Raw genomic sequence first — 54265 nt, forward strand, 5'->3', positions numbered from 1 at the left:
CCACCGGATCCATCCGGTGGGGCGCCGCCGTACGTGCTGTTCTGCGAGGTGTCAGTGCTCGGCGCCGGCTTCCGTGCCGTCCGCTGCGCCGTCCTCGGCGCCGTCCTGGGACGACGGCTCCGCCTCCTCACCCTCGCCGCCGTGCCCGGCCGCCGGGGCGCTCGGGCTGGCCGCGGGGGCCGACGGGGAGGCCGGGGGCTGTGGGATGGCCGAGGGGCCGTACTCCGTGAAGTAGCTGGTGGCCGGCACGACGAAGGCGTCGATGCTGACGTCGCCCGTCTCGCTGAAGCGGAAGACGACCTTCTGCGGCTCGCCGTCCTGGCCCGCTTCGCGGCCGTTCTCGATGACGGCGGACGCGTTGCCCTTGCCGCCGAGGAGCACGGAGCCGCCTGCCGGCACGGTGAGCGCACCGCTGCCCTTGGCCGGGGTCAGCTTCACGGTCAGTTTGGTGCCGGGCAGCGTGATGGACTCGAGGGTCTGCTCCTTGGTGCCGTTGTTGAACACCGTCCCCGAGACGACCGCCGGACCCTCTGCCTTGGTGTCGGGCTGGGTGATGACCGTTGCGTTCTGGATCTTGATGTCGCCGACCGAGGTGGCGGCGTTGTCCGGCTTGATCTCCAGCGTCTGGGCGTCATTGCCCGCGCCGCAGGCGGTGAGCGAGGCGACCGAGATCATCAGGGCGGCAGCGGCGATGGCGCCGCGCCGAAGGCTGCGGGCGCCCCCGGGCGACTTGTGGGGGAGGCTCACGGCGGCGGCAACTCCTTGGACGTACGGACAGGCTGAAGGTCTTGCAGGTCTTACGGGGCTGACGAGTGCTGCTGGGTCGTACAGCGGGCTTAGGTTACCGACCCGCGGTCGGCGTCCCGCACCCGACCCGCCCCTGATGCGATCACGCTCCGGTCAGTGCCTCCTCGCGCCGCCCCTCGGCGCTTCCCCGTTTCCGCCTCTCCGTGCTCGCACTCCGCCACCCTCTGTGCCTACCCGGCCCACCTTCTGTGCTTCCCGGACCGGGCTCCGTACGAGCCCTGCGCCTGATCGCCCGCGCCCGTTGTCAGTTCCGCCGACTGATTTGGTCCGCTGTTCACATTAGGCCGGTGATCGGGCCGGTGATCGGGGTGTTGATCAATTCCGCAGGCCATCACACATTCCGCACGGAAAACCGTCGACGGTACCCCCGGATGGCTCTTGGTGATCAATTCGGATTCCTTCCCGACATCCATCCGCTCGGGTGACCGATCCTCGAACGGAGTAGGGGAAGCGGGTCGCCGCGAACCGGGCAAATCGGGATGTTTACCCGCTCTTCCGGGGGTTGTGGTGTGCGTAACGTGCACGTTTCTGCGTGCCCATGCAGCCGCTCCCACCTGCGAATACCCCGTTCCGGAAGGCGTCCGCAGCACGTCCGGGTTGCTGTTGTCAAGCCCCGAGATATGCCCTGACCTGCGAAAACGCCATTCAGAAGAAGCCGTTCTCGTGTTACTCTGGATAGCCACGGAAGGGGTACCTGTCACATGACGTTCAAGGTTGGCGACACCGTGGTCTATCCCCATCACGGGGCCGCGCTGATCGAGGCCATCGAAACTCGCCAGATCAAAGGCGTGGACAAGACCTACTTGGTGCTCAAGGTCGCCCAGGGCGACCTGACGGTTCGTGTGCCGGCGGACAATGCGGATCTCGTAGGTGTGCGCGACGTGGTCGGGCAAGACGGGCTTGACCGGGTCTTCGACGTACTGCGTGCACCATACGCGGAGGAGCCCACGAACTGGTCCCGTCGCTACAAGGCAAATCTTGAGAAGCTCGCTTCCGGCGATGTCATCAAGGTCGCCGAAGTGGTGCGCGACCTGTGGCGCCGCGAGCGCGAGCGCGGACTTTCCGCAGGTGAGAAGCGCATGCTCGCCAAGGCCCGCCAGATCCTGGTGAGCGAGCTGGCCCTCGCGGAGAACACCAACGAGGACAAGGCCGAGGCTCTGCTCGACGAGGTCCTCGCGTCCTGACGCCAGCACCGCCCCAGGCGGTGTCGGCGCCGTTCCGCGCCACCCACCCGTTCACGGTGCAGACGCAGACGGACCAGAATCAATGCCGCGGTGCCCGCTGACCAACTGCTGAGTTGTGTCGCCGGGCACTGCGGCATGTTCGTACGATCGAACCTCGAAGCGCGTATGTACCCGCGCTCGTCTCGCCGTACCCGACGTGTCCTACCCCTGACCCCTGATACCGATACCCGACTTCCCCCGTCCCGTCCCGACCTCGCGGCCTCATGGCATCCGGCGAACTCACGGCGCCCAGCGCGACTCGCCCGACCAAACGTCACGGAAGGTTCAGGTCAAGGCGTCGTGCCCGGCGCTCCCCCCGAACCGGAGACTTCAGCCCGGGGGTACCTCCCAGGCCATACCCACTCCAGCCGAGGACACAAACCTGACCGAGGCCATCCAAGCCCTGGTCATGTCAATTCGGAGGGTGCCGGGGGAGTCTCGGGAGTTTCGGGGGAGTCCACGACCACCGGAGTGGAACCGATGTCAGACCACACGCGCACCGGCCGCACCGCCGCGGTGATCCCCGCGGCAGGCCGGGGCGTTCGGCTCGGCCCGGGCGCGCCCAAAGCGCTCCGCACGATCAGCGGCACCCCCATGCTGATCCACGCCGTAAGGGCCATGGCAGCCGCCAGAGCCGTCTCGCTCGTCGTCGTGGTCGCCCCGCCGGACGGCGCCCCCGACGTCAAGCACCTGCTCGACGCGCACGCGCTCCCCGAGCGGACCGACTATCTGGTGGTGCCGGGCGGTGAAACCCGCCAGGAGTCCGTACGCCGCGGCCTGGACGCCCTGCCCGAAACGGTCACCACGGTCCTGGTCCACGACGCCGCCCGTCCGCTGGTCCCCGTCGACACCGTGGACGCGGTGATCGAGGCCGTACGGGACGGGGCCCCGGCAGTCGTCCCCGCGCTGCCGGTCGCCGACACCGTCAAGCAGGTCGAGCCGCGCGCCAAGGGCGAGCCCGAGCCGGTCGTCGCCACCCCCGAGCGTGCCCTGCTGCGTGCCGTGCAGACCCCGCAGGGGTTCGACCGTGACACGCTCCTGCGCGCCCACGAGGCCTTCGCCGCCGTGAGCGGCGACGGTGCCACGGACGACGCCGGGATGGTGGAGCGGCTCGGCGCGCCGGTCGTGGTCGTGCCCGGCCACGAGGAGGCGTTCAAGGTGACCCGCCCGCTGGACCTCGTGCTCGCCGAGGCCGTACTCGCCCGCAGGAGGGCCAACGATGGCTTCTGACACCTCTGCCCCCGCCGTGCCGGCCATGCCGCTGATCGGCATCGGCACCGACGTCCACGCCTTCGAGGCAGGCCGGGAGCTGTGGTGCGCCGGCCTGCTGTGGCCCGGCGAGGACGGCCTCGCCGGGCACTCCGACGGCGATGTCGCGGCCCACGCCGCCTGCGACGCCCTGTTCTCCGCCGCGGGCGTCGGCGACCTCGGCGCCCACTTCGGCACCGGACGTCCCGAGTGGTCCGGGGCCTCGGGAGTCGCCCTGCTCGCCGAGGCCGCCCGGATCGTGCGTGCCGAGGGCTTCGAGATCGGCAATATCGCGGTCCAGGTCATCGGGGTACGGCCGAAGATCGGCAAGCGCCGCGACGAGGCCCAGCAGGCGCTGGGCGCGGCGGCCGGTGCGCCGGTCTCCGTCTCCGGCACCACCACCGACGGTCTCGGGCTGACCGGCAGGGCCGAAGGGCTGGCAGCGATCGCCACGGCGCTGGTCTTCCGCGCGTCCTGACGTGGTGCGGGCGTGTGTGTGGGGTAGACGCGGAGGTGACGTTTCACCACTCCTGTGATCGCCGCGGTCCCCGAGATCTCGGCGATCCGTGTGATCACTGTTGATCCGCGTGGTCTTCGTTGATCCCCGTGTCACCGAGTTCCGGAAGGAAAACAGCACCGTGACCGCCTCGCTCAGCGACAAGCTCAAGGAACTGCTCGACAGCCCCCAGTTCGTGAACATCGCCACGATCCAGCCCGACGGCAGCCCACAGGTCTCTCCCGTCTGGGTGAAGCGGGACGGGGACGACATCCTGATCTCGACGACCGTCGGCCGCCGCAAGGAGAAGAACCTCCGGCGAGACCCGCGGGCCACCGTGGTCGTGCAGCCGTTCGACGCGCCGTACACGTACGCCGAGATCCGTGGCACCGCCACCCTCACCACCGAGGGGGGCCAGGAGCTGATCGACGAGCTGTCCCTGAAGTACACCGGCAAGCCGTACGCCGAGTTCAACCCGGCGTCCGGCCAGGACGCCCCCCGCGTGGTCGTCCGGATCACCCCGCGCAAGGTCGTCGGCGCGCTCGCCTGAGCCGGCGGTCACGGCGGCTCCCCGTGGTCCGCGAGCTCCGCGCGCTCTGCGTCGTCACAATCCGCCCCGCGTCCCGGAAACGGGCGCGGGGCACTGCCCGGGGCCCACTACTCTTGAGTGGTGACTATTCGGCTGTACGACACCAGCGCCCGGCAGATCCGTGACTTCGTCCCGCTCACGCCGGGTTGTGTCTCGATCTACCTGTGTGGCGCGACCGTGCAGTCCGCCCCGCACATCGGGCACATCCGGTCAGGACTCAACTTCGACATCATGCGCCGCTGGTTCGCGTACCGCGGCTACGACGTCACGTTCATCAGGAACGTGACGGACATCGACGACAAGATCATCACCAAGGCCGGCGAGCAGAACCGCCCGTGGTGGAGCATCGGCTACGAGAACGAGCGTGCCTTCAACGCGGGCTACGACGCACTCGGCTGCCTGCCCGTCACGTACGAGCCCCGCGCCACCGGTCATGTCCCGGAGATGATCGAGATGATGCGCGGCCTCATCGAGCGCGGCCACGCCTACGCCGCCGAGGGCAACGTCTACTTCGACGTGCGCTCCTACCCGGGCTACCTGGAGCTGTCCAACCAGGACCTCGACGACCTGCGCCAGCCCTCCGGCGAGGGCGAGACCGGCAAGCGCGACCCGCGTGACTTCGCGCTCTGGAAGGCCACCAAGCCCGGCGAGCCGTCCTGGGAGACCCCCTGGGGCCGGGGGCGTCCCGGCTGGCACCTGGAGTGCTCGGCCATGGCGCACAAGTACCTGGGTACCGCCTTCGACATCCACGGCGGCGGCATCGACCTGATCTTCCCGCACCACGAGAACGAGATCGCCCAGGCGAAGGCCTTCGGCGACGACTTCGCCTCCTACTGGGTGCACAACGGCTGGGTGACGCTGGCCGGCGAGAAGATGTCGAAGTCCCTCGGCAATTCGGTGCTCGTCTCCGAAATGGTCACCAAGTGGCGCCCCATCGTGCTGCGCTACTACCTGGGCACCCCGCACTACCGCTCGATGATCGAGTACAGCGAGGAGGCCCTGCGCGAGGCCGAGTCCGCGTTCGCCCGCATCGAGGGCTTCATCCAGCGGGTCACCGAGAAGGCGGGCAAGGCCATCGCCCCCGCGGCCGAGGTGCCCCCGGCCTTCGCGGAGGCCATGGACGACGACCTCGGGGTGCCGCAGGCCCTCGCGATCGTCCACACCGCGGTGCGCCAGGGCAACTCGGCACTGGCCGCCGACGACAAGGAGTCCGCGATCGAGCGGCTCTCCGAGGTACGGGCCATGCTCGGGGTCCTGGGACTCGACCCGCTCGACCCGCGCTGGGCGGGCGAGACCGACCGCGGCGACGATCTGCACGGCGTCGTCGACTCGCTCGTGAGCCTGGTGCTCCAGCAGCGCGAGGCGGCCAGGTCCCGCAAGGACTGGGGCACGGCGGACGCGATCCGGGACCAGCTCAACCAGTCCGGCCTCGTGATCGAGGACGGCCCCGACGGCCCGCGCTGGACGCTCGGACCGCGCTGACCAGCGACAGTGTGCCGCCCGGGGCTCTGGGCGGCACACTTTGTTACGTGCGCGGCGTACACGTGCACGCGTAGACCGACTTCGTAAGCGAAGTAAGCGACGTAAACGAAGTAAACAGACGAACGAACTTAAAGATCCAGGGAACAGGTAGTCATGGCCGGGAACAGCCAGCGCAGGAACCGTCGCACGTCCAACAAGAAGGGCGCGACGGTCGGCAGCGGTGGCAATCGGCGCCGCGGCCTCGAGGGCAAGGGCCCCACGCCGCCCGCCTCCGCGCGCAAGGGCCATGCGAAGAACCGGATCGCCAACGCCAAGGCCAAGCAGGCCCAGCGCCGCCCCGTCGCCCGCCGCGGCGGCAAGGGCTCGTCCGAGATGGTCGTCGGCCGCAACCCCGTTTTCGAGGCACTGCGCGACGGTGTGCCGGCGACGATGCTGTACGTCCAGCAGTTCATCGACAACGACGAGCGGGTGCGCGAGGCGCTGCAGCTCGCCGGCCAGCGCGGCAACATCCACCTGATGGAGGCCCCGCGCGCCGAGCTGGACCGGATGACGGGCGGGCTCAACCACCAGGGCCTCGTGCTCCAGGTCCCGCCGTACGAGTACGCACACCCCGAGGACCTCGCCGCAGCCGCCTTCGACGACGGCGAGGAGCCGCTGATCGTGGCACTCGACGGCGTCACCGACCCCCGCAACCTCGGCGCGGTCGTCCGCTCCGTCGCGGCGTTCGGCGGCCATGGCGTGGTCGTACCGGAGCGCCGGGCGGCCGGTATGACGGCCGGAGCCTGGAAGACCTCGGCCGGCACGGCGGCCCGCACCCCGGTGGCCCGCGCCACCAATCTGACCCGGGCCCTGGAGGCGTACCAGAAGGCCGGAATCACGGTGGTCGGCCTCGCGGCGGACGGCGACGTCGAGCTCGGCGAGCTCCCGGCGCTGGGCGGCCCGGTCGTCATCGTCGTCGGCAGTGAGGGCAAGGGCCTGTCCCGCCTCGTCGGGGAGACCTGCGACTTCCGGGTGCGCATCCCGATGCCGGGCGGCGCGGAGTCGCTGAACGCGGGTGTCGCGGCGGGTGTCGTGCTGTACGAGGCGTCGCGCCGCAGGAGCTGAGCAGGGCGGGGGCTGGAATCAGTCCTGGTCAGGCGATCTTGACGGGCCTCGGACATTTCGAGGCCGTCAAGGCAGTGTCCTATCGACAAGTCACTCGGTTAGATGAGTGTGGACACCAGAACGCCCCGGCCCGGGTTCGACGAGACGCCCTTGAGCATGGTCAAGGTGAACTGCGATCCCGCGCAGGTCATCGTGAACCACGCCAGCTTCCGGGTGAAGCTCGGCCAGAGCCAGACCGTGCGCGGCGCGCGCGGCATGGCGGACACTGCCAGGATCCCCGTGGTCGGTGGCACGCGCGCGGGGGCGCGCCGTCGTACGCCCGTTGTGTGGAGCGGGAGATCCGCGCCGGGCGACCCGGGGGCGACCGGCCTGCTGCAGGCCGTGCGCAACTCCGGCTCCGCGTACACGGACCCGCACGCGGGCGCGCACGCCGGTGACGCGTACGGCAGTGGCCCCTTTGCCGGCGGCGCGTACGACGACGGGACGACCGGATTCCGCGGCACGGACTACGACCGGCCCGACCTCGGCTCGGGCGATCCGGCCATCACCGGTGCCACACAGGTGCTTCCCCGTGTCGGGCTCGCCTCCCGCCGTGGCGCGGCCGATGACACCCGGCCCTCGCCGGTGATGGGCGGCGGGGGCCCGCTGCTGCCGCACATGCGGCGCGCAGCCGACGCCTACGACGCGTACGAGCCCTACGGCCAGGAGGCCGAGGAAGAGCCCGACTTCACCTATGTGATTCCTGAGCGGGAGCAGGCCGCCGACTCCGCCGTCCGGCACGCCTACTACCCAGGGCGCCGGATGAACCTCGGCGTCGTGCTGCTTCCTCTCCGGGTGTTCCTCGGCTTCATCTCGATCTACGCGGGCATGGGCAAGCTCTGCGACCCCGTCTACTTCGACGGCGGCGAGCGCGGCTCCATGGTCAAGTGGCTGCACTCGCTGGACCCCTGGGCGATCGCCGGGCCACTGCGCGACTTCGCGCTCTCACACCCGGTCGGCGCCGGGCTCACCGTGGCGTTCCTGCAGGTCGTCGTGGGCGTGCTCACCGTCCTCGGACTCTGGCAGCGGATCGCCGCCGTCGTCGGCGCCCTGCTCTCCGCCGCGCTGATCATGACGGTGAGCTGGCGCACCGCCCCGGTCTACGACGCACCGGACATCATGACCCTCGCCGCCTGGTCGCCGCTTATCATCGCGGGCGCCCCCGTCTACTCCGTCGACGGCCGCCTCGCCGGCGAAGCCTGGCGGACCCTGGGTCCGCGCTCCGAGCTGGGGGACCTCCGCCGCCGGGTGCTGCGCCGTGGTGGGATGCTCGCCGCCGTCGTGGTCGGGCTGACCCTGCTGGTCGGCTCGATGCTGGGCGGGGCCGTGCGCTCGTCGGAGCTCGTGACGGTGCCGGGTCCGAACGTGGACCCCACCAACCACCTGCCCGGCTCCCCGCTGCCCGAGGAGTCGGGCGAGCGCAACCCCTCCCAGGAGGCCAAGCGGCGTCCCGAACCCACCAAGAGCCAGTCCAGCAGCCCCGCCGCCGAGCGGACCGAGCCGTCCGATGCCGCCTCCGAGTCCGAGAGCACCGGGCAGGCGGGTACCCCCAGCGAATCGCAGGGCGCGGGCAACGAGTGGCAGCCGCCCTCCCAGTCGCGGCCGGCGGACCCCCCGTCCGACAGCTCCCGCCCCTCGACGAGCGGCGGCGGCTCGGCCTCCGGTGGTGGCTCGGCCTCCGGTGGCGGCGGGACCGGCGACGGCGGCTCCCGCAGCGGTGGGACCGGCAACGGCGGAGGCGGCAGCAGCGGGGGCAACAGCAACCCGATCGGCGGCCTCCTGGGCTGACCCCCTACGCGCAGAGCCCCGGCCACCCTGCGGTGGTCGGGGCTCTACGCTTACGTGGGAAGGGACGCCTCAGGAACCGTGTCCCGCCAGCTCCTTGGCCGCCTCCGTCAGGTCCTTCGCGGTGTCGATAGCCCGCCAGTACGCCCCTTGCGGCAGCGGGAACCCGGCCAGCGCACGTTCCCGTGCCAGCCGTGGGAACGTCGTACGCTCATGGTCGCCCCGGTCGGGCAGCAGGCCGGTGAAATCCGCGGAGAACACGTACACGCCCGCGTTGATCAGATACGGGGACGGCGGCGACTCGATGAAGTCGAGTACGTGCCCGAACTCGTCGGTCTCCACGGCCCCCCACGGAATGCGGGGACGGGCGAGGGCGAGCGTCGCGGTAGCGTCCCGCTCGGCGTGGAAGGCGGCCATCTCGCGCAGCGAGAAGCGCGTCCAGATGTCGCCGTTGGTGGCGTACCAGGGCTCGTCCGGGTGCGGGAGGCCCTTGGCGGCGTACTTGAGGCCGCCGCCCCGCCCCAGCGGCTCCTCCTCGACCACGGTGGTGACGCGCAGCGGTAGCACGGCGCTGTCGAGCCACTCCTGGAGCACCTCGGCGAGATGCCCGCAGGACACCACGACGTCGGTCACGCCCTCTTCGGCCAGCCAGGAAAGCTGATGGCCGATGATCGGAATCCCGGTCCCGGGAATCTCGACCATCGGTTTGGGGCGGTCGTCGGTGTAGGGGCGCAGTCGCGAGCCCTGGCCGCCCGCCAGGACCACGGCCTGCGTCGGATACACATGCATACGGGCACGATATGCGGTGCCACGTGGATCACTTCGACGGGTCCCGGGTTAACGGGACCTCCGTGCGTGCGGCGGTCAGCTGCCCTGCGCCTGCTGCGAGACACCGGCGGCGAACGAGGTGTCGCAGACGGGCCGGGAGTACGACTGCGCCCGTGTCGGACCGTAGTGCTCCACCGCGGCGCGGCCGAGCTCCCGCGCGATCGTCATGCAGTGCTGCGCGAGGGACGGACGCTCCTCGACCTCGCGCTGGAGGTGGGTGAGCGCGGTGCCCGGGTCCTTCTCCTGGAGCTCGGCGAGCAGCTTGTCGCGCAGAACGTCCTGCGGCGCACGGGACTTGGCGGGGACCGATACATTCTGCGAGGACGCGGTGAGCATCTGCGACTCGGTGTGACGCCCGGCCCAGGGGACGCTGGTGACCGCGAGAGTTCCGGAGAGCACCAGGACGACGGGCAGGACGAGGGCGAGAGAACGGCCGATACGGCGGGGTGTGGTGGTCACGCAGGCGAGCGTAGCGGCCAGTAGTGATTTGGCGACATTTGGTCACCCTCCCGGGTGATCGTTCGAGTGCATATTTCGAATCGGGTGTTGACGCGGCGGGGCGAACTGTCCGATCTGCCGGGGTATTTACGGGCACACGAGAAACGGCCCCTCCTCGCCGAAGCGAGGAAGGGCCGCCCACACAACTCCCCGGAGGGGATGCTCAGTCGCTGAGGCGCTCGCCCGTCGACGTCGAGAAGACATGCGTCTCGCCCGGCTGCGGCACGACATGCAGCTCGGCGCCCTTGGCCGGCACGTTCCGCCCGCTCACCCGGACCACCAGGTCCTTCAGCTCGCCGTCGACCTCGGCGCTTCCGTACACGTAGCCGTCCGCACCGAGCTCCTCGACCACGTTGACCGTCATCGCCAGACCGGCAGGCGCGTCCGCCGCGCTCTTCGACAGCGCCTGCGCGGCGGCGGCACCGTTCAGCTCGACCACATCGAAGTGCTCCGGCCGCACACCGACCGTCACCGTGCGGTCGCCCCGGTCGGCGGCGGCGGCCAGTGCCTCACGGGAGACGGGCACCACGCTGTTGCCGAACCGCACACCGCCGTCGGTGATCGGCACCTCGACGAGATTCATCGCCGGAGAGCCGATGAACCCCGCGACGAAGAGGTTCGCCGGCCGGTCGTACATGTTCCGCGGGGTGTCGATCTGCTGGAGCAGTCCGTCCTTCAGCACCGCCACCCGGTCGCCCATCGTCATGGCCTCGACCTGGTCGTGGGTCACGTACACCGTGGTGATCCCGAGCCGGCGCTGAAGCGAGGCGATCTGCGTACGGGTCGACACCCGCAGCTTCGCGTCCAGGTTCGACAGCGGCTCGTCCATCAGGAACACCTGCGGCTCCCGCACGATGGCCCGCCCCATCGCCACCCGCTGCCGCTGACCACCGGACAGCGCCTTGGGCTTGCGGTCCAGGTACTCGGTCAGGTCGAGGATCTTCGCCGCCTCCTCGACCTTCTGCCGAATGGTGTCCTTGTCCACCCCGGCGATCTTCAGCGCAAAGCCCATGTTCGCGGCCACGGTCATATGCGGATAGAGCGCGTAGTTCTGGAACACCATGGCGATGTCCCGGTCCTTCGGCGGGAGGTGGGTGACATCGCGGTCGCCGATGCGGATGGATCCGCCGTCCACGTCCTCCAGGCCCGCGAGCATCCGCAGGGAGGTGGACTTGCCGCAGCCCGACGGGCCGACCAGGACGAGGAACTCCCCGTCCGCGATCTCGATCTCGAGCCCGTCGACGGCGGGCTTGGTGGAGCCCGGATAGATCCGGGATGCCTTGTCAAAGGTGACAGTGGCCATGCTGATGTGTCCCTTCACCGGCAGGAACGTGCCGGACGATCCGAGTAAAGGAAGGATGGGTCCAGTCCACCAGGGTGAACGTCCAGGTGACGGTACCTGGCGAAGTCCGTTTTGTCAGCGGCCTCCGGGCAGCGGAATTCTCGAACGGGCCCGCTCGAGTCCGGTTACACTCATCCGCAGCGCCTCCTTAGCTCAGCTGGCCAGAGCACCGCTCTTGTAAAGCGGGGGTCGTCGGTTCGAACCCGACAGGGGGCTCCAGCGAAAAGACCCCCAGCCGATCATGGCTGGGGGTCTTTGACATCCACGGCTGACATCAACGGCAGCGGTCACTCACGGCCGGGCCGCCTCTTGAGCAGCCGGTCCATGTGACTGATCGCCTCCCTCTGTGTGTCCTGCACGACGTGTGTGTAGACGTCCATGGTCAGGCTGATCTGGCTGTGGCCGAGGATCTCCATCACGACCCGGGGCGCGACCCCGGCGGCGGTGAGCAGGGTGGCGCAGCCGTGCCGGGCGTCGTGCAGCCGGACGAGTCGGAGACCGGCCGCTTCGCTGACGCGGACGAAGGACCGGTGCACGTTCCGCGGCTCGATCGGTCGACCGGTGCGGGTGGCGAAGACGTAGCCCGTGGTGGTCCAGTCGATCCCGGCCGCTGCGTACGCCGTCTTCTGCCGCATCCGGTGCCAGCGCAGGGGAGCGATGCACATGGCCGGCAAGGGCACGGCACGTGATCGGCGCCCCTTGGTCTCGTCGTTGTAGAGCACCCCGCGTCGGCGCTGCACCTGCTGGCGGACCAGGAGGACGCGGTTCTCCAGGTCGATGTCCTGCCAGCGCAGACCGACGATCTCGCCACGGCGCAGGCCCATGGCGATGGCCAGCACGAAGGCCGCGTACAGCGGGTCCCGGCGCGCCCTTGTGAGGAAGTCCAGGGTCTCGTCGAGTGACCATGGGCTCAGCTCGCGGGGGACGGGCCGCGGGGGCTCCATGAGCTTCGCCACGTTCCGGGTGATCAGCTCCTCGCGGCAGGCGGCGGAGAGCGCCGTACGCAGGACGCGATGCGATTCTTTGGCAGTCGCCGTAGTGGTGTTCTTCTCCAACTGGAGGAGGAAGCGGCGGACGTCCGGGGCGCTCAGGGACTCCAGCCGCTTCGTGCCGAGCCAGGCGAGGAGCCAGCCCGATGCGCAACCAGCTTACGAACCCCGGTCTCTCACCCCAAGGGCCAGACCTCAAACTCTCTCCACGCCACCCGTGCGGATCAGCTCGGGTGCAAGGATCACCAGGCCGACCGCTGGTCTCGACAATCGTTCGGGGTCTGCTCGGGCAACCATTCATAGCCTTGGTCCGTCCGCCACAGGCAACCGGGGCTCGGGGGGAAGTCTTCGTTGGGCGGGGCTGGCTGGTGAAACCGCTGAGTGCGCGGGAGGGACACTTCCACCAGCTTGCCGTCGTGGATCATCCATAGGCCGAAGCAGTCGTCCTCCTCGTCATGGATCAGCACCTGTACGCTCTCCGGCCGAGGCCAGGGCAGGGACTCCAGGCTTTTCAGGAGTCCAGATCGCGAGCGCATACTGTTGAACTCGATGAACCACGCATTGTCGATCCCCCACCTGCCTCCGACAGGCGAGAACGTGCCCCTCCAAGTGCGTTCCTCATCAAACCGGGTCAGCGGTTCCATGACGTGCTCCGCGTTCAACGCCAGCACGATGACCTCTGCAACTCTGCTCATGCCGCCATACCACCGCCCGTCAGTGCCCTGCAGCAATCAAGTTCTCCGCGCAGCACTCGTCAGGCTCGGGCCGTCCATCAGCAGAGGTGAGAGTCACACCAGGCCAGGGCGGTGCTCGCCCCCGAGTCGCTTCGGGACGAAGCGCTCGCTCCATTAGGGTGCGCTGCATGACCGACGCCCCGGCCTGTCCTGAGTGCAGCCAGCCGATGAAGTCCGGCGGCCTCATCCTCTCTCGGCGGGAGGACGATGGCCGGCGGACCTGCCGGACGCTATGGAGTTGTTCCGGTCGGCATGTCTGGTGGCGCTGGGCTGACCGGCCGGACGAGCCCTTGGAGGTCTGCCCGGTCCCGGACGTGTTGCGCTGACATCCACCGCTGACATCAACGACCCCAGACGCCGATAGCACTCGGCAGCCGGTCATGGCCCCGGTGCACGAGGCAGGCCCCGTCAAGGGTGGTGGGTGATCGAACTTGTAAAGCGGGGGTCGTCGGTTCGAACCCGACAGGGGGCTCCAGGCGAAGGGCCAGCTCAGGGGGGCATCCCCCGGCGCTGGCCCTTCCGCGTGATCACGGCCGTGGCCACCTGCGTGCCAGAAGGCGGGGGATTCCCGTCCTTCCCGGCCTGGCGGGTCATCTCTCCGGGCTTCCCCGCGATGTGCTGATCACGGTCGCTCGTCATGTGCTGGTAGATCAGCGCGGCCCGGTCGTGCTGTGACCCATCCCCGTCATGAGCTCGCGCGTGCCGGCCCCGGCGCTGGAGGCCAGGGTGTTCCCGGTGTGGCGCAGGTCGTGGAAGTGCACGTCCCCCGAGACGCTGGCCTTGGTACGGGCAGCGGCCCATTCGTCCCGGAAGTTGCTTCGTCGGAGGAGTCCGCCGCGGGGGCCCTTGAAGAGGCGACCGTCCTGTCCCACCCCGGCGAAGTGCTCCAGGTGGTGAGCGAGCTCGGGGACGAGCTCGGCCGGGAAGACGACCGGCCGGACACCGGCGGCGGACTTCGGTGCCTTGTCGGCCAGCCTGCCGGTCTGCAGCTCGGACTGGGCACGCGGACCAGGACCACGGACCGGGTCAGACCGAGGTCCCGACGGCGCAGCGACGACAGCTCACCGAACCGGAGCGTGGTGAAGGCGGCGAGGAGGACAGGCGAGGAGCCGGCCCGATTCGCTGCCCAGCGTTAGGGCCATGATCTTTGGCCCCATGGGTCGGCTCCGGTACGCCATCGAGGATGAGTCTCTTGGACGAGGCGAAGGGCTCACCGACGGGCCATCAGCATCCCTGATGGCCCGTCACAAAACTTGTAATTAGTGATCGTTGAGGAATTGGAAGTGGTAGGAGCCCGAGTTGTCCGAGGGCTCATGCGAGACTACGACGTCGAATTTGTGGTTTTCCGCGAGGTTGTACTTGCCGCCGTCCGAGGCGTCCCGGTAGCTGCACTTACCGTCGTTCTTCTCGTCGGTGAGGCTGTACAGGAGGTCGCCGCTGTCGTAATCGAAGACGTTCACCCACGCCTTCTTGCCGTCGGTCTTGGTGTCGCAGACCTTGAGGTAGTCGCCGCGCTCCTCGATGTAGGCCGCCGCGTGCTTACCCCTGTCGTACAGCGGTCCGTGGTCCCAGTTCACCGCCTGCGCCGAGCCCGGCGTCATGGCCACCGCGACAGCGCCCATGGCCAGTGCGGACATTCCGCCCTGAACTATTCGCTTGATGCGCAATTCAATCTCCCTAGCTTTATGGTGACGAGCCGTCAGAGTGATATGAGGCTAACAGTGGATGTTGGTCACCTCGCTCGCCAGGGTGGCTTCAAGTTCCCGAAGGGTGCCGCTGCATGCCGGGCGATCTACACGATCCCGGAACTTGAAGCCGCCCTGGGGTGAAGGCGTGTTAGGCGTGGGCGACTTGCCCGCTCCCAGGAAGGTTTTGTACCGCTCTTGACGTCCACGGAAGGCGCTGATCGTCTGCGGCCATGGCCACGGACCCGAGCGAGTACGACAAGGCAATGCCGATAGTGGCGGCCCATATGGCGAAGATCGAGCGGGCGGTCAACCGGGCCCGTTTCGCTCACGCCGGACAGCCGTACACGGTAGTCCGTCACGCTCTTGTCGAAGCGCTGCGAGACGAAGGCGCGCAACGAGTCGTACCGCAGGTCGTCGACGAGCTGGCACGGCAGACCTCTGAGGAATCCTGCCCCCGCCCTGACATCCACAGCTGACATCAACGACGCCGGACAGCAGTAGCCACAACCGGCCGTTCGGGTTGTCAACGGTCCCTGGCCTCGGGGGCGAAGGGCAGGCCGGTCGCCAGTGCGCGGCGGCCGACGACCAGTGCCTCCCCGAGGAAACCGACCCCGATGGACAGTTGCACGGGCCGGGCTTCTTCGTGCATACCCATCGCGACAGCGAGCAGTCCGAACCCGGCCATCACCACCAGGGATACGCCGATCACCAAGAAGGTGCGGCCGGTGTAGCGGTGCCACAGCACCCCGCCCTTGTCGAAGATCTGAATGGTCGCTCCGCGCACCCCGCCCAATGCAAGCCCCAAGGCGGCGCCCGCCACCACCCAGGTGAGGTCAGCGCCAGTCAGCTCCTCGGCTTCGTGCAGCGCCCAGGCCCCCAGGCCGGTCAGCACGATCGGCGGTACGAACAGATCACGCGCGTTGAGGGGTTCGCCGACCAGCCGCTTTGCGATCACCGCGAGGGCGCCGACAGCGATCAGCGCCACGACCAGCCATGTGTTCATTTCCCAGCCCCCAGTTTCATAGCTTGACCATGCTAAAAAAGAATTTAGCCTGCCCGTGCTATAAAGACAATGTGCCGAAGATTGTGGACCCCGAGGCCCGCCGCCGGGCCGTGGCCGAAGCCGTCTTCCGGGTCGCTGCCCGGGACGGCCTGGAGAACGCGTCACTGCGCAACGTCGCCGAGGAGGCGGGACTGGCCATTGGGTCGGTCCGCCACTACTTCCGCGACCACGCCGAGTTGATGATCTTCGCGATGGACGAACTCGCCCGTCGCATCGGCGAACGCATCCGTACGCACGCAGAACGCCTCCTGTCGCCCGCCTCCACCATCGACCGCCGCGCCGCCACGGAAGAACTGCTGGAAGAGTTCCTTCCGCTGGACGCCGCACGCCGCGAAGAGGCCGTCCTGCTGCTGACCTTCACCACAGCGGCGCGTACTCAGCACGAACTGCGCCCTCGAGCAAGCAAGTTGGACGAGGATTCGCGGGCGCTGATAACCCGCGTCCTGGGGGAAGCGCAACGCATGGGCAGCCTCCTGCAGGACACCGACATCACCCTGGAGAGCCTGCGCCTGACCGCACTGCTCGACGGCCTCCTGGTCCAGGCCGTGCTACAGCCGGACCGCACGACCCCAGAGGTGATGCGGCAGGTGCTGCAGCGGCACCTGGACACACTCACAGGTGGTTAGTAGCCGCGGGGAGGCAAGAGTGGCCGTGCGCTCCCGTACGCATGGGCCGGCCATCGGTGCCGGGTCCTGAGTGCTGCTACTCAGGACCCGGTCCTGCTTTCGAGCGAGCCGCTGCGGGAAGCGGACGGTGGTTCGGTGGCTTGCTCGATGTACGGGCTCGACGGCACCGAGCATCCGTCGGTCCCGCCGTCAGTGCCGCCCCGCGATCTTGTTCGCGAGGGTCGCGATCCGGTCCGTCTCCGTGCTGCGCCCCGCGAGTTCGCGGCGGTCGGCGGCGCGGAAGGCGGCGTACAGGGCATGGACACCGAGCCAGCGGAAGGGCTCTGGCTCCCATTTGCGGACCTTGTGGTTGACCCAGGGGAGGGCGGTCAGGTCCGTGGGGCCGGACTGGCCGGAGTCCTGCTGGATGAGGTCGCGCAGGGTGCGGGCGGCGAGGTTGGCGGTGGCGACGCCGGAGCCGACGTAGCCGCCGGCCCAGCCGAGGCCGGTGGAGCGGTCGAGGGTGACGGTGGCGCACCAGTCGCGGGGCACGCCGAGGACGCCGGACCAGGCGTGGTCGATGCGGACGCCTGCGAGCTGGGGGAAGAAGCGGGTGAGGATGGCGCGCAGATCGTCGATGGTGGCGGGTTGGGTGCGGCCGGCGTTGTCGGTGCGGGAGCCGTAGCGGTAGGGGATTCCGCGTCCGCCGATGGCGATGCGGTTGTCGGCGGTGCGCTGGGCGTACATGTACGCGTGGGCCATGTCGCCGAGGGTTTCGCGGCCTTCCCAGCCGATGGCGTCCCAGAGCGTGGCCGGGAGCGGCTCGGTGGCGATCATGGAGGAGTTCATGGGGAGCCAGGTGCGGCGCTGGTGGGTGAGGGAGGCGGTGAAGCCTTCGGTGCAGCGCAGCACATAGGGGGCGCGGACGGTGCCGTAGGGGGTGACGGCGTGTTTGGGCTTGATCTCGGTGACCGGCGTGGATTCGTGGATGGTGACGCCGAGTGCCTCGACGGCGGCGGCGAGTCCGTTGACGAGTTTGACGGGGTGGATCCGCGCTCCGTGGGGCGTCCAACTGGATCCGACGGCTCCGGCGACGCGGATGCGTTCGGCGGTGGCGCGGGCGCCGTAGAGTTCGCGGTCCTTCTCGCCGAGGGCGATCTCGACGGTGTGGAAGTCTCTGAGCCGCGCGAGTTGGGCGGGCGTGTAGGCGACTTCGAGCACGCCGCCGTGGTGGACGTCGGCGTCGATGTTCTCGGCGCGGGCGGTGTCGATGACTTCGGTGACGGTGTTGTTCATGGCCTGCTGGAGGCGTACGGCGGCTTCGTGGCCGTGCAGTCTGGCGTAGCGGTCGCGGCCCGCGATGCCGTTGTAGAGCCAGCCGCCGTTGCGTCCGGAGGCGCCGTAACCGCAGAACCTCGCTTCCAGCAAGGTGATGTTGAGGAACGGGACGGCCTTCTTGAGGTAGTACGCCGTCCACAGGCCGGTGTATCCGCCGCCGACGATGCAGACGTCGGCTGTGGTGTCGCCGGGCAGGGGTTCCCGGGGTGCGGGGACGCCTGCCTGCGCGTACCAGAACGATATGCCGCCGTTGACGGTGCTCATCTCTTTCCTGCCCATGCGTGGTCCGTGTGTGCCCGGACGTTACTGCTCCGGATCGGTTTTGGCGATGAGCGAGCGGGTGCGGTCCCTTACGCTCCGTTGATGATCGATATCCCGGAGGCGCTGGTGGCGTCGCAGATCAGGTGGAACGGGGAAGCCGGCCGTGCCTTCGTCGAGGGGCTGCCGGGGCGGGTGGAGGAGCTCGCCGGGCGGTGGGGGCTGCGGGTCACGGGTCCTTCGATGCACGGGGTGGCTTCGCTGGTGCTGCCGGTGGTCCGAGAGCGCGACGGTGTGCGGGCCGTGCTGAAGCTGCAGGTCCTGGATTCCGAGAACGCGGGTGAGCCGCTCGCCCTTCGGAGCTGGGACGGCGACGGGGCCGTACTGCTGCTTGATCATGATCTGGATACGGGGACCTTGCTGCTGGAGCGTCTGGCGGGGCCGCATCTGTCGTCGGTGGAGGACGACCGGGAGGCCGTGCGGATCCTCGCGGATCTGCTTGCTCGGCTTACGTCCATGCCTGCTCCCATGACCGGGCTGCGCCGTCTCGGGGATATCGCGGCGGCGATGCTCGAGCGGGTGCCTGCGGCGGTGGGCGCGCTGGTGGACGAGGGCGAGGGGGCGCTGCTGCGGGACTGCGCTGCGGCGGTGCGTGAGGTCGTGGATGAGCCGGGGGACCGGCTGCTGCACTGGGATCTGCACTACGACAACATCCTGGCGGCGGAGCGTGAGCCGTGGCTGGTGATCGATCCGAAGCCGATGGCCGGTGACCCGGGGTTCGAGTTGCTGCCGGCGCTGGTGAACCGGTTCCGGTCCGACGCGGGTGCGACGCAGTGGCGCTTCGACCTGCTGACGGAGCGGCTGGGCCTGGACCGTGAGGGACGGGAGCGGGCACGGGCGTGGACGCTGGGGCGGGTGCTGGAGAACGGGCTGTGGGATGTGGCGGAGGGTGCGCCACGGCTCCAGCCGGAGCAGGTGTTCATCGCGCGGACGATGCTCGCTCGCTGAGCAGTGCCGGGCAGTGCCGGGCAGTGCGGCTTCCGGGTGCGGGGTTGGCGGGGCTGTGTGAGTCTTGCGGCGTGGCCGGGGGGCGGGGGTGCTGACGAGGGAGATGGTCATGGACCAGCTCGGAGACAAGCCCGAACAGATCCGGAAGCATCTGGAAGAGGAGAAGCAGCGGCACGCCCGGGAGGCGGGTGCTTCCCCTGCCGGTGCCGGTGCCGGTGCCGGTGCCGGTGCCGGTGCCGGTGCCGGTGGCGATGGGGCGTCGCGTGAGACGCCGGGTGAGGACGCGTACGACGATCTGTCGGACGAGTCCCTGGGCGACCTAGGCGACGTGCTCAGGAACGAGTACCGGGGTGGTGGGCCGGAGAAGGGGTAGGGGTAGCCGCTCCGGCTGCCTGTTCATACCCGCGCGGGTACGAGGCCACGGTTCACCGCCCGGACCGCGAGCATGGCTGCCTCGATGCCGCTGTTGAACGACACCTCGGAGAGCACGCCGGGGGCCGCGACCTGGTCACCGGCGAGGAAGACACCGTCGCCGCGGTCGACGCGGGGGCGGTCCCGCCAGGTCGTGCCCGGCCGGTCCACGGCGCCCGTGCGACCGTTCGCGACGGACGCCCGCCGCCACGTGGTGCGTGCGCGCCAGTCCGGGAAGCCGAGGTCGAGCAGGCGTTCCGCGCGGGCGACGCCGTCGGCCTTCGACTCCCCGGGGGCGATGGGGAGCTGCGCCTGGACGAGCTGTTCCCCTTCGGGGGCGAGGCCGGGGTCCTGAGCGGTGAACCGTTCGATCCAGCCCGGAGCGTCGAGGTCGGAGATGGCGAACAGGTCGCCCTTGCGGCTCCTGAGCGCCAGGTCCAGCAGGGCCGTACGGCCGCTGTCCCAGCGCAGGCCGTCGTCCCCGGTGAGCCGGCGGGCGGCGTCGAGCGAGGTGGCGACGATGACCGGGCCGTCCTCGGGGAGGGTCTGGACGCGGGCACCGATCTCGATGCGTACGCCGTTGTCCCAGGCGTGCGCGAGCATCCGCTCGGCCATGGGGCCCCAGCCGCCGCGCACGTACCGAGCCTCGGGCGGAAGCTTGGCGGCACGCCGCAACCGCGCGTGCACGAAGGTGGCGGAGAGCGAGCCGGGGTCGTGGTGGAAGAGGGCCACGGCGGCGTGGTTGGCGGCGGCGCGGGCGCCGTCCTCGCCTACCTGTCCGGTGGCCCAGCTCAGGAAATCGCAGTCCACGGGCGCCTGTTCCGGTGTGCGGCGCAGCAGCCGGAGCAGGGCGAGGGGAGGGGTCCTGCGGAGTGTGCCGCGGTGGTGCAGCCGCAGCCGGGTGACCTCGCGGGGTGGAAGCGGGGCGAGCGGTCCGATCAGGTCGCGCCGGGCGAGCCAGCTCCAGTGCGGGCCGCCGCTGTAGAGGGCGTGGGGGCCGTCGTTGGTGCGGTAGGGGCCGGTGTCGGTGCGAGCGCGGCCACCAGGGGTCTGGTGGGCCTCGTACAGGGTCACCCGGGCGCCCGCTTCGGCGGCGGTGATGGCTGCGGTGAGACCGGCGAGGCCGGCGCCGATGACGCTGATGCGGGGCTTGCTCTTCACGTTCTTCACTGGACGCTCCGTTGGGTCGCGGTGTCGCGGTGTCGCAGAGGAGACGGCGCGGGCGGGCCGCTTTGTGACATGCGGCGCGGTCCGGAGCGGGTGTTGTCAGTGGTGTGCGTCACCATGAGGCCCATGGCGCACAGGACGAGGAAGAAGGCGGGCGGCTCCCAGGTGGCGGCGGCCCGGCGGCCCGAGGTCAGACTGCCGCCGCTGCTTCCGTACGGGGACGGGCGGCGGCTGGAGCCCGACGGCGACTACGACGGCTTCGAGCTGGCCGGGCTGGATCTGTCGGGCCAGGAGGGGGCCGGGGCGCGGTTCCTGGACTGTGCGCTGCGCGAGTGTGTGCTGGACGAGACCTCGCTGGTCGGCGCCCGGTTCATCGACTCGGTGCTGACGGGCGTCCGGGGCGTGGGGACCGATCTTTCGGGGGCATCGCTGCGGGATGCGGAGGTGGTGGACGCGCGGATGGGCGGGGTGCAGCTGCACGGTGCGGTGCTGGAGAGAGTGCTGGTGAGGGGAGGGAAGTTCGACTACCTGAATCTGCGCAGCGCCCGGCTGAAGGACGTGGTCTTCGAGGGGTGCGTGCTGTCCGAACCCGACTTCGGCGCGGCGGAGCTGGTGCGCGTGGAGTTCCGGGACTGTGTGCTGCGGCAGACGGATTTCAGCGGGGCCAGCATGCAGGACGTGGATCTGCGGCAGGTGGCCGAGCTGGACATCGCGCGGGGAGTGGAGCGGCTGGCGGGTGCGGTGATCAGCCCGGCCCAGCTGCTTGATCTGGCACCGGCGCTGGCGGCGCAGATCGGGGTGCGGGTGGAGGGCTGAGGGGCGCTCGGGTTTACGGGCTGGCTGGCGGGGCGCTCGGGTTACGGGCGGGCCGGCGGGGTGCGCGGGAAGCGGCTCTGAAGGTCCCAGATCACGGGGTTGTCGGCGAGGCCGTCGTGCAGATCGGTGAGGTCTCCGACCAGATCGTGCAGGAAGTCGCGTGCCTCGCGGCGCAGTTCGGCGTGGCTGAAGGTGAGCGGCTGTTCGTCGCCGGGCATCCAGTCGGCCTCGATGTCCACCCAGCCGAAGCGCCGCTCGAAGAGCATGCGGTCGGTCGACTCGGTGAAGTCCAGCTCGGCGTGCTGGGGCCGGGACGCGCGGGAGCCGAGGGGGTCGCGGTCGAGCAGCTCGACGATGTCGCACAGTGCCCAGGCGAAGTCGAGTACCGGCACCCATCCCCAGGCTGTGGACACCTCGCGGTCCTCCTTGGTGTCCGCGAGGTAGACGTCGCCGCAGAAGAGGTCGTGCCGCAGGGCGTGCACGTCGGCGTGCCGGTAGTCGGTCTGCGGGGGGTCCGGGAAGCGGCGGGAGAGGGAGTAGCCGATGTCGAGCACGCCCTGATGGTGTCACGCCCGCTCGGCCGGCTGTCACGCGCGTGCCCGTGATCTCCCGAGCTCCGGGAACCGGGCCCGCCCGGCTTCCGGAGCGGCGGCGGGCCCTCAGGCGCGGGGGGCCTCAGCCGCTCCGCGGCGGGCCGCCCGGGTGGCCAGCACCTCCAGTGTCCGTTCGCACCAGCGGACGTTCTCCTCCTCGAAGGCGCGTCCGCGCATCAGCGTCAGATACGGGCCGACCCGGTCCTCCTCGCTCAGGTACTCCTCCTCGGAGCGGCCGTCCAGCATGTGGTCGCGCAGTCGCTCGTAGCGGGCCAGCTTGCCGCGGGCCCACTCCAGACGCTCCTCGAGCAGTCCGCGCACCGTTTCAGGGTCGGCTTCGTCCACGGCCTGGATCTTGACCATCAGCTCGTCGCGGATCGTCGTGGGGCGTGGCGGGGCCTCGACGAATGCGCGCAGGGCGGCATGCCCGGGCTCGGTGAGGCTGAACATCCGCTTGTTGGGGCGGCGCTCCTGCTGGACGACGCGTGCGCTGATCAGCCCGTCCGTGGCCAGCCGGTCCAGCTCCCGGTACAGCTGCTGCGGCGTGGCCGGCCAGAAGTTCGCCACGGACACGTCGAAGACCTTGGCCAGGTCGTAGCCGGACGCCTCGCCCTCCAGGAGGGCTGCGAGGACCGCGTACTTGAGAGACACCTGGACACGCTAACACCGAAGTGATTACTCTCCTTCGCACCTACTCAACAAAGTGACTATCCAGGGTGCCTCAGGGGCAAGGGTCCGCTTCCAGCCGAGGTGCCCATGGAGCCCACGGGAACCCACGGAGCCCAAGGGGCAAGGAAGGATCCGTCATGCATCCGTTCCGCAAGGCCGTCGAGTCCGGCGACCACGCCGACATCCCCGCGCTGCTCGCCGAGGACGTCGTCTTCACCAGCCCCGTCGCCTTCCGCCCGTACCAGGGCAAGGCGATGACCACCGCGATCCTGCGCGGCGTCATCCGCGTGTTCGAGGACTTCCGCTACGTACGCGAGATCAACGGCGCCGACGGCCGTGACCACGCGCTCGTCTTCACCGCCCGGGTCGGTGATCGCGAGATCAACGGCTGCGACTTCCTGCACATGAACGAGGACGGCCTCATCGACGACTTCATGGTCATGGTCCGGCCGCTGTCGGCGGCCCAGGCGCTCGCGGAGGCGATGGGCGCCCAGTTCGACGAGATCGGCCGTGAGGCCACGGCCCTGGCCGAAGCCAAGGGCGAAGCCGGAGCCGAAGCCGAAGCCGAGGGCGACGCCGAATCCAGGGCGTCCGGGTCATGAGCGACAGCGACAGCGACCTCGATTTCGACGTCGTCGTCATCGGCGCCGGCAACGCCGGCCTGACCGCGGCCACCACCCTCCAGCGGGCCGGCGTCCGCACCCTCCTCGTCGAGCGCCACAGTGTCCCCGGCGGCTGTGCGACCTCCTTCCGGCGTGGCCGGTACGAGTTCGAGGTCGCCCTGCACCAGCTGTCCGGGCTCGGCACGGAGGGCCAGGCGTTCTCCCTGCGCCCGCTGCTCACCTCGCTGGGCGTCGCCGAGCACCTGGAGTTCGTCGAGGAGCGCGACCTCTACCGTGCCGTGGTCCCCGGGGTGTACGACGTGACGCTGCCCGCGGACTGGGCGGGGGCGATCGACGTGCTCGAAGCGGAGTTCCCCGGCAACCGCAGCCGTATCGAGAGGTTCTTCGACCTCGTGCGCAACGTCACCTTCTGGCAGGTGGCCGCGATGGACGGTCTGCCCGCCGAGCAGGTGGACCCGCTGCTGTTCCGCCAGGGCCTGCGGCCCTTCAAGGACGTGCTGGACGACCACTTCGACGACGAGCGCCTCAAGTCGGTGCTCGGAGCCTACTGGGGCTATCTCGGGCTGCCCCCGTCCCGGCTGCCGTTCCAGGACCTGGCGCTGGTGCTGTTCGCGTATCTGGAGTTCAAGCCCTGGCACATACGCGGGGGTTCGCAGATGCTCTCGCGGGCACTGCTGGACTCGTTCCTGCGCGCGGGGGGCGAGGTCCGCTTCCACACCGCGGCGGCGGCCATCCGCACCCGCGGCGGGCGGGTCGCGGGCGTCAGGCTGGACACCGGCGAGCGCGTGAGCGCCGCCGAGGTGGTGTCCAACGTGTCCCTCCCCGCGACCTACGCCATGCTCGAAGGCCTGCCCGCACCCGCTGCCGTCGCCCGCGACCTCGGCACCCGGCGCCCCGGCATCTCCGGCTTCGTGCTGCACATGGGCCTGGACGCCACCCCCGCGGAGCTCGGCTTCACCGCGAGCACCAACTTCGTGAACGTCGACATGGACGACGACCGCACCTTCGCGGCCATGCGCGGCCTGGAGCCGGTGCGGGGGATCGTCGCGTCCTCGTACGACGTCGAGCCCATCGGCTTCGCACCGCCCGGCGCCAGCCATGTCAGCCTGATGACGCTCCAGTACGCGGACGCCTGGCAGGCCCTGCCGCCGGCCGAGTACGCCCTCGCCAAATTCGCTTACGCCGAGGGCCTGCTGGACCTCCTGGAGACCGTCACCCCGGGCGTGCGCGACGCGATCGAGGAGGTGGACGTGGCCACCCCGCTGACCATGGAGCGCTACCTGGGCCATCCGGGCGGAGCCTTCTACGGATACGAGCAGGACGCCGCCGACGGCTGGCCGTTCCGCGGGATCCGGCGCGAGAGCCATGTGCCCGGGCTGCATCTGGCGGGTTCCTGGGTGGGCATGGGCGGGTTCCAGCCGACCCTTCAGTCGGGGGCCGCTGTCGCGGGCCGACTGCTCGAGTCCAAGGGAGCGTACGCATGAAGCACCCGTTGGCCGCGCGCTACGACGGCCACGACGAGATCCAGGCGGAGATCGACCGCCGCGCCGCCCGGCCCGTCCAGGAGGTGCCGACCGGGGCCGTCGAGCGCCACCACCCCAGGCGGCTGCGGCTCGTCGTCGACGAGATCCGCATCGAGACGTCCAGCACCCGCACCTTCCGGCTGCGCCGTGAGGACGGGCAGCCGCTGCCGCCGTTCCTGGCCGGGCAGTACGTCAACGTCTTCACGGACGGCACGAGCCGCCCGTACGCCATCGCCTCAGGCCCTGCCGAGCACGGGCGGCACTACGACCTGACCGTGCGGCGCGTCCCCGGAGGCAGGATCAGCAACCTGCTCATCGACACCCTGGCCGTCGGTGACCGGCTCACCACCACCGGCCCCATGGGCATTTTCCACCACAATCCGCTCTTCCACGGCGATGATCTCGTCTTCCTCGCCGGGGGCTCGGGCGTGGTCCCCGCCATGAGCATGCTCCGCGAGATCACCGCGAGTGACTCCTCGCGCCGCCTCCACCTGGTTTACGGCTCGCGCGACACAGAAGACGTCATCTTCCGCGACGAACTCGGCGCCCTCGCCGAGGTCCACCCCGACCGCGTCCGGGTGGACCATGTGATCGGCGGACTGCTCACGGCCGCGACGATCGGCGAGCTGACCGGTCCGCTGCGCGGCCGGATGGTGTACGTCTGCGGGCCGCAGGCGATGTATCCGTACGCGCTCGAACAGCTCACGCGGCTCGGCCACCCTCGCCGCCGGGTCCGCTTCGAGGCCAACGGCGCGCCCGCACGCCCCGAGGCCCAGCCGCACTGGCCGTCCGGCACGGACGGCACGGAGCCGGTGACGGTCACCGCGCGCGGTACGCGCTTCCGTTCGCCCCGAAACCGCCCGCTGCTCGACGCCCTGGAGGACCACGGCGTACGACCCGAGGCGGCGTGCAGGTCGGGCGAGTGCGGGATGTGCCTGGTGCGGGTGGTCAGCGGCGAGGTGCACACGGCGGAGGAGGCGCGGCTGCGGACGGCGGACGAGCGGTTCGGCTACACGCACAGTTGCGTGGCCTATCCGCTCACGGACGTGGAGATCGAGGTCTGAACCGACCCGATCGCCGGAATCCGACATTCCAGGCATAGGATCGCTGACGTGCACCCGCGTCAGCGATCCCTCCTCTGTACCGCCGTCTCCGTGTTCGCCCTGATCACCCTCGGCGGCACCGCGTGCACCGCACCGGAGAGCCTTGGCGCCGGTGTCAAGGGCGCACCGGGCGCGGCGGGTCTGCGCGACCCGTACTTCCCCAAGCTCGGCAACGGCGGGTACGACGTCAGCCACTACGCGCTCACGCTCGACTACGAGCCCAAGACGAGCCATCTCTCCGGCACGGCCACGATCACGGCGCGCGCCACCCAGGACCTGAGCGCGTTCAACCTGGACCTCCACGGCATGACCGTGCACGCCGCGACCGTCGGCCAGGCCCCCGCCGCCGTGAACCGCTCCGGCGACGAGCTGACGCTGCGCCCGCGGGACGAGATCGCCAAGGGCAGCACCTTCCGTGCCGTCGTCCGCTATTCCGGCTCTCCGCTGACCATCACCGACCCGGACAAGTCCCGTGAGGGCTGGCTGAAGACCGCGGACGGCGCGGTGGCCCTGGGCCAGCCGACGGGCTCGATGGCCTGGTTCCCCGGCAACCACCACCCCAGTGACAAGGCGACGTACGAGACCACGGTCACCGTCCCCAAGGGCCTGACCGCAGTCTCCAACGGGGAACTGCGCTCGCAGCGGCCCACATCGGACGGGAAGCGCACCACTTTCGTCTGGCGCTCGGCCGAGCCCATGGCGAGCCACGCGACGACGGTCGGCATCGGGTCGTATGTCACCAAGTCGTACCGCCCGGCGGACGGCGGCGTCCCCGTCTACACGGCCGTGGACAAGACCGTGGCCCCGCGCACCGCGAAGCTGCTGGCCCGCATCCCCGAGCTGATGGACTGGGCGGTCTACAACTTCGGCCCGTATCCCTTCTCTTCGACGGGCGCGATCGTCGAACGCTCCGACGACGTCGCCTACGCCCTGGAGACCCAGAGCCGTGCGGTGCTGCCGGAGGCGTCCTTCGAACCGGAGACCCTCGTCCACGAGATCGCCCACCAGTGGTTCGGCGACTCCGTCACCCCGGAGACCTGGCAGGACGTCTGGCTCAGCGAGGGCTTCGCGACGTATGCGGAGTGGCTGTACCGCGAGGACTTCGGGAACACGCCGGCGAGCGAGAGCTTCCGGGAGGCGTACGACACGGAGTCCAACTGGGAGTTCCCGCCCGCGGAGCAGCCGGACGCCGAGCACTTCCTGGGTGAGCCGGTGTACGACCGGGGCGCAATGGTGCTGCACAAGGTCCGCGAGGCGGTCGGGGACGACGCTTTCTACGAGATCGTGCAGGGCTGGGCGAAGGAGCACCGCCATGGGAACGCGTCGACGGACGACTTCATCGCGTATGTGGAGGGGAAGTCGGGCAAGGACCTGACGGCCCTGTGGGACACCTGGTTGTACGGGGAGAGCAAGCCGAAGCAGCCGTGATTCCGTTGAGCCTGCGCTCTCGGCGCGGGGACGCTGCGATGGTGTGCGGCGCCGGACACGGGCAACGGAACGCCCGCGCTCTCAGCGTGGGGACGCCGCGGACGACCGTCGCGGGACTGCTCGAGCCGGGTTTCCTCCCGGAACGGCGCCTGGGCCGGTCCCGGCGGTGCCCGCGAACGGCAAGGCGAATCCGCCATGACGCCGGGTAGAGTCTCGCCCCACCTCGGCGAGGGCGGGTGAGCGGGATTGGGCCAGGTGGTGCCTGAGTGGTTCTGGGAAACGCTGGATGCGACCAGACCGCGTTTGTCCGCCCTGGAGGCATGGCTGGAGTCACGGCCGGCAGAGACCCTTGAGGCGTTCGCACTGGCCTACCTGGATGCGGCGGGCTCGCTGGTCGACTTTTCCGAAGGCGTGCGTGTCGACGGAGAGGTCTGGTCCGAGGACAGCACCGAGGATCTGTGCATGTGGGTGGTCGGTCAGGGCCGCGGGTTCTGGCACTCGGTGATGACAGGCGAGTGGGAGCTGGCAGAGGCCGCGCGGGCATATCTGGGGCGCTCTTCGCCGCTCGGCGGAGAAGTGACTCGGTGGGATCAGGAGGTCTCTGATCCGGAACATCGGGGGTATCAGTCCCCGGAATCCATCGTCCACGGGGTCTATCGCACCCGTTTTGCGACGGACCTTCACGAACGGCTCTCGGACGGATGAGCCACCGGCTCGTCCCTTTCCGGACGGTGCGTCGGGCTCCTGGAAAGGCGGCAGGGGCCAGATCCTGAGGTCTGGCCCCTCACCCGTGCGGGGGTAGGTCAGACGTTCACGCCGAAGTCCTGGGCGATACCCACCAGACCCGAGGCGTAACCCTGGCCCACCGCGCGGAACTTCCACTCCGCGCCGTTGCGGTAGAGCTCGCCGAAGACCATCGCGGTCTCCGTCGCGGCGTCCTCGCTCAGGTCGTAGCGGGCGAGCTCGGTGCCGCCGGCCTGGTTGACGATGCGGATGTAGGCGTTGCGCACCTGGCCGAAGTTCTGGGTGCGGTTCTCGGCGTCGTAGATGGAGACGGGGAACACGATGCGCTCGACGTCGGCCGGGAGACCCTGGAGGTTGACGTTGATCTGCTCGTCGTCGCCGCCACCCTCGCCGGTGCGGTTGTCGCCGGTGTGGACGATGGTCTGGTCCGGGGTGGACTTGTTGTTGAAGAAGACGAAGTGGCCGTCGGAGACGACCTTGCCGCCCGCGTTGACCGCGATGGCCGAGGCGTCGAGGTCGAAGTCGGTGCCGGTGGTGGTGCGGACGTCCCAGCCGAGGCCCACCGTGACGGCGGTCAGGCCCGGTGCCTCCTTGGTGAGCGAGACGTTGCCGCCCTTGGACAGGCTTACAGCCATGGGGAAGTCCCTTTCCTGGTTCCTGGTCGAGTGGGTACCTCACCCTTCCTAACGCAGATGTCGGACGAGGTGGTTCCCCGCGGGGCGGTTTACCCGCGGATACGCGAAAAGGGAGTGACGGGGCGCGCTCGCCGGGGCGAACATAGGACGCATGTCCGGTCCCTATCCCATCCGTGGCTCCGTCTCCCTCCCGGAGGCCGAGCTCATGTGGCGTTTCTCGCGCTCGTCGGGGCCGGGCGGTCAGCACGTCAACACCAGCGACTCGCAGGTCGAGCTGCGCTTCGACCTCGCCGCGACCCAGGCGCTGCCCGAGGTGTGGAAGGCCCGCGCCCTCGAGCGGCTCGCGTCGCGGCTGAACGGCGGCGTGATCGCCGTACGCGCGTCCGAGCACCGTTCGCAGTGGCGCAACCGCGAGACGGCCGCGGTGCGACTGGCCGCGCTGCTCGCCGAGGCCACGGCGCCGCCGCCGCGCCCGCGGCGGGCCACGAAGATTCCGCGCGGGATCAACGAGCGTCGGTTGCGTGAGAAGAAGCAGCGCGCGGATACGAAGCGGGGGCGCAGCGGGCGGGATTGGTGAGGCTGGGCCCGCAGGCCCGCAGGCCCTCGGGCCGCGCAGGCTCTCAGCCCGTGCCCGCAGACAGCAGGCCCTCGGACTCCGAGCCCGGGCCCGGAGGCTCTTCGGTGGGCCCGGCCTCTCAGGTCTCCCGGGCCGCGGGCTCTCAGCCCAGGTGGCGGTACCTTCCGCGGAAGTAGGCCAGCGGGGCCCCGTCCCCGCCGGGCAGGCCCGCCTTCAATACGCGGCCGATGACCAGCGTGTGGTCGCCCGCCTCCACCCGCTGTTCGGTACGGCACTCCAGCGTCGCCAGCGCGCCCTCCATCAGCGGCGCCCCGCACACCTCGCCCCTGGTCCAGGGGATGTCCTCGAACAGCAGCCGGTCGCTGATGCGTCCCTTCATCGCGAACCGGCCCGCGATCTGCCGTTGGTTCTCGGAAAGCAGCGAAACCCCCCACAGGGGCTGTTCGGCGAGCAGGTCGTCCATGCGCGAGCCGTTGCGCAGGCTCACCAGCACCAGCGGCGGGTCCAGTGAGACCGAGGTGAACGAGGTCGCGGTCATGCCGGCGTCCTCGCCGCGTGGGCCGTCCTCGGTCAGGGCGGGCTCATGGGCGGTCACCAGCACTACGCCTGCCGCCAGGCGGGCGAGGGCGGCGCGGAACTCGTCGTTGCTCACCCCCTCAGGATGGGGGATGGCTTCGGTGGAAGGGGCTTGAGTCGTCGGGAGCACAACCGGAACGCTAACCTCGTCTCCATTGCGGCCACATCGGGCCAGGGGACCAGCCGGGTCCTAGGACCACAGGTAGGACCACGGTCCGGAATTTGCGTTGACGAACGTTCGTTGAACGTTGAGAAACAGCGAGCTCCCCGATTCAACCGCTCATCATTTAATGTGACTTGAGTCACAGAGGGCGGTATTTGTTGACCCTGTGTACCGAGTGGGCAGCGCGCTGTGATTCAGTGGCGTGGACAGACCATCGAGAGGACCGATTGAGAACCCTGGAGTCACGTTAGCTGTAGAGGTCTCGGGGAGAGCGAGCGATGGAGACCGAGTCGGAGCCGTACGTCCGTCTTGCGACTCTGCGGCAGCTGCATCAGGTCGTGACGGACCTCAATACGGCCCGCAGCCTGGCGGACACGTTGCAGACCGTTGCCGACGGCATCGTCGTCGGCCTTGGCTACCAGCTGGCGTGCGTCAATCTCGTACGTCCCGACGGGGATCTCGTGGTCGCCGCCTTCGCCGGTGACTCCGCCGCCGAAGCCCTGATCACCGGCCGGGTCGGTTCCCGGCCCTCCTGGGAGCGCAGGCTGTCCATGGGGGAGGCCTGGGGTGACCTCCGCTTCATACCCCACACCGAGGGCTGGGTGCTCCTCGAGGACGACGTCCCGCAGTGGTACACCGAAGGACCCGAGCCCCGCTTCGAGGGCGAATGGCACCCCCAGGACCGGCTGTACGCACCCATGTACGCGTCGGGCGGCGGCCGTGAGCTCCTCGGTGTGATCTCGGTCGACAAGCCCCGCAACGGCCGCCGGCCGGGCGCCTGGGGGCAGGAAGCCCTCCAGATGTACGCCTCGCAGTCCGCCATTGCGATCAGCAATGCCCGCCTCCGGGCAAACATGCAGCGCGCCCTGGTCCGTCTCGAGCGCGAGCAGCAGGCCCTGCGCGCCAGTGAGGAATCCTTCCGGCAGGCCTTCGAGTACGCCCCGAGCGGCATGGCCATCGCCGAAATGGGCGGAGACCAGCACGGGCGGCTGCTGCGCACCAACGACGCCCTGTGCCGACTGCTCGGCCGCCCGGCGTCCGCGATGCGCCGCTACTCCTTCGCCGACCTGGTCCATCCGGAGGACGTCGGCACCCTGCTCCGTACCTCGGCCGAGGGCGGCCGTGCCGAGCTGCGGCTCGGGCGCCGGGACGGTTCGTACGTCTGGGTCTCGCTCCGCAACTCCGTCGTCGCCGACACCACCGACGGGCCCCGCTTCCTGCTGACCCACGTCGAGGACATCGAGGAGCGCAAGCGCCATGAGCTCCAGCTCGCGCACCGCGCCAGCCATGACGCCCTGACCGGCCTGCCCAACAACGCGGAGCTGCGCGCCCGGCTCAGCGCCCGGCTCTGCGACAACCCCGGGCGGTCCGGCCCCGGGGCGGGGTACGGATCCGCGTACGGCGGATACGGGGACACGGAGGGTTACGGCCAGCACGGCTACGGCAACGGTCCCGCGGACGGCCACAACCCCGGCTACGGGCACGGCTTCGACTTCGATCTGCATGTTTCGGGCGGGTCGTATGACCACCATGTGCACGCCGTCGCACCGGACGGTGAGCACGACGACGGCGCCAAGGGCCTGGCCGTGCTCTTCTGCGACCTCGACGGCTTCAAATCGATCAACGACCGGTTCGGGCACAACACCGGGGACGCCGTCCTGATCGAGGTCGCCCGCCGCCTCACGACCTGCGTACGCGACGGGGACACCGTCGCCCGGCTCGGGGGTGACGAATTCGTCGTCCTCGCCGACGGGCTCGCCGCGGCGGATGCCGCTGACCTGGCCGTACGCTTGCGTAGCGCGATCATCCCGCCGATCCGGGTGGACGGCAGGGCGGTCCGCGTCGGGGCCAGCTTCGGTATCGGCTGGGCGGTGTGCGGGATGTCCGTCGAGGAAGTCCTGCAATCGGCTGACCAGCGGATGTACATCGAGAAGCGGTCGCGCTCGAAGATCCACCGTCGCGCCGGATAGTTCCCCGAAGCCGGACCGGGGTGGGAACCAGCGGCGCGTCCGGCCCGTCCTTGGAGTGACCAGGACGGGGTAGGCTCGCCCGGTCGGCGACGGCTGGCGAGCGAGGATAGGAGTGACCCAGGGATGACGGCCGGGAACAGCGGCGCGAGCACGCCTGAGGACGACGATCCGTTCGGCTACCTGTATGCGGACGGGCAGCGCCAGACGGGCGCCACACCTCCCAGGCAGGGCGGCTACGGCTACCCTGGTCCGGCCGCGCAGCCCGGTGTGCCCAGGACCTCGTACAACCAGGTCAGGACGGTCGGCGAGCGCCAGTACGGCCAGGTCCCGCAGCAGCAGTCCTACGGGCAGCAGGGCCAGCAGACCCAGGGTTACGCGCATCAGCCGACCCCCCAGTACGCGGCCCCGGAGACCTACCCCGGTGGCGCTCCCACCCGCCAGACACCGGTCCCCGGCTCGGGCGGCTACGACGACGGTGGCCGCAGCCGCGGCCCCAACACCCGGGGACTGATCGCCGGCGCCATCGCGGTCGTCGCGGTGGTCGTCATAGGCATCAGCGTGGCCCTCATCACGAGTGGCGGAGACGACAAGGACCCGAAGGCCAACCAGAGCGGCGCCCCCGCGGACCAGGTGAAGCCGAGCGACGACCCGTCCAAGGGCGGCGACCAGGAGAGCCCGCCCGCCGAGCTGCCCAAGCAGAACGCCGCGACGCTCCAGCTCGCTCCTCCGGCGACGCTGGGCACCGAGATCAAGGGCGCGAAGGGCACCAACGGCGCCTATGTGCAGTTCAACGGTGCCGGCGGCGCGGCGAGCTGGTCGGTGGACGTCCCGGCTGACGGCACGTACACGCTGTTCATCACCTACAGCGTGCCCGGCAAGGACGCGAAGACCTCGCTCACCGTCAACACCGAGAAGCCGCGTTCGATCAACATGTCGAACTTCGCCAAGGCCAAGGAGGGCGACTGGGAGAAGGGCTGGACCCGCACCTACTCCTACGTCAACCTCAAGAAGGGCACCAACACCCTGAAGATCTCCTGTGAGCAGGGCGACTCGTGCGAGGCGCTGCTCGACCAGGTGTCGCTGAAGCAGGGCGAGGCGAAGAACCCCGACTAGGACTCCTGCTCGGACGAAGACTGCAACGGCCCGTCGGCGAACCGACGGGCCGTTCATGTGTGCCGAGTCCGCTACGGGATCCAGCCCCTGTGCTCAGGGCGCCTCGCGCAACTGTGCCGTCCTGGACCGCTGGCCCGCCGGTTCTGTGGATCTAATCAGCGGGATGGATCAAGAACAACGCAGCCCGTCTACCCGCTCAGGAAGAATTACAAGACTCTCGCCCAAGCAAATATTCGAACTCTTTCGGAAACACTGCAAGGTCGAATCGAAGTGAGATCTCAACGAGAGAGTCTCCGGGAATATCGTAGAGATCTCCACTGCCGAGATCGGTCAGTCCCAGCAAAGATCTCGCATCATCGTCCGATAGTCCCCTGAGTCTATGGCGCCCGCGAAGCTCGCCGGACTCGCGATTGAACTCTTCTATTATCCAATTAGACATCAGCATCCTCCCAACTTGCGCCCGGGAACCGGCCTTCCCTTATTGCCAGGGAGCTGCTTTCCTGATTCCGGGTCGAACTCCCCCATGTGCTTGGCATTCTTCTTTCCATTGGTCCACATTTCGATCGTGCCATGTGCGGAATCCCACTCAAGGATCCGGCCATCTGGCAGGGACCAACGGGCTCGATAGCCGCCACCCGATTTCGGAGATCCCTTGCCAACATACTTCGCGTCGGGAAAACCGGGAAGGATCTTATCGAAGGGCGGAGGTGTGTAACCGCCATCATTGTGCACTAGGACCGGCGTGGCCCCCGCCAGCACATAATAAGTGTGGAGGTCATTGACTGTGAGGTTGTATGCCGGTTGCAGCGTCTTCCAATGACGGACAGTGGAAATCGCTGCAGTTGTGCCGTCGGCCTTGAGTAGCCTGTCGCCAGGGCTGAGGTCGGCGGCGTCGGTCCACTTCTGAGTATTCTCAGACCAGAAGGGGTGGTGATCGGTTGTTGTGACGGAGCCGCCCCCGACTGCGGGATCGAGCGTGAGGTTGGTGAAGTCCCGGTCGTCCGGTGTGTAGATGGTGGCATCTACACGGCGTGCTCCCTTGGACCTGGTGAGTGGATCGGCCGCATAGACGTAGTCACCGGTTCTGACCTGTTCGATCGGCCGCATGGAACCGTCTCCCATAAGGACACGGGTGCCGGCAGGGAAGCTGTTCTGCTTAAGCGCGGGGCAGGAGGGCTTTTTCTTCCACAGGTTGGAGAGTTCGTCGAAGAGTTTCTTGGCTTTCGGGCCGAGTTTCTCGCTGTATCTTGCCAGTTTCGCCGGTGTGGTGAACCATCCGGCAACTGGTGCCATCGATGCGCATGCGAGGCCCGCGTCCGACCATATGTCTTCGCCGCCCGTGGGGGAGAAGAAGTCCCAGATTCCCTCGATGGCGTAGCCCGCGCAGCTGATGCCGTCGGCGGGTTCGCCGATTACAGGGATCATGCCGAGGGTGTCGAGAATGGCGTGGGTGATGTCGAGCCTGGTGCGGAAGGACGGGTCGACGGTGATCATCTTGAGGGTTGGAAGGATCTTGTCGAGGAAGCCGCCCGTTGCCTCGTCTTGCCGCCTATTGAGTCGTTCCTGTGCCTCTTTCTGGTACTGGTCGATCATGTAGCGCTCGACGGCGTCTTTGTAGATGCCCTTGGCTGCCTCGGCGCTGGAGCCGGCGTTGATCGCGGACTGGCGCGCTTGTTCCGCCGCCTTGTAGGCGCTTCGGGCATATTCCTCGGCGGCCAGCGTGCTGGCCTGGGCTGAGGCGGCTGAAATGTTCGCCTGAGTCGCGCTGAGTTCCGCGTTGGCTTCGGCGTTGCGGGCGGTATCGGCGGACTTCGCCGCGTCGGCGGCGGACTTGCCGGCGCGGTCGGCTGAGTCGTTGGCCTTGGTTGCCCAGTCGGCTGCCTCGGCGGCGTACTTGTTCGCTGTTTTGGCGTGGCCGGTGGCGTCGTCGGCGTGGCCTTGTGCGGTGGCGGCGGTCTTGGCGGCTTCGTAGGCGTCCTGGTAGGCGCGGGCTGCGATGCCGCTGGAGGTGGCGATGAGGCCCTGGATTTGGGCGACGTGAGCGGCGGTCAATTGGTCGCGGCGCTGGGCCCGGTACTGGCCGGATTCGATGAAGTCGCGCAGGTGTGTGTCGGGGCTGGCCAGTGCGGTCTCAGCAGCTGCTTGGACCTCGGGGGTACCGTTTTCGGCGAGGCGGGCTGCCTCGACGCGGTCGTCCACGACACGCGCTTGGTGCTGGGTGGTGCTGAGGAAGTCGGCGAGTGCCTTGGGGTCGGGGTTGTCGAGGGCCTTCTTCGCGGCTTCCTCGACACCGATCCCGCCGGCGTCTGCGATCCGGGCGACCGCGATGCGGCTGTCGGGTGCGGCAGCCTTGTACTGGCCGGTGGTCAGGAAGGTGTGGACCTGAGTGGCGTCGCCCTTGAGGGCGTTGCCCGCCGCGATGCGCACATCCTCGTAGGGCGATTCCTGGTACAGGGTGTGGACCTGGTCGCGCTCGTCCTGCTCTTCAGCGTTCTTCCAAGCCCCGCGGGCGTACTCGACGACGGCCGCCTGATCGCCGGCGAGGGCGGCTTCGGCGGCGGCGCGGCTCCAGGGGCCGCGGATCTTCGTCGCGGTCAGGGCCATCGTCCGGCCGGTGGACACGATCTGCTCGGTGTCCGAGCCAGGCTGGTTCGCCTGTTCGGCGAGCTTGGCGAAGTCGGCGTCGAGCGCGACCGCTTCCTGAGTCAGGCGCTTCACCTCGGCCTTGGCGACGTCGAACGCTTCTCTTGCGTCTCTGGCCTGGTTGACCTGGGTCTTGGTCCGAGTAGCGATTTCCTCCGCCTCGGCCTTGCGGGCCTTTTCCTGAACACCCTGAGCCTGCTTGACCGCGTCGCCGGCCGCCTTGGCGGCTTTCAGGGCCTCATCGGCATTGGTCTTCGCACGGTTCGCCGCCTGCTGGGCGTCGTTGGCGTGGTCGGCCGCCTTGCGCGCGGCCTCGGCCGCCTTACGGGCGTGAGCTGCTGCCGAACGAGCACTGTCGCGAGCCTGCCGGGCTGCTTCGGCGGCATCGGCCGCGTGGGCCTGCGCGGCGGCGGAGGCGCGCCGTGCTTCTTCCGCGTGCCGCCGTGCCGACGCCGCTGCCGCTTGGGCTTCGGCTGAGTGCGCGCCGGCCTGTTTGGCGAATCCGTCTGCGGCGTCGGCGCTGTCAGCGGCGTCGGTCATGTCCTGGATTGCCGCGATCGACGCCCGCAGGGCGACATTGGCCTCATCCAGGGTCTTCGCCATCGCGTCCGCGGCATCCGCGATCTTCTCCGCGTGCTGGGCGGCCTTGACCGCATCAGCTGCGATCTTCTCGTTGACCTTCCCGGAGGCAGCGGCCCGCCATGCCTCGCTCGCAGCCCGGGAGGCATGCAGCGCCGCGGTTGAGGCATTGTGGGCGGCGATCGCCGCGGTCTGCGATGCGGCGTTGGCCGCGCGGGCGGCGGCGATCGCGGACCGCGCGGCTGCGGCAGCGCGGCGGCTGGACTCAGCCGCACGACGTGCCGCGTCTGCGGCCTTGATCGCGTCGTTCTTGGCCGCCTTGGTCTCGGCGGCTGCCTTGGCCGTCTCGGCCTTGGCCAGACGGGCGGCGGTCTTGGCTTTCTGGGCCTGTTCCTGCGCGCTCTTCTTCGCCTTCTCAGCGGCGGCGCCGGCTTCCTCGGTCTGCTCGGCCAACTGGCTGATGGTGGCGTGTTCCTGGTCCTGTGCACGTGCGATGTGCTGGCCGAAGAGCAGGAACTCACGAACGTCCTCGATGGAGCCCCGCAACGCAGCGGCCGTGGCCCGCTTGGTCGCGGGACCACCGGTCGCCTCGATTTGGGCGACCCTCACGCGGGCGTCGTCGTCACGCTGGCGGTACTGCCCATCGGCGAGGAAATCGCGGATGTCATCGAGCGACCCGCGCATTGCCGCATCGCCCGCCTCGCGCAGGCCGGTGCCACCGCCCTCGGTGATCCGCGCTGCCTCGACCCGCTGGTCGTCGGCGAGCGGCTCTTGCCAGCCGTCCTCCATGAAGGCGGCCAGGTCCTCCGGCGTGCCGTCCAGGGCCTTTCGGGCGGCCTCGCTCAGGCCCGGTCCGGCGTCGGTGACAAGCGTGAGCGCCGCCTCACGCAGGTCGAGGTCCTCGGCGATCTTCTGACCGGTAGCCAAATACTCGCGGAGTTGCTCGTCGCTACCTGTGAGCGCGGCGCCTGCGGCGGACTTCACCGCCGGCCCACCGCTTTTGTAGAGCTCGAGAACCTGTACGCGATCGGACAATGGTGGTGCCGGGTCGTCCGCGGCAGCTGGCCCTGCTGCGGATACCAGCCCGGCGACCAAGGCAAGCGGAAGCAGGCCACGAGCAGCCTTACCGGCTGCCGCGTACCCCCTCTGCCATCCCCGTGTGCGCCGGCTTCTGTCGAGAAGCACGGAGTTGTTTCCCCTCAATGGTCTGCGTGGTCGCAGCACCCGACGCGGCAGGACCACCCCCGGGCTGAGCACGAGAGCAGGTGGGCGCCATTGCCTCCTGCACACGCCGCAGGGCAGTCGCCCTCCATGAATCGGCTTCCCCAGGCCGGAGGACGACAGACCCGTTCCCGAACCTCTCGGTCCGGTACGGCACTGCTTGAACGAGAAGACAGATGCATCCGAGGGGAAGATGGTTGTACGCCAAAATCCGACCGTTATGAGCCCTTTACCGAAGCGCACCCGTGCGGGAGTCGGTGACCGTTGCCGCTGCCGGGAGCGGCTATGCTGCCTCCTCGGCCCCCAGGCGATGACGACCGTCCGCAGTGCAGCGTTGACGGTCCCGTTGTGCTTCCGCCTTCCCTCCCGCCTGGTCGGGGGCCTTTCATGAAAGAAACATCTGTGCGTATACGCAATTGGCTGCCTGCGGCGATCGTGATCGCAGCCATCACCGTGGGGATGCCAGCTCCCGTTGCCGTCGCCGCGGACGAGAATCCCACCGCCACCGGCGCCTCCTACGCGGTCGAGGACGGCGCCTACCCCGACGCCGACTCGATCCTCGAGGCGACGGGGGCTCAGCTCATCGCCGGTGATGGAAACATCACTCTCACCTCGTGTTCCGAGGATTTCCAGATCATGGTCTGGGGCCGGGACGTCGAGCCTGATAACCAGGGCCGTATCTGCCTCAAGGCCGCGGATACCGGCTACCTGTCCGTGAAAATCCCCCGCGCCTTCCGAATCCAGACCTTCGGGCGGGACATCCGGGCCGAGATCAGCATCGACGGCGAGACGGAGACCCTGAACGTCCCCAAGGACACCACCGAGGGCTTCGGCGAGGTCGACGGCCCGAAGCAGGCCGTGCTGCTCGACCTCCGGGTCTCCGGCCCCGGGGCGAAGCCGCCCACCGGTGAGCAGAAGGACACCAGCCTGCCCTTCACCGGCAAGCTCACCATCGGCAACGTTCGCTCCTGCACCGCGACGCTGGTCGCCCCGCAGTGGGTCGCCACGTCGAAGAGCTGCTTCGCCAAGGACCCGGCAAAGAGCGTCGACATCCCCGCAGGCCCGCCGAGCGAGAAGACCACGCTCACCCTCGGCCGCAGCGACCTCGCCCTCGGAGGCGGGCACACCACCGAGATCACCACCCTTGCCCCGCGCGGCGACCGCGACCTGGTCCTGGCCCGGCTCGCCGAGCCGGCCACCGGCATCACCCCCGCACCGCTCGCGACCTCTGCGGCCGCCAAGGGCGAGGCGGCGGATGTCGTCGGTTTCGGTCGCACCGCCGACCAGTGGGCGCCCACCAAGCGTCACACCAGCGGGTTCACCGTTGCCGGCGTCACCGCCACCGAGGTCAACCTCGACGCGAAGTCCGAATCCGCCGTCTGCAAGGGCGACGCCGGTGCGCCGGTGCTGCGCACCAAGGACGGCAAGGCCGAACTCGTCGGCATCGCCAGCCGATCCTGGCAGGGCGCTTGCCTCGGGGAGTTCGACGAGACCCGTACCGGAGCCGTCGCCACGCGCGTGGACGACATCCTCTTCGGCTCCCGGCTTACCGCTGCCAAGCGGCTTGACACCGGCGACACCCTCGTCTCCGCTTCCGCCCAGCTGACCATGCGCAGCGACGGCGACCTGGTCATCGCCTCGAATACCGGGAAGACCCTGTGGTCCACCGGCACCGGAGGTAACCCGGGTGCCTTCGCGCGTCTGAGCAAGGGCAACCTGATGGTGCGCAACGCCGCCGACACCGCCACGCTGTGGGAGTCCAAGACCAGTGCGTCGAACGGCTACGCGGTCCTGAACGACCGGGGTGACTTCGTCATCTACAACAGCGAGGGCGAGTCGCAGTGGTCCAGCAACAGTGCGCCGCGCCACGACCAGGACGGTGACGGGCGCAGCGACCTCGGAGCCTGGTACAGCTACACGGCCGGCAACGACGGCATGTACACCTTCCCCAGCAGCGAGGACGGGGCCATCGGCACTCCCGAGCGGTCGTACCTCACTTCTGGTGATGAGTGGGACGCCAAGGCGATGAAGTTCGTCAGCGGCGACTTCAACGGCGATGGTCACGGAGACATGGCCACGGTGCGCGGCTACAGCGACACGAGCGTCAAGATCTGGATCGCGCTCGGCAAGTCCGACGGCGGCTTCAACGCGCCCGTGGCCACGTGGAGCTCGCCCGCGGGCGGCCCGTTCCACATCAGCTACATCACGCCGCAGGCCGGTGACTTCAACGGTGACGGCCGCGACGACCTCGCCATCTGGTACGCCGCAGGCGACGGCAGCACCAAGCTGTGGACCTACCTGGCCACCGACAAGGGCAAGCTCAACGCCCCCACCAGCTCCTGGTCATCCCCGAGTGGCACCTGGACACGCAACCGGGTCAAGTTCATCACCGGTGACTTCAACCAGGACGGCCGCACCGAGATCGGCGTCTTCTACGGCCAGGGCAACAACGACGTGAAGACCTACGTCTTCACCACCACCCCCGCAGGCGGCTTCACCAACCCCACCGTGTGGTGGGAGAGCACCTCGATCGACTGGGACCGGACCGAGCCGCACTCCGGAGACTTCAACGGCGATGGCACCGACGACGCCCTGATCTGGTACGACTACGCCGACGGCAGCGACAAGGCCTCCACCATCCTCGTGCAGAAGGTGGACGGCGCGAACCGGTTCGGCGGCGCCAAGGTCGTCCTCGACAGCCCCAAGGGCAACCTCGACGCCAAGCGCTTCCAGATCGTCATCGGCGACTACAACGGCGACGGCCGCGACGACCTCGCGATGCTCAACCACCAGCCCGACAACGCCGTGAAGTTCTGGACCTGGACCACCAAGTCCGACGCCACCCTCAACAGCCCCAAGGCCGGCTGGACCGCACCCGCCACCAGCTGGCTCTACGGCAACACCACCCTCCTCAACACCTACAACTGACCCGGCTCCCACAGGCTGCCGAACTCCGAGGCGCCGGGCCCGCACTCAGCGCGGGCCCGGCGCCCCGGGTTCGGTCGGGGCTCTTCAGGCCGCGGGCAGCAGTTCCGTGACGGCGATCCTCGGCAGGAGGTCCTCGTACGCGGCCGGGTCGAAGTCGCCCGCTGTGGGGGAGAGCACGGCGGCCGTGGACAGGGCCACCGCGCGGGAGAGGCGGTCCGGCCAGGGGAGGGAGTCGATCAGGCCGGACAGCAGGCCCGCGACGGCGGCGTCGCCGGCGCCGGTCGGGTTGCCGGTGGCCTTGGCCGGTGGGGTGGCGCGCCAGGTGCCGTCGGGGGTGACGGCGAGCAGGCCGTCCGGGCCCAGTGAGGAGACCACCGTGTGGGCGCCGCGGCGGCGGGCGTCGCGGGTGGCGCGCAGGGGTTCGCGGGAGCCGGTGAGCTGGGCGAGCTCGTCGGCGTTCGGCTTGACCAGGTCGGGGCGGGCGGCGATGCCCCGGCGCAGGGGTTCGCCGCTGGTGTCGAGGACGGTGGGGACGCCCGCGGCGCGGGCCCGTCGGATCAGCGAGGCGTAGGCGCCGACATGGATGCCCGGGGGCAGGCTGCCGCACAGGGCGACGGCCTCGGCGTCGCGCAGCAGTCCTTCGTACGTCATCAGGAAGGCGTCCCACTCGGCGGCGCTGACGTGTGGGCCGGGTTCGTTGAGCTGGGTGGTGCCGCCGCTCGCCGTGTCCACCACGGCGAGGGTGCGGCGGGTGTTCGCGGCGATCGGTACGAGTGCGTCGTGTACGGGCTGCGGCTGTCCGGCCAGCAGCTCACGCAGCACCGCGCCCGTCGGGCCGCCCGCGAAGCCGGTGACGACCGCCTCGTGTCCCAGCGAACCCAGCACCCGTGCGACGTTGAGGCCCTTGCCGCCAGGGCGTTCGGTGACCTCGGCGACACGGTGGGAGGCGCCGGGGAGCAGCGAGGGGACCCGGTGGGTGATGTCCAGGGCGGCGTTGAGTGTGACCGTGAGAATCACTGCTGACACCCCCGGAGGCTGCGTTGCCATGGTTGGAGTTGCCATGGTGGGACGGGGCCTGATCATGCCAAAGAGATGGCCGTTGGCCCAGACCCCGCCCGTTCGTACGCCCGCCTTCCGGTGGCGCGGTGTCAGGAAACGCCCGGCTCGACCACCCATGCGCCCTTGCGCATCACGCCCTTGAGGGCGAAGTCCGCGTCCAGCACGACCAAGTCCGCGTCCTTGCCGGGTTCGAGCGAGCCGACCCGGTCGTAGACGCCCAGCAGCCGCGCCGGATTGGCCGAGATCGCCCGCACGATGTCCTCGACGGGCAGCCCGTCGACGGTCGCCGCCCGCCGGAAGGCCGTGTCCAGCGTGAGGGTGGACCCGGCGATCGAGCCGCCGTCGACCAGCCGGGCGACCCCGTCCCTGACCTCGACCTCCAGCGGCCCGAGGTGGTAGACGCCGTCGCCGAAGCCGGCGGCGTCCATGGCGTCCGTGATGAACGCGACCCGGGCGGGCCCCGCGCGGTGGAAGGCGAGTTCGAGGGCGGCGGGGTGCAGATGGGTGCCGTCGTTGATCAGCTCGACGGTCACACGTTCGTCCTCGAGCAGCGCGGCGACCGGTCCCGGTGCCCGGTGCCCGAGCCCGGGCATCGCGTTGAACAGGTGCGTCGCCACCGTGGCGCCCGCCTCGATCGCCTCGACCGTCTGTTCGTACGTGGCGTCCGTGTGGCCGACCGCCGCGATCACCCCGTGCTCGGCGAGCAGCCGTACGGACTCGATGCCACCGGGCAGTTCGGTGGCCAGCGTCACCATCTTCGCCGTGCCGCGCGCCGCGTCGAGCAGCTTGCGCACCTCCGCCGGGTCGGGGTCGCGCAGCAGCATCTCGCTGTGCGCGCCCTTGCGGCAGGGGGAGATGAACGGCCCCTCGAAGTGGATGCCCGCGAGCTCCCCCTGCTCGACCAGCTCGGAGAGCAGCCCCGCCCGTTGGGTCAGGAAGTCCATGTCGCCCGTGACGGTGGAGGCGACCAGCGTGGTCGTGCCGTGCCGCCGATGGGTCCGTACGCCGGTGAGGACGTCATCGGCGCTGCCGGAGGTGAAGGAGGCACCGCCGCCGCCGTGGTTGTGCAGGTCCACGAAACCGGGGACCAGCCAGTGGCCGGACAGGTCGATGGCGGGGGTGCCGGCGGGGGCGTGCCCGGCGATCCGGGGCCCGTCGACGATCACCCGCCCGTTCTCGGCGATCCCGGTGGGCAGTACGACCCGGGCGCCTTGGAGAACCATCCGGTCGGCCATCAGGCGGTTACCTCCTTGGTTGCGGTTGCGGCCAGCAGGTCCCAGGCGAGGAGGCCCGCGCCGAGGCAGCCGGCGGTGTCACCGAGCGCGGCCGGGACGATCCCGGGCGGCTTCTGGAACGTGATCCGGGCCCGGACGGCTTCCCGCAGGGGTGAGAACAAGGTTTCCCCCGCCTCCGCCAGACCGCCACCGATGATCAGCGTGCCGGGGTCCAGCAGGGTGAGCGCCGTGACCAGCCCGTCCGCGAGCGCCTCGACGGCCTCCCGCCAGACCCGCACGGCGCGGGGGTCACCGGACGCGACGGCCTTGGCGCAGTCGGCGGCGTCCGCGTCGGGGGCGCCGCTCGCGGTCGCCCAGGCGCGGGACACGGCGGCGGCGGAGGCGAGGGTCTCCAGACAGCCGCGCTGTCCGCAGCCGCAGAGGGCTCCGCCGGGGCGTACGACGACATGGCCGATCTCGCCCGCGCAGCCGTGGGCCCCTGCCTCGATGGCGCCGCCGATGCCGATGGCCCCGGCGATGCCCGTGCCCAGCGGCACGAACAGGAACCGCTCGGCGCCGCGACCGGCCCCGAGCCTGCCCTCGGCGAGGCCCCCGGCGCGGACGTCGTGCCCGAGGGCGACGGGCACGCCGTCGAGCCGCTCCGTCAGCAGGTCGCGCAGGGGTACGTCGCGCCAGCCGAGGTTCGCGGCGTAGACGGCGATGCCGTGGTCGGCGTCGACGATGCCGGGGACGGCGAGTCCGGCGGCGAGGGGGGCGTGGCCGTGGCGGGCCTCGCCGTGTGCGCGGAGCTCGTCGGCGAAGTCCAGTACGTCGCCGACGACCGCGTCCGCGCCGCGGTGGCGGCCGGTCGCCCGGCGTGCCTCGTGGAGCAGTGCTCCGTCGGGTCCGACGAGGGCGCCCTTCATGCTGGTGCCGCCCACATCGAGGGCGATGACGTGTCTCACGCGTACAGTCTGGCGCGGAACCCTCGGAAAGGTCTAGTCCACTGTGCGCTCTGCTTGCGGCGCGGGGTGGGCGGGTTGCGCGGTGGGCGGTGCCTTGCGGGGGCATCGGGAGTGTCCGTCCTCGAGCGCCGGACGGGCTGCGTGTGCGGGCTCGCCCTGTGGTTAGCCCTGTGGTTATGGGGGTGGCCTGCTGTCCTCAAGCGCCGGACGGGCTCGGTATGCGGCGCGAGGGGTGGGCCCGGTTCGTGCCGCTCCCCGGGACGGCTTCCGGGGTGTCCGTCCTCGAGTCCCGGACGGGCCGGGTGTGCGGGCTCGGCCCGCTCCGCGGGGGCATGTGCCGTGCGGTGCACCGCAAACCCGCCCACACCCGCGCACCGTTATCGTGCTCGTATGACCGATGCTCAGCCGCTCTCCGCGCGCGCCCTCGCCGTGCTCGCGCTGGAGCGGGGCGACCACCCCGGGCCCGGGGCCAAGGAGCGGGCGATACGGGAGCGGCTCGGGATGTCGCCGGTGCGGTACTACCAGCTGCTGAACGCGCTGCTGGACGACCCCCGCGCGGCCGAACACGACCCCGTGACCGTCAACCGGTTGCGCCGGGTCCGGGACGCGCGGCGGGAGCGCCGCTAGGGTCGGTGCCATGGGCAGCCACCCGTATGAAGCCGACGCCGCACTGCCGGAGCCCCGTACCCCCGCAGGGCGTGACGCCCTCGCCGTGATTCTCGACCGGCCGCAGGACACCGTGGTCGCGCTGGACTTCGACGGCACCCTCGCCGAGATCGTGCCCGACCCCGAGCAGGCCCGCGCCCACCCCGGCGCCGTCCCCGCGCTCTCCGCGCTCGCGCCGCGTGTCGCGTCCGTGGCCGTGCTGACGGGGCGCCCGGCCGGAGTCGCCGTACGGTACGGGGGCTTCGCCGGGGTCCCCGGGCTCGAGCACCTCGTCGTCCTCGGGCACTACGGCGCCGAGCGCTGGGATGCCGTCAGCGGAGAGGTGCACGCCCCCGCCCCGGACCCGGGCGTCGACGCCGTGCGCGCCGAGCTGCCGGGGGTGCTCGCTGCCGTCGGTGCCGGGGAGGGCACCTGGATCGAGGAGAAGGGGCGCGCGGTCGCCGTGCACACCCGCCGCGCCGATGACCCGGAGGCCGCGTTCGAGGCGCTGCGCGCTCCGATCGCCGAGCTGGCAGCCCGCCATGGGCTGATCGTCGAGCCGGGCAGGCTGGTCCTCGAGGTGCGCCCGCCCGGGGTGGACAAGGGCGTCGCGCTCACCGATTACGTACGCGAGAAGCGGGCCGGAGCCGTGCTGTACGCGGGCGACGACCTGGGTGATCTCGCCGCCTATGCCGCCGTCGAGAAGCTTCGCTCCGACGGGGTCCCCGGGCTTTTGCTGGCCAGCGGGACCGAGGTCCCCGAGCTCGCCGAGCGTGCGGATCTGGTCCTGTCAGGCCCGGCCGCGCTCGTCGGCTTCCTCGCCGCCCTCGCCGAGCGCGTCCAGCTCCGCTAGCTGGTCGAGGAACCACCGCTGCGGCGGCAGCGCCGTCGCCGCGGCGGCCAGCCGCTTGCCGCGCTCCGCCCGCTCGTCAACCGGCATCGTCAGCGCGCTGTGCAGCGCGTCGGCCGTGCCGGTGACGTCGAACGGGTTGACCACCAGCGCGTCGTCCCGCAGCTCCGCCCAGGCCCCCGCCTCGCGCGACAGCACCAGCGCGCAGCCCGCGTCCGAGACCACCGGGACCTCCTTGGCCACGAGGTTCATCCCGTCCCGGATCGGGTTGACGAGTGCCACGTCCGCCATCCGGTACGCGGCCAGTGAGCGCGCGAAGTCGTCCTTGACGTGCAGGATCACCGGGGTCCAGCCGGGGGTGCCGTACTGCGCGTTGATCTCCTCGGCGACCCGGGAGACCTCCGCCGTGTAGTCGCGGTAGACGGGCAGGTCCTGGCGGGACGGATAGGCGAACGCGATGTGCACCACGCGCTCGCGCCACTCGGGGTGTTCGTCCAGCAGGGTGCGGTAGGCCAGCAGTCCGCGCACGATGTTCTTCGACAGCTCGGTGCGGTCGACCCGGACGATCGTCCTGCGGCTGCCGTCCCCGCCGATCTGCTCGCGCAGCGCCGCCATCCGCTCGTCCACGTCCGTCTGCCGGGACCGCTCCCGCAGGAAGTCCGCGTCCGCGCCGAGTCCGTGCACCCCGAGCATGGTCCGCCGGCGGCGGTGATCGGGCAGTCGGTAGTCGAGGTGCGGCTGGTCGTCCTTGGGCCAGTACGCGGCCACGTCGTAGTCCGTGAGCACCGCCTCGCAGCAGCTCTCGAAGGCGGCGAGCCAGCGCTGGGTCAGGAAGCCCAGCTGGTTCGCCCCGAGCATGCCCAGCAGCAGCTGCTCCGCGATGTCGTCCGGCAGCATCCGGAAGTACTCGGGCGGCGCCCAGGGGGTGTGCGAGAAGTGGCTGATACGCAGGTCGGGGCGCAGTTCCCGGAGCATCCCCGGCACCAGCGCCAGGTGGTAGTCCTGCACGAGCACCGCCGCGCCCGGCCCGGCCGCCTCGGCCAGGGCCTGCGCGAACGCGAGGTTGTAGCCCTCGTAGGCGATCCACTGGCGCCGGAACTCCCGGTCGAACACCGGCTCGAGCGGGGTCTGGTACAGCATGTGGTGGACGAACCACAGGACCGAGTTCGCGATGCCGTTGTACGCGTCCGCGTGCACGGCCGGGTCGATGTCGAGCATCAGCACGCCCGGCTCGGCGATCCCGCGGCGCACCGCCTCGCGGTCGCCGTCGCCGAGCGCGGAGCACACCCACAGGGCGCCCGCGTCGGGGCCGATGGCCGACAGTCCGGAGACCAGACCGCCGCCACCGCGCCGGGCGTCCAGCGTGCCGTCCTCACGGAAGGCGTATGTGACCGGACCGCGGTTGGAGGCGACGAGTACCTGCGCCGCGCGCTCGGAGACCATGTCGGCAACCTAGCCCGTGATGTATCCGCTCAAACGTACAGAGGCCCGGACGGCGGCCCGACCAGGTGTGCTGTCCGGTTTCAGGGGTCCCGGCGGCGGTTGCCACGGGTCGCGACCATCGCGATCACCCCGGCTGCCGTGAGCGTCACGGCGACACCGCCGAGCAGCCACAGCCGCTCGGTCCTGGCACGGGGGGCGGCGAGTCCGCCCGTGTCCGCGGCTGCCGGGCCCGGGGTCAGCAGCACGGTCGAGGCGCAGACCAGGAGGGAGAGGAAGAAGAGGGATAGGCGGAGAGATTTGGGCGAAGGGGTCATATCTGGGCAAGGTAGACAATCTCACTGCTCCTGCTGTGCACCGCCGCGCCCGGCGCCCGCGCCCGTCACCCCGCGGCTCGGAGCCTCCGCGGTCACACCGCCCTGCGGCCCGGCGCCCGCGCCCGTCACGCCCGCCGCCCCGCGGCGCGCCCGCCTCCGTGCGTCACGCCGCCCGGTGCGCCGCGTACTCCGCGATCTCCACCATCGGCGGCCGTTCCTCCGTGTCCACCTCATGCGTCCGCGGTACGAAACCGCCCTCGCCGCGCTCGAACTGCGTCAGCGCCGGACGCACCAGATGCCCACGTGAAAGCCGCAGCTGAGCCGTTCGGTAGATCGCCGCCGCCATCCTGCCCAGCGCCTGCCCGTCCTGGTGCCGGTGCAGCCGTTCGCCCACGTCGACCTGGGCCAGCGCGTCGAGCCCGACCGTGTGCAGCGCGTCCACCAGCAGCCCGAGCTCCACCCCGTAGCCGACCGGGAAGGGCAGCCGCTCCAGCAGTGAGCGCCGGGCCGCGTACTCCCCGCCCAGCGGCTGGACGAAGCCGGCGAGCTGCGGCCAGTGCAGGTTGAGCAGCGGCCTGGCCACCAGCTCGGTCACCCGCCCGCCCTGGCCGGGGGTGTCCCCGAGCGGGCGGTCGTACATCGCCTTCACGAAGTGCACGTCCGGCTCGGTCAGCAGGGGGCCGACGATCCCGGTGACGAAGTCCGCCGAGAACTCCCTGAGGTCCGCGTCCACGAAACAGACGATCTCCCCGCTGGTCACCAGCAGTGAGCGCCACAGCACCTCACCCTTGCCGGGCAGTGCCGGAAGCCGCGGGAGTATCGCGTCGCGGTGCTCGACCCGCGCGCCCGCCTTCGCCGCCACCTCGGCCGTACGGTCCGTCGAGCCGGAGTCCACCACCACCAGCTCGTCCACGAGCGGCACCTCGTCCGTCATCAGCTCGCGCCGGATGACGCCGACGATCTCGCCGACCGTCGCCTCCTCGTTCAGGGCTGGGAGCACCACGCTGACCGTGCCGCCGTGCCGGGCCGTGCGCTTCGCGGCGACGAGCCGGTCGAGCGGGCGGTCGGCCACGGACCAGGACCGCCGGGCAAGCCAGCGCTCCACCTCTTCCAGCACGTGATCTCCATCTCTCTGTCTCGCGGATCGGACGACCCGTCTCAGCGGCCCGGGGGGTCGGTTACAGTCTTGAACAACGCGGACGACCATCGCATGCCGATCGCACCGATAGCACAGCGCGCATCGCGCACCAGTGCACGTCGCACCCGCCGACAATCACATACCGCTCATCCAGAGGGGCAGAGGGATACGGCCCGTTGAAGCCCCGGCAACCCTCCAGCCGGTCTCGTTGCTCGGTGTCGTCACCGCGGCGCAATCGAGGCTCCCGGCTAGGGAAGGTGCCAAATCCGTCTCATGGCGAGATGCGCCATGAGGAAGATGAGGAGAAAGGGCCTCGCCTCCATGGCTGTACAGACCGACGCCACTCCCGAAACCCCCGCTACCGTCGACCTGGGGTCCGCCTCCGGCCTCTCCTGCCGCGAGTGCGGCGAGACCGTCCGGCTCGGCCCCGTCTTCGCCTGTCAGCTCTGCTTCGGACCCCTCGAAGTGGCGTACGACCTGCCGACCGGCGACCCGGAGAGCCTGCGCAAGCGGATCGAGAACGGCCCCGCCAACATCTGGCGCTACGCCCCGCTGCTGCCCGTCCCCGCCGACGTGGCGGACAAGCCCAATCTGAACCCGGGCTGGACCAAGCTGGTCAAGGCCGACAACCTCGCCCGTGAGCTGGGCGTCACCGGCGCGCTGTATGTGAAGGACGACTCCGGAAACCCGACCCACTCCTTCAAGGACCGTGTGGTCGCGCAGGCCATCGAGGCCGCCCGCGCCTTCGGTTTCACCACCCTGTCCTGCTCCTCCACCGGCAATCTCGCGGGCGCGGTCGGCGCCGCGGCGGCACGGGCCGGATTCCGGTCCTGCGTGTTCATCCCGCACGACCTGGAGCAGGGCAAGGTCGTCATGGCCGCGGTCTACGGCGGCGAGCTCGTCGGCATCGAGGGCAACTACGACGACGTCAACCGCTTCTGCTCCGAGCTCATCGGCGACCCGGTCGGCGAGGGCTGGGGCTTCGTCAACGTCAATCTGCGCCCGTACTACGCCGAGGGCTCCAAGACCCTGGCCTACGAGATCTGCGAGCAGCTCGGCTGGCGGCTGCCCGACCAGCTCGTCATCCCCATCGCCTCGGGCTCCCAGCTCACCAAGATCGACAAGGGGCTCCAGGAGCTGATCAAGCTGGGGCTCGTCGAGGACAAGCCGTACAAGATCTTCGGCGCTCAGGCCGAGGGCTGCTCCCCGGTGTCCGTGGCCTTCAAGGCGGGCCACGACGTGGTACGGCCGCAGAAGCCCGACACCATCGCGAAGTCGCTCGCGATCGGCAACCCGGCGGACGGACCCTACGTCCTGGACATCTGCCGCCGCACGGGTGGAGCAGTCGAGGACGTCACGGACGAGGAGATCGTGGCGGCGGTCAAGCTGCTGGCCCGTACGGAGGGCATCTTCACCGAGACCGCGGGAGGTACCACCCTCGGCGTGGCGAAGAAGCTGATCGAGGCCGGAGTCATCGACCCGTCGCTCACCACGGTGGTCGTCAACACGGGTGATGGCCTCAAGACCCTCGACGCGGTGGTCCCGACCACGGGTATGTCCGCCGTCATCCGCCCGAACCTGGACTCCTTCCGAGAGGCTGGCCTCGTATGAGCGTCAACGTCCGCATCCCCACCATCCTGCGCACCTACACGGGGGGCCGGTCCGAGGTCGCGGCGGAGGGCGCGACCCTCGCCGAGGTGATCGCCGACCTGGAGAAGAACCACACCGGAATCGCTGCCCGGGTGCTGGACGACCAGGGCAAGCTGCGCCGCTTCGTGAACGTCTACGTCAACGACGACGACGTGCGCTTCGAGCAGGGCCTCGAGACGGCGACGCCGGACGGCGCCGGCGTGTCGATCATCCCCGCCGTCGCGGGTGGGTGAGCCGCGCTCAGACACCCCCTGAACGGCCCTTGCCGGCCCGTGCGCGGCACGTTCCTGACCCTGCGTACAGCACGTTCCGTCACCCGGTGCGCCCCCTCCGCAAGCTCTGCGGAGGGGGCGATTCCGTTGAGCGCCGCGCGGTAGAGTTGGCGTCATCTCCCCTCGCTGGGTTGTGCCGTGGGCATATGAGAATGCGACCGCGCACGACAAGAAACAGCCAAAGTGTTCGAGCTACTTGCGCTTTTTGTGCGCTTTGCCCGGCCTGACTTGCCCGGGATTGCTCGGAGTTGGGCATGGTTGCCCGATCAGCCATGCTCAGATTTCTCGTCCGTTTGACCTGTTGCAGAGGGCAGTTGGACAGATACATTCAGCCGCGGTCGACGCGTTCCGGCGCACGTTCACAGGGGTTCCTCGCTGCTTCCTGCATGGGAACTCAGGGGAACTCTTCGTGGGCGAGTTCTGACCCGGGTCCGCGAAGTGCGGTCCTGTGCAAGGGCCAGTAATAGGGGAGTTAGGCATGGCTCAGGGCACCGTCAAGTGGTTCAACGCGGAGAAGGGGTACGGCTTCATCGCGGTCGACGGTGGTGCGGATGTTTTCGTCCACTACAGCGCGATCCAGATGGACGGGTACCGCACCCTGGAGGAGGGCCAGCGAGTCGAGTTCGAGATCTCGCAGGGTCAGAAGGGGCCGCAGGCGGACATGGTCCGGCTGGCCGGCTGAAGCGCCGGACTGGAGAACTGCGCATCACGTCACGGAGGGCCCGTACCAAGGGGGTGCGGGCCCTCCGTGCTGCCCGCGTCCTGCACCTCGGTGGTTCCGCCGAGGGTTCTTCGAAGCCGCTCGCCGCCGCCCGTCGCCCGACCGCCACCCCTATTCGAGGCTTCTTCGAAGCCGCTTGCACTCGAGGGGTACGAGTGCTAATCATTGGCGTTAGCACTCTACTAGTGAGAGTGACAACGAAGGACCGGGTCGGTGAGGCTCGCAGGCCGTGTGGGGGCAAGGAACCACAAGGCGTGCAGGCCGTCCGTCGCGGGCACCAGCGCGGTCCGGAAGCATCCTCCCCCGTAGCCCTGCGCGGGTACGGGGAGACCCCCAAGTCCGGGAGGACCACTTCACATGGCCAAGATCATCGCGTTCGACGAGGAGGCACGGCGCGGTCTCGAGCGCGGGATGAACCAGCTCGCCGACGCCGTCAAGGTCACTCTTGGCCCCAAGGGCCGGAACGTCGTCCTCGAGAAGAAGTGGGGCGCCCCCACGATCACCAACGATGGTGTGTCCATCGCCAAGGAGATCGAGCTCGAGGACCCGTACGAGAAGATCGGCGCCGAGCTGGTCAAGGAAGTCGCCAAGAAGACGGACGACGTCGCCGGTGACGGTACGACCACCGCGACGGTTCTCGCCCAGGCGCTGGTCCGCGAGGGCCTGCGCAACGTGGCGGCCGGCGCCAACCCGATGGCTCTGAAGCGCGGTATCGAGAAGGCCGTCGAGGCCGTCTCCGGTGCGCTGCTCGACCAGGCCAAGGAGGTCGAGACCAAGGAGCAGATCGCCTCCACCGCCTCCATCTCCGCCGCCGACACCCAGATCGGCGAGCTCATCGCCGAGGCGATGGACAAGGTCGGCAAGGAAGGCGTCATCACCGTCGAGGAGTCCCAGACCTTCGGTCTGGAGCTGGAGCTCACCGAGGGTATGCGCTTCGACAAGGGCTACATCTCGGCGTACTTCGCCACCGACATGGAGCGTATGGAGGCCTCGCTGGAGGACCCGTACATCCTGATCGTCAACTCCAAGATCTCCTCGGTCAAGGACCTGCTCCCGCTGCTGGAGAAGGTCATGCAGTCGGGCAAGCCGCTGCTGATCATCGCCGAGGACGTCGAGGGCGAGGCCCTGTCGACCCTGGTCGTCAACAAGATCCGCGGCACCTTCCGGTCCGTCGCCGTCAAGGCCCCGGGCTTCGGCGACCGCCGCAAGGCCATGCTCGGCGACATCGCCATCCTCACCGGTGGCACGGTCATCTCCGAGGAGGTCGGCCTCAAGCTGGAGAACGCCGGTCTCGACCTGCTGGGCCGCGCCCGCAAGGTCGTCATCACCAAGGACGAGACGACCATCGTCGACGGTGCCGGTGACAGCGAGCAGGTCCAGGGCCGCGTCAACCAGATCCGCGCCGAGATCGAGAACTCCGACTCGGACTACGACCGCGAGAAGCTCCAGGAGCGCCTCGCGAAGCTGGCCGGCGGCGTGGCCGTCATCAAGGCCGGTGCCGCGACCGAGGTCGAGCTCAAGGAGCGCAAGCACCGCATCGAGGACGCCGTTCGCAACGCGAAGGCGGCCGTCGAGGAGGGCATCGTCGCCGGTGGTGGCGTGGCCCTGCTCCAGGCCTCCCAGGTCTTCGAGAAGCTGGAGCTCGAGGGCGATGAGGCCACCGGTGCCGCCGCCGTCAAGCTGGCGCTCGAGGCCCCGCTGAAGCAGATCGCCGTCAACGCCGGCCTCGAGGGCGGTGTCGTGGTGGAGAAGGTGCGCAACCTGACCCCGGGCCACGGCCTGAACGCCGCGACCGGTGAGTACGTCGACCTGGTCGCCGAGGGCATCATCGACCCGGCGAAGGTGACGCGCTCCGCGCTGCAGAACGCGGCCTCCATCGCCGCGCTGTTCCTCACCACCGAGGCCGTCATCGCCGACAAGCCGGAGAAGTCCGCTGCGGCTGCTCCGGGTGGCATGCCCGGCGGTGACATGGACTTCTGATCGACCTGAGCGTTCCGGGCTCAGGGCCGCACGCCCTCGAGCTTCGAGCGAAGGTTGATCGACCGTCCTGAAACGAGGGCGGCACCCCCACTCCCAGGGGGTGCCGCCCTCGTCTTTTGTGTGACCCGCCTTTTCGTCACCCGCTCTCGCGCTGACCGCGCTGACCGCGCTCACACGGCGAGCGGTGAGGTGCCCCGAAGCAGCAGCGTGAACCACGTCGTCTTGCCGTCGTCGTTCGGCCGTACCCCCCAGCTCCCGGCCAGGGTCTCGACCAGGATCAGTCCGCGCCCCGACTCGTCGTCCGCCTCGGCGATCCGCGGCTGCGGCAGATGGTGGCTGCTGTCGCTCACCTCCACCGTCAGCTCCGTCACGTTGCGGCGCATGCACAGCCGTACCGGGCCCTGACCGTGCCTGATGGCGTTGGTGACCACCTCGGACACCAGGAGCTGGGCGTTGTCGACCAGGTCGTCGCAGCCCCAGGAGCGAAGCGCGGTGGTGAGGAAAGCGCGTGCCTTGGACACCGAGGCGGCGGTGGCCGGCAGCTCGGTCGAGGCGGTGGCCAGGGGAGCGGCGGGAAGCTGGGCGATGAGCAGGGTCACGTCGTCGTGGTGGTGTTCGGTGGCGGGCAGGACGGAGGAGAGCACGTCGTCCACCGCGCCCTCCAGGTCGGACGTGGACATGAAGGCTTTGTCCAGTGCGGCGACCAGTGCGTCGAGCTGGTCCTCGATATCGCCCTCCGGGGTCTCTATCAACCCGTCCGTGAACAGAACGAGGCTGGAGCCCGGCGCGACTGCCAGGGTGGTCTGCTGGTGGAGGTGGTCCCCCACGCCCAGCGGCACGCTCACCGGCGCGTCGAGCGCCCGCACCGGCAGGCCAGGTTCGGCGACCAGGGCGGGCAGATGGCCCGCCGAGCACACGGTCACCTCGGCCGCGTCCGGGGCCAGGACCAGATAGCAGCAGGTGACGAGCTGGTCGGGGCCGTCCAGCTCGGCGACGATGGCGTCCAGGGACTGCATGAGCTGGCGCGGCTGCATCCCGGTCTTCGCGAGGGCGTGCGCCGCGGAGCGCAACTGCCCCATGATCGCCGCGGCTTCGAGTCCGCGCCCCATGACATCGCCGATGAGGATGCCGACCCGTCCCGCCCCCAGCGGCACGAGGTCGAACCAGTCGCCGCCGACACCCGCGCCCTGCGTCGCGGGCAGGTAGCGGCTGGCCGTGGTGAGTCCGGGAACGTCGGGCGGGGTGCCCATGAGACTGCGCTGGAGCGTGAGGGCGACATGCCGTTGCTGCTCGTAGAGGGCGGTGAGCTGGTTCTCCGCCGCCTTGCGTTCGCTGACGTCGCGTACGGCGGCGGAGACGAGGAGTCCGTCGGTGGTTTCGAGGGGGCTGAGGCTGATTTCGACGGGGA

49 protein-coding genes, 2 tRNA genes, 1 pseudogene and 1 riboswitch are annotated in these 54265 nt (G+C 69.8%); of the genes and pseudogenes, 29 read left to right on the top strand and 23 right to left on the bottom strand.

What is annotated here, in order from left to right; genetic code table 11:
* Positions 1–51: 51 nt before the first annotated feature.
* Entirely contained in the window at positions 52–675 is a 624-nt protein-coding gene (locus ACFV6V_RS12940) for a DUF461 domain-containing protein (protein ID WP_385563487.1), read from the bottom strand.
* An 833-nt stretch (positions 676–1508) separates the two neighbouring features.
* On the opposite strand from ACFV6V_RS12940, the gene ACFV6V_RS12945 reads away from it, so the two are divergent.
* The 7 genes from ACFV6V_RS12945 (at position 1509) to ACFV6V_RS12975 (ending at position 8776) form a co-directional block, all read left to right on the top strand.
* Entirely contained in the window at positions 1509–1991 is a 483-nt protein-coding gene (locus ACFV6V_RS12945) for a CarD family transcriptional regulator (protein ID WP_017945956.1), read from the top strand.
* A gap of 519 nt (positions 1992–2510) precedes the next feature.
* On the top strand, positions 2511–3260 hold the full coding sequence (ispD, locus tag ACFV6V_RS12950) for a 2-C-methyl-D-erythritol 4-phosphate cytidylyltransferase (protein ID WP_361283153.1): 750 nt from the start codon (positions 2511–2513) through the stop codon (positions 3258–3260).
* The gene (gene ispF, locus ACFV6V_RS12955) at positions 3250–3756 is read left to right on the top strand and encodes a 2-C-methyl-D-erythritol 2,4-cyclodiphosphate synthase (protein WP_385563249.1); all 507 of its coding nucleotides are present in this window, start codon (positions 3250–3252) and stop codon (positions 3754–3756) included. Before ispD ends, ispF begins: the two co-directional genes overlap by 11 nt.
* Before the next feature lie 160 nt (positions 3757–3916).
* The gene (locus ACFV6V_RS12960; protein ID WP_385563251.1) at positions 3917–4324 is read left to right on the top strand and encodes a PPOX class F420-dependent oxidoreductase; all 408 of its coding nucleotides are present in this window, start codon (positions 3917–3919) and stop codon (positions 4322–4324) included.
* 120 nt (positions 4325–4444) lie between these two features.
* Positions 4445–5845, top strand: coding sequence for a cysteine--tRNA ligase (cysS, locus tag ACFV6V_RS12965; protein ID WP_385563254.1), 1401 nt, complete (start codon positions 4445–4447; stop codon positions 5843–5845).
* Between the two features lie 153 nt (positions 5846–5998).
* Positions 5999–6949, top strand: a complete 951-nt coding sequence (rlmB, locus tag ACFV6V_RS12970) for a 23S rRNA (guanosine(2251)-2'-O)-methyltransferase RlmB (RefSeq protein ID WP_385563257.1) — start codon at positions 5999–6001, stop codon at positions 6947–6949.
* Positions 6950–7051: 102 nt separating this feature from the next.
* The gene (locus ACFV6V_RS12975) at positions 7052–8776 is read left to right on the top strand and encodes a DoxX family membrane protein (RefSeq protein WP_385563259.1); all 1725 of its coding nucleotides are present in this window, start codon (positions 7052–7054) and stop codon (positions 8774–8776) included.
* 69 nt (positions 8777–8845) lie between these two features.
* On the opposite strand, the gene ACFV6V_RS12980 is transcribed toward ACFV6V_RS12975, so the two are convergent.
* From ACFV6V_RS12980 to ACFV6V_RS12990, 3 genes are all read right to left on the bottom strand, one after another.
* Positions 8846–9562: an NDP-sugar synthase gene (locus tag ACFV6V_RS12980; RefSeq protein ID WP_385563262.1), complete on the bottom strand. Its 717-nt coding sequence runs from the start codon at positions 9560–9562 to the stop codon at positions 8846–8848.
* 75 nt (positions 9563–9637) lie between these two features.
* Complete coding sequence (locus tag ACFV6V_RS12985; RefSeq protein WP_385563265.1) at positions 9638–10060, bottom strand: hypothetical protein; 423 nt, start codon at positions 10058–10060, stop codon at positions 9638–9640.
* Between the two features lie 202 nt (positions 10061–10262).
* Positions 10263–11402, bottom strand: coding sequence for an ABC transporter ATP-binding protein (locus ACFV6V_RS12990; protein WP_385563267.1), 1140 nt, complete (start codon positions 11400–11402; stop codon positions 10263–10265).
* Positions 11403–11583: 181 nt separating this feature from the next.
* Between ACFV6V_RS12990 and ACFV6V_RS12995 the strand changes: the two genes are divergently transcribed.
* Positions 11584–11660 (top strand) — tRNA-Thr (locus ACFV6V_RS12995).
* Between the two features lie 68 nt (positions 11661–11728).
* On the opposite strand, the pseudogene ACFV6V_RS13000 reads toward ACFV6V_RS12995, so the two are convergent.
* A pseudogene (locus ACFV6V_RS13000) lies at positions 11729–12571 on the bottom strand (tyrosine-type recombinase/integrase); the annotation flags it as partial.
* Positions 12572–12672: 101 nt separating this feature from the next.
* Positions 12673–13125: a hypothetical protein gene (locus ACFV6V_RS13005; RefSeq protein ID WP_385563269.1), complete on the bottom strand. Its 453-nt coding sequence runs from the start codon at positions 13123–13125 to the stop codon at positions 12673–12675.
* 441 nt (positions 13126–13566) lie between these two features.
* Between ACFV6V_RS13005 and ACFV6V_RS13010 the strand changes: the two genes are divergently transcribed.
* Positions 13567–13639, top strand: a tRNA-Tyr gene (locus ACFV6V_RS13010).
* 175 nt (positions 13640–13814) lie between these two features.
* Here ACFV6V_RS13010 and ACFV6V_RS13015 read toward each other — a convergent pair.
* A complete protein-coding gene (locus ACFV6V_RS13015) occupies positions 13815–14036 on the bottom strand; it encodes a tyrosine-type recombinase/integrase (protein ID WP_385563271.1) in 222 nt (73 codons plus the stop codon).
* A gap of 387 nt (positions 14037–14423) precedes the next feature.
* The gene (locus ACFV6V_RS13020; protein ID WP_385563274.1) at positions 14424–14831 is read right to left on the bottom strand and encodes a hypothetical protein; all 408 of its coding nucleotides are present in this window, start codon (positions 14829–14831) and stop codon (positions 14424–14426) included.
* Between the two features lie 251 nt (positions 14832–15082).
* Here ACFV6V_RS13020 and ACFV6V_RS13025 point away from each other — a divergent pair, with 251 nt between their 5' ends.
* A complete protein-coding gene (locus ACFV6V_RS13025) occupies positions 15083–15328 on the top strand; it encodes a hypothetical protein (protein WP_385563277.1) in 246 nt (81 codons plus the stop codon).
* Between the two features lie 47 nt (positions 15329–15375).
* Here the strand turns inward: ACFV6V_RS13025 and ACFV6V_RS13030 are convergent, their stop codons facing one another.
* Positions 15376–15855, bottom strand: coding sequence for a DUF1453 domain-containing protein (locus ACFV6V_RS13030; protein WP_385563280.1), 480 nt, complete (start codon positions 15853–15855; stop codon positions 15376–15378).
* 71 nt (positions 15856–15926) lie between these two features.
* Here ACFV6V_RS13030 and ACFV6V_RS13035 point away from each other — a divergent pair, with 71 nt between their 5' ends.
* Positions 15927–16541: a TetR/AcrR family transcriptional regulator gene (locus ACFV6V_RS13035; protein ID WP_385563282.1), complete on the top strand. Its 615-nt coding sequence runs from the start codon at positions 15927–15929 to the stop codon at positions 16539–16541.
* Between the two features lie 189 nt (positions 16542–16730).
* Here ACFV6V_RS13035 and ACFV6V_RS13040 read toward each other — a convergent pair whose 3' ends face one another.
* On the bottom strand, positions 16731–18122 hold the full coding sequence (locus ACFV6V_RS13040) for an NAD(P)/FAD-dependent oxidoreductase (protein ID WP_385563285.1): 1392 nt from the start codon (positions 18120–18122) through the stop codon (positions 16731–16733).
* Positions 18123–18221: 99 nt separating this feature from the next.
* Here ACFV6V_RS13040 and ACFV6V_RS13045 point away from each other — a divergent pair, with 99 nt between their 5' ends.
* Together ACFV6V_RS13045 and ACFV6V_RS13050 are read left to right on the top strand one after the other, a co-directional pair.
* Positions 18222–19124, top strand: coding sequence for an aminoglycoside phosphotransferase family protein (locus tag ACFV6V_RS13045; protein WP_385563288.1), 903 nt, complete (start codon positions 18222–18224; stop codon positions 19122–19124).
* A gap of 109 nt (positions 19125–19233) precedes the next feature.
* Positions 19234–19497, top strand: a complete 264-nt coding sequence (locus ACFV6V_RS13050) for a hypothetical protein (protein ID WP_385563291.1) — start codon at positions 19234–19236, stop codon at positions 19495–19497.
* Positions 19498–19520: 23 nt separating this feature from the next.
* Here the strand turns inward: ACFV6V_RS13050 and ACFV6V_RS13055 are convergent, their stop codons facing one another.
* Positions 19521–20696: an FAD-dependent oxidoreductase gene (locus ACFV6V_RS13055; protein WP_385563490.1), complete on the bottom strand. Its 1176-nt coding sequence runs from the start codon at positions 20694–20696 to the stop codon at positions 19521–19523.
* Between the two features lie 132 nt (positions 20697–20828).
* On the opposite strand from ACFV6V_RS13055, the gene ACFV6V_RS13060 reads away from it, so the two are divergent.
* Positions 20829–21518: a pentapeptide repeat-containing protein gene (locus ACFV6V_RS13060; RefSeq protein ID WP_385563292.1), complete on the top strand. Its 690-nt coding sequence runs from the start codon at positions 20829–20831 to the stop codon at positions 21516–21518.
* Between the two features lie 41 nt (positions 21519–21559).
* On the opposite strand, the gene ACFV6V_RS13065 is transcribed toward ACFV6V_RS13060, so the two are convergent.
* Both ACFV6V_RS13065 and ACFV6V_RS13070 read right to left on the bottom strand, forming a co-directional pair.
* Positions 21560–22072, bottom strand: coding sequence for a hypothetical protein (locus tag ACFV6V_RS13065; protein WP_385563295.1), 513 nt, complete (start codon positions 22070–22072; stop codon positions 21560–21562).
* A 105-nt stretch (positions 22073–22177) separates the two neighbouring features.
* Positions 22178–22762, bottom strand: a complete 585-nt coding sequence (locus tag ACFV6V_RS13070; protein WP_385563298.1) for a PadR family transcriptional regulator — start codon at positions 22760–22762, stop codon at positions 22178–22180.
* Between the two features lie 155 nt (positions 22763–22917).
* On the opposite strand from ACFV6V_RS13070, the gene ACFV6V_RS13075 reads away from it, so the two are divergent.
* From ACFV6V_RS13075 to ACFV6V_RS13095, 5 genes are all read left to right on the top strand, one after another.
* On the top strand, positions 22918–23382 hold the full coding sequence (locus ACFV6V_RS13075) for a nuclear transport factor 2 family protein (RefSeq protein ID WP_385563301.1): 465 nt from the start codon (positions 22918–22920) through the stop codon (positions 23380–23382).
* Positions 23379–24887, top strand: coding sequence for a phytoene desaturase family protein (locus tag ACFV6V_RS13080; protein WP_385563304.1), 1509 nt, complete (start codon positions 23379–23381; stop codon positions 24885–24887). Before ACFV6V_RS13075 ends, ACFV6V_RS13080 begins: the two co-directional genes overlap by 4 nt.
* Complete coding sequence (locus ACFV6V_RS13085) at positions 24884–25990, top strand: 2Fe-2S iron-sulfur cluster-binding protein (protein WP_385563307.1); 1107 nt, start codon at positions 24884–24886, stop codon at positions 25988–25990. The genes ACFV6V_RS13080 and ACFV6V_RS13085 overlap by 4 nt, the downstream gene beginning before the upstream one ends.
* 48 nt (positions 25991–26038) lie before the next feature.
* The gene (locus ACFV6V_RS13090) at positions 26039–27457 is read left to right on the top strand and encodes a M1 family metallopeptidase (protein WP_385563310.1); all 1419 of its coding nucleotides are present in this window, start codon (positions 26039–26041) and stop codon (positions 27455–27457) included.
* A gap of 255 nt (positions 27458–27712) precedes the next feature.
* Positions 27713–28162, top strand: a complete 450-nt coding sequence (locus ACFV6V_RS13095; protein WP_385563493.1) for a hypothetical protein — start codon at positions 27713–27715, stop codon at positions 28160–28162.
* Between the two features lie 98 nt (positions 28163–28260).
* On the opposite strand, the gene ACFV6V_RS13100 is transcribed toward ACFV6V_RS13095, so the two are convergent.
* Complete coding sequence (locus ACFV6V_RS13100) at positions 28261–28836, bottom strand: TerD family protein (RefSeq protein WP_385563313.1); 576 nt, start codon at positions 28834–28836, stop codon at positions 28261–28263.
* A gap of 142 nt (positions 28837–28978) precedes the next feature.
* Between ACFV6V_RS13100 and arfB the strand changes: the two genes are divergently transcribed.
* Positions 28979–29413 (top strand): alternative ribosome rescue aminoacyl-tRNA hydrolase ArfB, encoded by a 435-nt coding sequence (gene arfB, locus ACFV6V_RS13105; RefSeq protein WP_385563496.1) that lies wholly within the window; start codon positions 28979–28981, stop codon positions 29411–29413.
* Between the two features lie 142 nt (positions 29414–29555).
* On the opposite strand, the gene ACFV6V_RS13110 is transcribed toward arfB, so the two are convergent.
* Entirely contained in the window at positions 29556–30065 is a 510-nt protein-coding gene (locus tag ACFV6V_RS13110) for a flavin reductase family protein (RefSeq protein ID WP_385563315.1), read from the bottom strand.
* A 365-nt stretch (positions 30066–30430) separates the two neighbouring features.
* Here ACFV6V_RS13110 and cdgB point away from each other — a divergent pair, with 365 nt between their 5' ends.
* Together cdgB and ACFV6V_RS13120 are read left to right on the top strand one after the other, a co-directional pair.
* Positions 30431–32122 (top strand): diguanylate cyclase CdgB, encoded by a 1692-nt coding sequence (gene cdgB / locus ACFV6V_RS13115; protein ID WP_385563318.1) that lies wholly within the window; start codon positions 30431–30433, stop codon positions 32120–32122.
* 123 nt (positions 32123–32245) lie between these two features.
* Positions 32246–33235, top strand: a complete 990-nt coding sequence (locus ACFV6V_RS13120) for a carbohydrate-binding protein (RefSeq protein WP_385563321.1) — start codon at positions 32246–32248, stop codon at positions 33233–33235.
* A gap of 438 nt (positions 33236–33673) precedes the next feature.
* On the opposite strand, the gene ACFV6V_RS13125 is transcribed toward ACFV6V_RS13120, so the two are convergent.
* Entirely contained in the window at positions 33674–37699 is a 4026-nt protein-coding gene (locus ACFV6V_RS13125; RefSeq protein WP_385563499.1) for a polymorphic toxin-type HINT domain-containing protein, read from the bottom strand.
* A gap of 381 nt (positions 37700–38080) precedes the next feature.
* On the opposite strand from ACFV6V_RS13125, the gene ACFV6V_RS13130 reads away from it, so the two are divergent.
* Positions 38081–40606: an FG-GAP-like repeat-containing protein gene (locus ACFV6V_RS13130; protein WP_385563324.1), complete on the top strand. Its 2526-nt coding sequence runs from the start codon at positions 38081–38083 to the stop codon at positions 40604–40606.
* A gap of 84 nt (positions 40607–40690) precedes the next feature.
* Here ACFV6V_RS13130 and ACFV6V_RS13135 read toward each other — a convergent pair whose 3' ends face one another.
* From ACFV6V_RS13135 to ACFV6V_RS13145, 3 genes are all read right to left on the bottom strand, one after another.
* The gene (locus ACFV6V_RS13135; protein WP_385563502.1) at positions 40691–41623 is read right to left on the bottom strand and encodes a 1-phosphofructokinase family hexose kinase; all 933 of its coding nucleotides are present in this window, start codon (positions 41621–41623) and stop codon (positions 40691–40693) included.
* A 131-nt stretch (positions 41624–41754) separates the two neighbouring features.
* Positions 41755–42900: an N-acetylglucosamine-6-phosphate deacetylase gene (gene nagA / locus ACFV6V_RS13140; RefSeq protein WP_385563327.1), complete on the bottom strand. Its 1146-nt coding sequence runs from the start codon at positions 42898–42900 to the stop codon at positions 41755–41757.
* A complete protein-coding gene (locus tag ACFV6V_RS13145; protein ID WP_385563330.1) occupies positions 42900–43844 on the bottom strand; it encodes an ROK family protein in 945 nt (314 codons plus the stop codon). Before ACFV6V_RS13145 ends, nagA begins: the two co-directional genes overlap by 1 nt.
* Before the next feature lie 390 nt (positions 43845–44234).
* Between ACFV6V_RS13145 and ACFV6V_RS13150 the strand changes: the two genes are divergently transcribed.
* A complete protein-coding gene (locus ACFV6V_RS13150) occupies positions 44235–44471 on the top strand; it encodes a DUF3263 domain-containing protein (protein WP_361283104.1) in 237 nt (78 codons plus the stop codon).
* A gap of 10 nt (positions 44472–44481) precedes the next feature.
* On the top strand, positions 44482–45342 hold the full coding sequence (gene otsB, locus ACFV6V_RS13155; protein ID WP_385563333.1) for a trehalose-phosphatase: 861 nt from the start codon (positions 44482–44484) through the stop codon (positions 45340–45342).
* Here otsB and ACFV6V_RS13160 read toward each other — a convergent pair.
* The 3 genes from ACFV6V_RS13160 to ACFV6V_RS13170 form a co-directional block, all read right to left on the bottom strand.
* Positions 45280–46782, bottom strand: coding sequence for a trehalose-6-phosphate synthase (locus tag ACFV6V_RS13160; RefSeq protein WP_385563336.1), 1503 nt, complete (start codon positions 46780–46782; stop codon positions 45280–45282). The two genes, otsB and ACFV6V_RS13160, sit on opposite strands and share 63 nt — an antisense overlap.
* An 80-nt stretch (positions 46783–46862) precedes the next feature.
* Positions 46863–47096: a hypothetical protein gene (locus ACFV6V_RS13165; protein ID WP_385563339.1), complete on the bottom strand. Its 234-nt coding sequence runs from the start codon at positions 47094–47096 to the stop codon at positions 46863–46865.
* A gap of 163 nt (positions 47097–47259) precedes the next feature.
* Positions 47260–48213: a glucosyl-3-phosphoglycerate synthase gene (locus tag ACFV6V_RS13170; protein ID WP_385563341.1), complete on the bottom strand. Its 954-nt coding sequence runs from the start codon at positions 48211–48213 to the stop codon at positions 47260–47262.
* A gap of 164 nt (positions 48214–48377) precedes the next feature.
* A riboswitch (SAM riboswitch) is annotated at positions 48378–48538 on the top strand.
* On the opposite strand from ACFV6V_RS13170, the gene thrC reads away from it, so the two are divergent.
* From thrC to groL, 4 genes are all read left to right on the top strand, one after another.
* Positions 48532–49845 carry a threonine synthase gene (thrC, locus tag ACFV6V_RS13175; RefSeq protein ID WP_385563344.1) on the top strand — a complete coding sequence of 438 codons (1314 nt, stop codon included), beginning with the start codon at positions 48532–48534 and terminating at the stop codon, positions 49843–49845. Its footprint overlaps the riboswitch before it by 7 nt.
* Positions 49842–50117 carry a MoaD/ThiS family protein gene (locus ACFV6V_RS13180; RefSeq protein WP_385545734.1) on the top strand — a complete coding sequence of 92 codons (276 nt, stop codon included), beginning with the start codon at positions 49842–49844 and terminating at the stop codon, positions 50115–50117. The genes thrC and ACFV6V_RS13180 overlap by 4 nt, the downstream gene beginning before the upstream one ends.
* Before the next feature lie 517 nt (positions 50118–50634).
* Positions 50635–50838, top strand: coding sequence for a cold-shock protein (locus ACFV6V_RS13185; protein ID WP_009339379.1), 204 nt, complete (start codon positions 50635–50637; stop codon positions 50836–50838).
* 396 nt (positions 50839–51234) lie between these two features.
* Complete coding sequence (groL, locus tag ACFV6V_RS13190) at positions 51235–52857, top strand: chaperonin GroEL (protein WP_361283090.1); 1623 nt, start codon at positions 51235–51237, stop codon at positions 52855–52857.
* A gap of 170 nt (positions 52858–53027) precedes the next feature.
* Here groL and ACFV6V_RS13195 read toward each other — a convergent pair.
* On the bottom strand, positions 53028–54265 hold a 1238-nt coding region (locus ACFV6V_RS13195; protein ID WP_385563349.1), incomplete at its 5' end, for a SpoIIE family protein phosphatase.

This window comes from Streptomyces sp. NPDC059828 (genome assembly GCF_042731955.1).
GTDB lineage: Bacteria > Actinomycetota > Actinomycetes > Streptomycetales > Streptomycetaceae > Streptomyces.

Coding starts and splice junctions, on each gene's coding strand:
- ACFV6V_RS12940 (WP_385563487.1), bottom strand. CDS start 675: ATGATCTCGGTCGCCTCGCTCACCGCCTGCGGCGCGGGCAATGACGCC.
- ACFV6V_RS12945 (WP_017945956.1), top strand. CDS start 1,509: ATGACGTTCAAGGTTGGCGACACCGTGGTCTATCCCCATCACGGGGCC.
- ispD (WP_361283153.1), top strand. CDS start 2,511: ATGTCAGACCACACGCGCACCGGCCGCACCGCCGCGGTGATCCCCGCG.
- ispF (WP_385563249.1), top strand. CDS start 3,250: ATGGCTTCTGACACCTCTGCCCCCGCCGTGCCGGCCATGCCGCTGATC.
- rlmB (WP_385563257.1), top strand. CDS start 5,999: ATGGCCGGGAACAGCCAGCGCAGGAACCGTCGCACGTCCAACAAGAAG.
- ACFV6V_RS12975 (WP_385563259.1), top strand. CDS start 7,052: ATGAGTGTGGACACCAGAACGCCCCGGCCCGGGTTCGACGAGACGCCC.
- ACFV6V_RS12980 (WP_385563262.1), bottom strand. CDS start 9,562: ATGCATGTGTATCCGACGCAGGCCGTGGTCCTGGCGGGCGGCCAGGGC.
- ACFV6V_RS12990 (WP_385563267.1), bottom strand. CDS start 11,402: ATGGCCACTGTCACCTTTGACAAGGCATCCCGGATCTATCCGGGCTCC.
- ACFV6V_RS13005 (WP_385563269.1), bottom strand. CDS start 13,125: ATGAGCAGAGTTGCAGAGGTCATCGTGCTGGCGTTGAACGCGGAGCAC.
- ACFV6V_RS13025 (WP_385563277.1), top strand. CDS start 15,083: ATGGCCACGGACCCGAGCGAGTACGACAAGGCAATGCCGATAGTGGCG.
- ACFV6V_RS13030 (WP_385563280.1), bottom strand. CDS start 15,855: ATGAACACATGGCTGGTCGTGGCGCTGATCGCTGTCGGCGCCCTCGCG.
- ACFV6V_RS13040 (WP_385563285.1), bottom strand. CDS start 18,122: ATGAGCACCGTCAACGGCGGCATATCGTTCTGGTACGCGCAGGCAGGC.
- ACFV6V_RS13045 (WP_385563288.1), top strand. CDS start 18,222: ATGATCGATATCCCGGAGGCGCTGGTGGCGTCGCAGATCAGGTGGAAC.
- ACFV6V_RS13050 (WP_385563291.1), top strand. CDS start 19,234: ATGGACCAGCTCGGAGACAAGCCCGAACAGATCCGGAAGCATCTGGAA.
- ACFV6V_RS13060 (WP_385563292.1), top strand. CDS start 20,829: ATGGCGCACAGGACGAGGAAGAAGGCGGGCGGCTCCCAGGTGGCGGCG.
- ACFV6V_RS13075 (WP_385563301.1), top strand. CDS start 22,918: ATGCATCCGTTCCGCAAGGCCGTCGAGTCCGGCGACCACGCCGACATC.
- ACFV6V_RS13080 (WP_385563304.1), top strand. CDS start 23,379: ATGAGCGACAGCGACAGCGACCTCGATTTCGACGTCGTCGTCATCGGC.
- ACFV6V_RS13085 (WP_385563307.1), top strand. CDS start 24,884: ATGAAGCACCCGTTGGCCGCGCGCTACGACGGCCACGACGAGATCCAG.
- ACFV6V_RS13100 (WP_385563313.1), bottom strand. CDS start 28,836: ATGGCTGTAAGCCTGTCCAAGGGCGGCAACGTCTCGCTCACCAAGGAG.
- cdgB (WP_385563318.1), top strand. CDS start 30,431: ATGGAGACCGAGTCGGAGCCGTACGTCCGTCTTGCGACTCTGCGGCAG.
- ACFV6V_RS13120 (WP_385563321.1), top strand. CDS start 32,246: ATGACGGCCGGGAACAGCGGCGCGAGCACGCCTGAGGACGACGATCCG.
- nagA (WP_385563327.1), bottom strand. CDS start 42,900: ATGGCCGACCGGATGGTTCTCCAAGGCGCCCGGGTCGTACTGCCCACC.
- ACFV6V_RS13150 (WP_361283104.1), top strand. CDS start 44,235: ATGACCGATGCTCAGCCGCTCTCCGCGCGCGCCCTCGCCGTGCTCGCG.
- otsB (WP_385563333.1), top strand. CDS start 44,482: ATGGGCAGCCACCCGTATGAAGCCGACGCCGCACTGCCGGAGCCCCGT.
- ACFV6V_RS13160 (WP_385563336.1), bottom strand. CDS start 46,782: ATGGTCTCCGAGCGCGCGGCGCAGGTACTCGTCGCCTCCAACCGCGGT.
- ACFV6V_RS13165 (WP_385563339.1), bottom strand. CDS start 47,096: ATGACCCCTTCGCCCAAATCTCTCCGCCTATCCCTCTTCTTCCTCTCC.
- thrC (WP_385563344.1), top strand. CDS start 48,532: ATGAGGAGAAAGGGCCTCGCCTCCATGGCTGTACAGACCGACGCCACT.
- ACFV6V_RS13180 (WP_385545734.1), top strand. CDS start 49,842: ATGAGCGTCAACGTCCGCATCCCCACCATCCTGCGCACCTACACGGGG.
- ACFV6V_RS13185 (WP_009339379.1), top strand. CDS start 50,635: ATGGCTCAGGGCACCGTCAAGTGGTTCAACGCGGAGAAGGGGTACGGC.
- groL (WP_361283090.1), top strand. CDS start 51,235: ATGGCCAAGATCATCGCGTTCGACGAGGAGGCACGGCGCGGTCTCGAG.